Consider the following 57,671-nt stretch of genomic DNA (forward strand, 5'->3'; position numbering starts at 1 on the left):
GTGCGCAGCATCAGGTCGGGATCCCAGTCCGTTTTCTGCGCGGTGCGCGCCGCCGGTCGCTGCGGGCCATCGGCGGCCGCGATCCAGTCGACGACGGCGTCGAACACGCGCGTCGGCAAGCGCGAGAACGTCGTTTCCTGCATGAACGCCGCATAGCCTTCGAACGGCCTTTGCTCGACCTTGCCGCCCAGCGCGTCGAGCCGCTTGCGCAGCGCTTCGGTGCCGCCGGCGCTCATGTCGACGATCAGCGTTTCCGATGCCGGCGCACCCGTGCGGTCCTTCAACGCGTCGATCGCGTCGAAGGCATTGAGCCGCGTACGGAACGCCGCACTGTAGATCTGCCCGAGCACGTTGAGCGGCGCGTCTTGCGGCTGGGCCGCGCGCAGCGGCGCCGGCAACTGGTCGAGCCAGATGTTGCGCATGATCGACAGCTCGCGCACGTAGCTGCGCCCGCTCGCCACCGGCGCCAGCAGCACCAGCCGGTCGACGTCGTCCCGGTCCGCCGCGAGCAACGCGAATGCCGCGCCCAGCCGCAGGCCGCACAGCGTCACGCGGGTCACGCCGGTTTCCTCGCGCAATCGCGCGATGGCCGCGCACACGTCGTCGACGGCCGTTTCGAACTGGTCGTTCGCGCCATCGGCCCCGGCGGAATCGCCGGTGCCGCGGTAATCGAAACGCAGCACCGGTATCCCGCGCGCGGACAGGCGATCCGCCAGATTCCGCATGCCGTCGTGACTCCAGACGGATTCGTGTCCGTACGCGTTGCACAGGACGACGCCCCGCGTCCCGTTGCCCGGATGCAGCCATCCGAACCGTCCGCCAAATATGATCGGTCTCATTTTCTATTAGGTATCGGTGAAGAATGGATACGGCGCCCTTCGGCCCGACTGCTGAATCGATCGGCCGCAGGACGGCAAATCTCCCGCGCCCGGCCTTCCCCTTTCCGGTATCCATGCTGCACATGCAAGGTCCGGAAGCCAGCCGGCCGCGAGCCGTTCGGATTACGCCATCGGGGCCCTCCTCTTCGTTGCGGCGCCCGTCACGACGGGCTGCCTGCCGGCGGCGCGATCAGCTCGCGCCACCGACGATCGAATACCGGCATGCTGAAATGCTGCTCGCAATACGCGGCGAAGCGCATGGCCGCCGCCACGACGCGATCCAGATCCGCGGCCGGATCGGCGACGAACCGCTCCAGTCGCGCGTCGCTCATCGCAAGCGCATCGTCGTGAAATCCAAGCCCTTCGAACGCGGCTTCGTTGCCGACCGGCACGCAACCGTACGAAACCGCCTCCAGCACCTTCGATTTGATGCCGCCGCGCAGAAAAGCAGGACACAACGCGATCGAGCACGCGGTGTAGACCTCCGCCTGCGTCGGCGCGAAGCCGGCGAACTCGACGTTCGGCACGGGCGCGTACCGGCCGGCCATGCGCCCGTAGATCACCAGCGGCGTTGCCGGCCGGATACGCGCCCACAACGCCACGAGGAATTCGATCGCGAGCCGGTTCTGCAACTGCCGGTCCGAACCGATGAAGACGAACCGGAACGGTGCCGCCGGACGCCGCATCGGCACCAGTGCATGCATCGGCGGCGCGATCACGTGCGTCTTCACGGCCTCGTCGTTCGTGAGGGACCGCCGCAGCGACTGCGCGTCCTCCGTCGAAACGAGCGTAACGGCGTGCGACGAGCCGATCGCCGCGCGCTCCTGCCGTCTCAGCGCGAATGCTTCATAGCCGAGGAATGCATTGCGGACCAGCTTCGCGTTGGCGAGCCTGACGAACGGCCCCGGAATCGACTTCTCCAGATACCCGGCCGACAACGGTAAATCCTGCTCGCGCAGGATGTTCGCGCGGCGCGACATGAGATCGTCGAAATCCACGACGATCCGGCAGCCGGGCACGCTGCGCCGCACCAGGATCGCGTAATCGACGAGCCGGATGCCGTCGAAATAGATCACGTCCGGCCTGATCGCCTCGACGGCGCGCAGCAGCGCCGTGCGCTTGCGCGGATGCGAGAACATCGCCACCTGAAGCGCGCACGGCGCGCCGCGCAACACGCTCCATCCGACCCGCACCGCCGCGCCGATCTTCGCGCGCCAGCCGCCGTCCTCGAACACCGAGCGGATCTTGAATTCGGTCACGTCCATGTGGTCGCCGATTGCCTTCCGGATGAAGCTCAGCGTGCGCTCCCGTCCGTTCGATACGTCCTGCGGAATGTCCCGCGTCATCACCATCAGCACCCGGTTTTTCACGAGCGTCCTCCCCTGCGATCCGATACCTTCCCGATTCCCTGTCCCGCCAGCCCGCGCCGGCGCGGCGAACGACCGCCTGCACGCCAGCTCATGGCCGCTCCCGGGCAAACGCGAGATTCCCGAGCACCACGCACCAGAACACCACGAGCGATACCGCAATGCCCGTCGAAGGCGCATACATCACCAGCGTGCGCGGCATGACGAACGGCGCGGCGACGATCGCCGCGACGATCAGCACCTGCTTGATCATGATGAGCCGGTAGCGCCGCACGGCCAGGAGCCACGTGCTCAGTCCCGCATCGACGAACGTCGCGATCGCGCAGCCGGTCGCGTAGATCATCACCGGCACGCCCTGCACGAACGCGGGCCCGTAGATCATCAGGAACACCTTGCGGCCGACGACGTAGCTGCCGACCCACGCGACACAGCCGACGAGGCCGAGATAGAGACCGAGCTTCAACGCCTTGGCGCGCACGAGCGGCTCGGTCCGCGCCGAAAAGACCATGCTCGGCGCCAAGGCCAGCGCCAGCGTCGTGCCGACCGAATTCCATTGCTCGACCAGCGACGCGGCGGACGCATAGATGCCGAGATCGGCCTTGGACACCAGCACGCCGAGCAGCAGCCGATCCATGCGCAGCACCAGCACGCTGGCCGCAATGGCCGGCCAGATCCGCAGCCCGCGCACGACCAGCGCTTTCGTGACGGCCGCGCTGCCGCGAAACGATTTCGGCGTCTTCAACGCCAGCTCGCGATAGCGGCTGAACGGCGCCGCGGCCGCCACGCAAGCCTCCAGCGGCCATGCGAACGCGGCGACGATCACGCCGAGCGACGCGTGCGCCGCGACGTACAGCCACAGCACCCGCACACAGCTGGCGTACGCCCGTGCCCGCGTGATCACCCACGGCTTCGATTCGGCGTAGGCCATCAGCGAACCGAGCGCGATCGGCTCCACGATCAGCGCGAAGGCCGCGATCAACGTGAGCTCGGATACGCTCGACGGCCGCATGACGATCACCACGACGCCCATGAACAGCAGCATGACGGCCAGCGTCAGCGTGAGCCGCAGGCGAAACGCGCGGTAGACGACCATGTGCCGCAGGCGCGGGTGCTTGCCGAGGATTGGCTGGATCACCTGTGCGCCGAAAATCAGCGCGACGCTGCCGATCACGTAGGCCAGCGACAACGCGAACTGCAGCTCGCCGAATAGCCGCGCGCCGTAGATGTTCGCAAACAGGTGATTGCTCGCGATCGCCGCGAGCGCACCGATGATCTTTTCGCACACCACACCCGCGAACGACGAAAACAGAAGCCTGACGAACGCGTTCAAGATGTCCCCGTCCGCATCGCATCGGCATGCACGCGCCGCGCGTCGACGCAATGCCACCAGATCAGCGCGATCGCCAGATAGAACAGCGTGCGCGCGCCGAACAAGGTCCAGTAATCGCCCTGCTGCATCGCATAGGTCGCGTAGGCGAAGATCTTCGTGGCCAGCCACAGCATCACGACGCCGCCGCGCATCGCGACCAGGATCAGCATCGCGCTCGCCACGCCGTAGATCGCGCCCGTCAGCGCAATGAACAGCGCGCCGCCCGCATAGCCGAACCAGTAGACCGGCACCGCCATGTTGCCCATCGTGAACGTCACGTCGTCGAACACGTAGGCCTTCAGGATCTCGGGCGTGCCGTACGACAGCATCAGGTCGCGCAGCCCGCTCACCGGCGCATCGCTGAAGAACGTCGGCTCGGTGAACGAGCCCAATGAATCGACGAAGCGCCCGAACGCGGCCATGCCCCCGAACGTCGGCGCGCCGAACAGGTGGGCGTCGCCGTCCACCACGTACCACGCCTGCCCCTGTTCGAGAAACCGCGACACCACCGTCTCCGCGACGTCGAGCCCCTGCCCCCGGTACGCGTAGAACACCGACACGCTGCCGATCACGAGCGCGATGAGCGAGCCGATGCCGAGGTAGCGCATCACCGGCTTGCCGTTCATCGCATGGATCGCGATGAACGGTATCAGGACGGTCAGGCATACGTGCAGCACGGCCATGAACTGTTCGCCGTGCAACGCCTCCAGCACCAGATCGACGACGAGCAGGCACACGGACGTCCAGCGTACGACCCGCGTCGAACTCGTGCAGAAGGTGCCGAGCAGCACCGCGACGAAGGTCTGGTTGTTCAGGAACAGGTTGAACAGCGTGCTGTTCGACGCGTCGTTGCGCAGCGCGTAGCGATTCACGCCGCTCAGCACCGCGAAGCCGCCGGTCAGGCCGGCCAGCACGCCCGTCGCGAGGATCGCGCCGACCAGCCCCAGCCCGAGCGCCACGCTCACCGGCTGAAGCGTCATCCGCGCGCGGATCGGCGGATGGACGGAGCGTGCGTTCAGGATCCGCTCGAACGCGAACGATGCGCACGCGATGAAAACGACATAGAACGACAGCAGCCGGCTGAACGCGCCGTTCGCGACGCCGAAGATGTCCGTTTCCCGCAGGAATCCGCCGGACTCGATCCCCACGCCGGCAACGAACGCGGTCAGTCCGATCACCAGCGTGTACAGGATCGACACGGCGAACACCGGCCGCACGACGATCAGCGCGATCACGCCCGCGACCGCGACCAGCAACGTGCAGGTCGCGCTCGGTTCCATCGCGCCGAGCGCCGGCAGCATCGCATTGACGCTCAACGCGAGCACGAACAGCGTCGATACGGCCACGCCCGTGAGCACCGCGGTTCGGCCGTCGGCCGGAATCGTTCGCATCGCCGCCTCTTTCACGCTTGTGCCCGGCTGGCGCGCGGCCGGCCATGCACGGCGCGCGCCAGCGCATCGTGCAGTTGCGCGCTGACCGCGCCGGACGAAAAGCGCCGCGCGTTCGCCCGCCCGGCGCTCACCAGCGCAGCGCGCAGCGACGGGTCGCCGGCGACGCGTTCGATCTGCCGGCCCCATTCGGCGGCATCCATTGCATCGGCGACGGCCACGAACGACTCGCCCATCGTGTAGCGGTACACCGGCAAATCGGACGCGATGACCGGCACGCCGACGAATTGCGCCTCGATCACCGTGCGACCGAAGCCTTCGTGCAACGTCGGCGATACGTACAGATCCGCCGCCTGGAAAAAGTAGCCGAGATCCTCGTCGTCGACGTTCTCGACGAAATGGGCGGCGATGCCCGCCTGCGCGGCAATGCCGCGGCATTCGTCGCGGTTGGCCTGGTTGTGCGCGCTGCCTACCCGCAGCACCATCACGTCCTTGCGTCCGAGCGACGCCAGCGCGCGAAACAGCGTCGCATTGTTCTTGCGCGTTTCGTCCGAGCCGACGTTCAGCACCACCAGCGCGTCGCCGATGTCGATGCCGAAGCGCGCGAGCAGCGTCGCGCGCGCCCGTTCGCGCACCGCGGCGTCGATCGGCGCATAGCGGTCGTCGAACGCGTTGGGAACGACCTGGATCCGGTCGGCGCGGATGCGTAGCGCCGCCAGCGCTTCCTGCGCGGTCACGTCCGACGGCGCGAGCACCACGTCCGCGGTCGCGATCAGCGACTGCGTCACTCGCATGTACGCATTCTTCAACTGCTCGACGACGCCGCGCACCTGCCCCGGACGCTGCACGTGATGCAGCACGATGCCGACGCGGCCGCCCGCCCGCCGGATCAGCGGAATCATGAAGGCGAGGTCTTCCTGGTACAGCATCACGAAATGTCCGGCGCGCGCCGCCGCGATCGCACGCAGCGGATACAGCACGAACTGCGTCCAGTAGCGCCGGAACGAACGCGGCTCGGCCGGAATGTCGACCGGCTCCACGTCGAATCCCGCCAATGCCGGAATGAAATCGATACATTTGAGGCTGTATCGCATGACGCCGTTCCAGCTCACCGGCCGCGGGCCGAGAAACCACACGACCCGCACCGCGGGCGACTCGCGCCGCAGCCCGTCGTTGCCCGCCATCGAATCGCTCATGCGTTGCACCTCCTCGCCCGATTGCATCGACGCCTCCCGAGCGGTCACGCGCGCGCCGCGGCGAAGCCGGCGCCGATCCGGCGAACGCCGTGCAACGGCGACGGCTCGAACCCGTTGAACACCAGCCCGTCGATGCGCACACCGATCTTGCGCAGGCTGTCGAGTGCGTCCGCGATGCCGACCGAATTCGCCGAACCCTGGCGCGCGACCAGCAACGTCATGTCGGCCACGCGCGACAAGGCCGCGATGTCGGCCACCGGCAGCACGGACGGCGCATCGACGATGACCATGTCGTAGCCGCTGCGCAACGACACGAACAGCTTGTCGAGACGCGCGACGTCGAACGGGTTGCGCGTCGACGCGCGCTGGGTGCCGGCGGACAGCGCATCGAGTTTCCCGGCCACGTGCGTGATCGCCTCGTCGGCCGGCAGCGCGCCCTTGAGTACGTCGGACAAGCCCGGCGTCGCGGCGACCGGCAGATAGCGATGCAGCGCCGGCGCGCGCACGTTGGCATCGACGATCACCGTCTCGAGCCCCTGCTCGGCGAACAGATAGGCGAGGTTGGCCGCAATCATCGACTTGCCCTGCGCGGGCGCGGCGGACGACACCAGCACGACCTTCGCGTCGCCGCCATAGGCCGCCAGCCGGTGTCGCAACGTCAGCGCCAGACTGTCCATCGCATCGGCCAGCGGCTCGTCGGCCGACTCCTGCGTCGCGATGAAGGCCGGCGTGCGGTTCGCATCCGCATCGGCCAGGCGGCGCGAATTCGGCAGGATGCCGAGCATCGGGATGCCGAGCGCCGCTTCCAGGTCATGCGGATCGCGAATGCGGCCGGCCAGCAGTGCACGGCCCTGTGCCGCGAGAAACCCGAGCATCAGCCCGATCACCGCACCGGCGAGGATCGCGATCAGGCGCTTCGGCCGGATCGGCTTGTCGCTCGCGACCGCCTTGTCGACGATCGACGCGTTGCCGACCGTGCCGGCCTCCGCGATCTGCAACTGCTGGGTATTGTTCAGCAATCCGACATAGAGCTGGTTGTTGACCTCGACGTCGCGCGCGAGACGCAAGTACGTCTGCTGCTGCGACGGCAGGCGCGCGGCCTTGTCCTTCAACATCGCAGCCTGCTTGTCGAGCTCCTTCAGCTTGTTGGCCGCCGCAACGACCTGCGGCTGCCCCGGCACGTATTTCGACAGCAGATCCTGGTACTCGAGCCGGGTTTCGAGCCGCGACTTGTCGACGAGCGCCAGTTGCTCGACCAGCAGCCGGATATCGCCCTGCGCGTCGATCGACCCCTGCTGGTTGCGAAACGTGTTCAGCGCCTGCTCGGCCTGTTGCAGCCGGGCCTTGACGATCGGCATCTGCGCGTTGAGGATCTTGAGGCTGCGCTCCGCATCGTCGGCGCGGCGTCTCGCGTTGAAGTTCAGGTAGGCCGCGGCGATCGCATTGAGCATGTGCGCGGCAAAGACGGGATCCGGATCCTCGAAATTCAGTTGCATGATGCCCGACTGGCGCTTCGTCTCGATCACGCCGAGTTTCTTCAGGATCGCGTCGAGACGCACGTCGGTAGCGACGCGCCGCACGCGGAATTGCGCACCGGGGTGCGCGACGATCCGTGCGACGTCCACGCGATAGCCGTCGCTCGCGCTCGGCTCGCCGACCACGCCGCTCAGCACCACCTGGCCGCCGCGGTCCGTCAGCCGGAAGCGGTTGCCGTCGAGATAGTCGAACGTCAGCGCCTTGCCGATCTGCGCGGCCGGCACCTCGAACGTCCTGAACTCCAGACGCTCGCCGCCCCAGGCCCACGACGACATCCCGAGCGGCGCGTCGACGAGGCCGTTCGCGTCCTTCGGCAGGAACGAACCGATCAGCCCGCCGACGATCGGAAACCGGTTCTCGACCGACACCTCGGCCTGCGCGGCCGTCGCGTTCATCGCTTCCAGAACGACCGAACGCGAACGGACGATGTCGATTTCGCCGACCACCGCCGAATTCTGGATATCGAGCGCCTTGGAGATCGACGACAGCGACCCCAGTGCGCTGGGCTTGTTCTCCTCGATCTGGATCAACATGTCGGCCGAATACACGGGCGTCGCCGCGATCGCATAGACGATCGCCAGCAGCAGGCAGGCCGCGAACACGGCCGCAAACAGGCGACCGTTGTCGAGCACGTTCTCCAGCAAATCGATCGGCGACAACCGCGTCGCATGTCCGGCGGCCTGTTTCGGTTCGTTCTGATGCCCGGTCAATGCAGGTCGGTCCATCTTCATGCTGAACTCCAGAATGGAAGATCCGGCTGGCTTCGCCGCCTTACGCGCGTTGTGATTCACGTTCATGTCTTTGAAAATCCGGCTGGAAGCCCTTCGGTGCCGGCCGGAATGCACTGCGTCGGGAGCCTGGATGCCCCGCGCTTGCCCGATCGGCGCAACGGCCGGCAAGCCGTCGTCGAGTCCTCGTTCGTTTCATCTCGGCATGCAGCCGTCGAGGCTGCGACCCGCTACGCACCCGCCGCGACGACGCCCGTGGGTTGCAGCGCCGCACCGATGTCGGACAGCCGCGCGACGACGTCGGCCGCCTGATCGGCTTGCACCGGGCCGGGCCGGTCGCCCACGAACAGGAAACGGCGCCCGACGCCGGCGCGCGCACCGGCCTCGAGATCGGACGGCTTGTCGCCGACCAGGATCGACGCCGACAGGTCGAGGTCGAGCTCGCGCCGCGCGTCGTGCAGCATCCCGGGTTGCGGCTTCCGGCATGCACATGCCTGCCGGTAGCGGCCCATCCCGGCCACCGGGTGATGCGGGCAAAAATAGACGCGGTCGATCCTTGCGCCACGCTCGTCGAACCTGCGGCGCATCCAGTTCATGAATGCGGCGAACTGCAACTCCGAAAAATATCCGCGGCCGATCCCGGCCTGATTCGTCACGACGATCACCTGGTAACCGTTCGCATTGGCCAGCCGCACGAGATCGAAGATGCCGTCCACGAACACGCAGTCCTGCTGCCGGTGGACGTAGCCGTAGTCGACATTGATCACGCCGTCGCGATCCAGGAACAGGGCTCTACGCTTCACTGGTTCCGGTCTCCAGCATCGGCGGAATCGCGGTCTGCGCGCGCCGGTAGTCCGCCGGCACGCCGATGTCGATGAACGACGTGACCTCGGGGAATACGCGGATGTCGAGCGCGTCGACCCGTTCGGCCAGGAAATCCCGCTCGAACGAAAATTTCTCCGGCAGCGCCAAGCCGAGCAGCTTGCTCGCGTCGACGACATACGTGCCCGCATTGATGTAGCCCCGTGCCGGCCGCTTCTCGCGGAACGCCGACAGCCTGCGCGACGTCGCATCGAATTCGAGCGTGCCGTAGCGCGACGCATCGTCGACGCACGTGGCCGCCACGACGAGATCGGGGCGCGTCGCGTGATGGAAAGCCGACAGCGCGCGCAGATCCAGGTCCGACCACGTATCGCCGTTCATCACGATCATGTCGCGCGCGCCGTGAGCCTTCAGCGCGTGAACGATCGCGCCGCCGGTACCGAGCGGCTCGTCTTCCTCGATCACGGAAATCGCGATGCCGAAGTCGCGCGACGTCACGAACGACTTGATCGGACCGCTGCCGTAGCCGAGCGACAGCACGACCTCCGTCACGCCCTGCTGCTGGAGCCCGCGCAGCATCCAGCCCAGAAACGGCTCGCCGTCGATCGACGCGAGCGCCTTCGGCAGTGCGTCGCCCAACACCGGGCGCAGCCGCGTGCCGAGGCCGCCGGCCAGGATCAGGCAGGGCAGCATCGCGTTCATGCGAAGATCCGCTCTTCGACGATGCCGCAAATGATGTGGCCGCATACGAGATGCCCTTCCTGGATCTTCGGGGTCGACGCGGACGGAATCTCGATGCAGATGTCGGCGCGCGTGCGCATCTCGGCGGCGCCGGGGCCGTTGCCCGTGAAGCCGACGCAAACCATGCCGGCCGTCCTGGCCACTTCCAGCGCGCGGAGAATGTTCGGCGAACGCCCCGACGTCGAATACGCCCAGAAGACGTCGCCGGGGCGCCCGGTCGCCTGAATCTGACGCTCGAACAGCTTCTCGTAACCGTAGTCGTTGCCGATCGCGGTCATGACCGAGCTGTCCACGGTCAGCGCGAATGCCGCGAGCCCCGGCCGGTCGAAGTTGAAACGACTGACGAATTCGCCGGCGATATGCTGCGCGTCCGCGGCGCTGCCGCCGTTGCCCGCGAGCAGGATCTTGTTGCCTGTCCGCAGCGCTTCCGTCACGCGTTCGGCCACCTGTTCGATCCGCGCCACTTGCTCACGGTCGGATACGAGCGCCGTCAGCACCGACAGCGTCTGGCGAATTTCGCTCTCCACGCCGATCGTCATTGATTCTTTCTCCACGACTGCGCACCGATGTCGGTGAACGTACAGTTGAGCACCTGGCCGTTGATCCCGTTGTACGCGTCCAGCGCGCGCATCACGGCCGACCGTTCGACCGGATCGACGAAGAACATCATGAAGCCGCCGCCGCCCGCGCCGGACACCTTGCCGGCCTTCGCGCCGGCCCGGACCGCGACCCGGTACAGATCGTCGATCATCGAGTTCGAGATGTTCTTCGCCATCCGCTTCTTCGATTCCCACGCGTCGCGCATCGACGCGGCGAACGCTTCGAAATCGGCGCGCAGCACGGCTTCCTTCATGCGTACCGCTTCGTCCTTGACCTCGTGCAACGCGGCCAGCGAATCGACGACGCCTTCCGTCACGTTGCTGCTCTGTTCCTTGATGATGTTGGCCGACTCGCGCGATACGCCGGTGTAATACAGCACGAGCGACGCCTCCATCTCGGCCTTGATTTCCTGCTTGATCCGCAGCGGATTGACGATCACGCGATCGCCGTAAAACTCCATGAAATTCAGTCCGCCGAACGTCGCCGCGTATTGATCCTGCTTGCCGCCGGCGAGCCCGAGATCCTCTCGCTCGATGTCGTGCGCGAGGTGCGCGATGTCGTATTCGCCGAGCGGCAGCGACAGCAGTTCGCAGAACGCCCTGACCAGCGCGACGACGATCGTCGACGACGAGCCGAGCCCGGATCCCGGCGGCGCTTCGGAGCACGTCGTGATCGTGACGGCCAACGGATGACCGCCGTGGAAATCGCGCACGATCCGGTTGTAGACGCCGACATGCAGCCCGAGGCCCTTCTGCACGTCGAGCACCGGCGACACCGGGCCGATCCAGCGCGTATCCGTATCCGCCGCCACCAGTTCGACCTTCGCGTCGTCGCGCGGCGCGATCGACGCATACGCGAACTTCTCGATCGTGACATTGAGCGCCAGACCGCCGAACCGGTCCGAATAAGGCGGCACGTCGGTTCCGCCGCCGCCCAGACCCAACCGCAAAGGCGCCCTCGAACGGGCAATGAAGCGTGTCATGAAATCTCTCGCAGACAGTGAGTCGGACGCCGGCACGATGCCGTTCGCGCCTCCGCACATTCGGTCGGAAATGCACGACCATGTTCGTTGGCGCCACTATGCGATAGATGTCCGGCACGCTGCGTGCGATGGCTTACATTAAGCCGCCACCGCTCGATCCAGGGCGTTCAACCTGCGTTACGCTCTGTTCGCGATCGGCACGGCGACGTGCGAACCGGCGTCGAAATCGCCGTCACGTCCCAGCCGCGCATGACGACTACCTTGCGTCATTGGCAATGTTTGACAATCGATGCCGGGAGCCGCCTCGCCGTGAACGACGCGCGTGTCGCCGTGCGCCCGAATGCCGCCCGCGCGTGTCGTCACGATGTGCAGAACGAAGCGAAGGCGCGACGGGCACCTTCGCTTCGATCCGGATAACGTAACAATCGATTCAACGATGCTGGACACAAAAATGAAAATCGCTCAACCGCTGGACTCCGTGGCGCCGGGCCACACTCGCACAGTCATGCGCCGCATGTGCATGGCGTTCTCGTTCGCGACCCTCGCGACGCTGTCCGCCTGCACGGTGCCGGGGCAGCACATGAATTCGACCGCGTTGCCGGTCACGACCGCCGAGAACGGCGACGTCACCAGCGACATGCAGGTGCCGGTCAAGCAGATCGACCTGACGCAGATCGAGCAGATGCGCGCCGCACAGAAACGTGCACCCGGCGCGACCATTGCGCCGAACCTGTTCGCGAAGGCGGACATGTACCGGATCGGCGCCGGCGACGTGCTGCAGATCACGGTGTGGGATCACCCCGAATTCGCGACGGCCGCCGGCCAGCCGGTGCAGAACACGAAGGCCGCGGACGCCGCGCCCGGCTTCGTCGTCGACGGCAACGGCAACGTGCAGTTTCCGTATATCCCGCGGCCGATCCACGCGGTCGGGAAAACCGTCGCGCAGCTCCAGCACGAAGTCAGGACCGAACTCGCGAAGGTGTTCGTGAAGCCGCAGGTCACGGTTCGCGTCGCGTCGTTCCGCGCCACGCAGGTCTACGTCGACGGCGAGGTGCGTAACCCGGGCGCCCAGCCGATCAACGACATTCCGATGACGCTGATCGAAGCCGTCAGCCGCGCGGGCGGCTTTGCGCCGACCGCGGATCAGAGCCGCATCACGCTCACCCGCAACGGCACGATCTATCCGCTGAACGTCGCGCAGATGATGAAGACGGGGAAAAACCCGGCGGACATCATGCTGAAGCCCGGCGACATGCTGCATGTGAGCGCGCGCGACGACAATCCCGTGTACGTGATGGGCGAAGTGGTCAGGCCGCAAGCCGTCGCGCCGCTGCGCGACGGCTCGCTCACGCTGAGCGAAGCGCTCACGCAGGCCGGTCAGCTCAACCAGCAAACGTCGAATGCCAAGCAGGTGTTCGTGCTGCGCAAGGCCGCCGACAGCGAACCCGTCATCTATCACCTCGACATGCAGTCGCCGGTGTCGATGCTGCTCGCGAACCAGTTCCCGCTCGCGTCGAAAGACATCGTGTATGTCGACAACACCGGGCTCGTCCGCGCGAGCCGCGTGCTGAACCTGCTGCTGCCGGCGATCAGCGCGGGGTTGACCGGCGCACTCGTGACGAAATAGCCGGGCCGGCCGCACGCGGGGAGCGGGTTCGCATGACGCGCCTCCCCGCGTTCGATGCGCACGCAACGAGTCGACCGCCATCCCGCCGCACTACGCCGCAAAACCGCTTGCTACTCAGTACTTCTTACCCGCCTCATCCCGACGATCGGGAAGGGTGACCGCCTTTCCGACCCGCCGCGCGCCCCTACGAAATAAAGATCGCACGTATCGGTAGAAACACCGATGCTGTAGTCAAACTACATTCATACCATTTGTCGTTGCAGAGAATCGCTACATCCGATTCGACAGTGTCGGGCGGCCAGCGCGTCGCCGCCCGCATTGACCGGTCGAGCCCAACCGGCCGTAACGATTCCCCGCCTGGCCTGGCATGCCGACGCGCAACCACCCTGCATCGCCAGCCGAATGCGTCCGGTGCGAATCCACCGGGCGCGCGCAGCTCCAGACATCATCCGAACAACCGGCAATACGATCATGGAGAGCAACATGCGGGACACCCTCTGGCCGGCCGTCGTGCTGGCAGCGACCCTCTGCACCACCGCCTACGCCGGCGACGCCGATTTCAATGCGCAGGGCGACGCCACCGACGCGTTCGCATCGGCCGCCGCGCAACGGCGCGCCGACCTGCTCGTGCGCAAGATGACGCTCAACGAGAAACTTCAATTCATTCATTCGCAATACGAAATGTCCAAGGTGCCGGGCGGCGGCGCCGGCTATATTCAGGGCGTGCCGCGACTCGGCATTCCCGATCTGAACATGGTCGATTCGGCGACCGGCTCCGGCAGCACGTCGCAGGCCAGCACGACGTTCCCGGCGACGATCGCGGTCGCCGCGAGCTGGGATCGCCGGCTGTCGTACGACTTCGGCAAGCAGGTCGCGATCCAGTTGCGCGCGCAAGGATTCGGCATGGGCCTCGGCGGCGGCACCAACCTCGCGCGCGAGCCGCGCGGCGGCCGCCTGTTCGAGTATCTCGGCGAGGACCCGCTGCTGGCCGGCGACCTGCTCGCCGAACGCACGCTCGCCACGCAACGACAGAAGGTCATCGCCACGATCAAGCACTACGTGGGCAACGAACAGGAGCACGGCCGGATGGGCGGCAATACGCAGATCGACGAACGCACGCTGCGCGAGCTGTATCTGTTGCCGTTCGAGATCGCCGCGAAGCGCGGCCGGCCCGGCAGCGTGATGTGCAGCTACAACCGCCTGAACGGCACCTATGCGTGCGAGAACCCGCATCTGCTGAACGACGTGCTGAAGAACGAATGGGGCTTCCAGGGCCAGGTGCAATCCGACTGGGGCGCGACGCACAGCACCGCCGCCGCGATCAACGCCGGGCTCGACGAGGAAGAGGACGTCGGGCCGAGCGTCTACCTGACGCCTGCGGCCGTCAAACAGGCGATCGCGAACGGCTCGGTGTCGACCGCACGCCTCGACGACATGGTGCGCCGCAAGCTCGCCGTGATGATCCGCGTCGGCGTGATGGACGATCCGGCCAAAGGCGGCGGCACGATCGATTTCGCGGCCGGCAACCGGTTCGCGCAGGCAGCCTCCGAGCAATCGATCGTTCTGCTGAAGAACGACGGCAACCAGTTGCCGCTCGTCGCGTCGGCGCTGTCGCGCATCGCCGTGATCGGCGGCCATGCGGATGCGGCCGTGCTGTCCGGCGGCGGTTCGGGCAACACGCGCGATCCCATATCGGGTTCGTTCGCAGGCTGCGGCGGCCTGACGTTCGGGTCGTCGACCGGGTGCAGCTGGTGGCGCAATCCATGGCTCAAGGTCGACGTGCCGATCGTCGCCGCAATCCGTGCGTTGGCGCCGGCCGCGCAAGTCACGTATGCGGGCAACAGCGACCAGCAGTCGCCGTTCCGCGCGTACACGCAGCAGGAGATCGACCAGGCCGCGGCGCTCGCGGGCCGCTCGGACGTCGCGATCGTCGTGGTCGCGCAGCCGGCCGGCGAGGATTTCGGCGATCTGCAGAGCCTGAGCCTCGCGAACCCGTCGAACCAGGATGCGCTCGTCGAAGCCGTCGCGCGCGCGAATCCGCATACGATCGTCGTCGTCCAAAGCGGCAACCCGGTGCTGATGCCGTGGAAGGACAACGTGTCGGCCATCGTCGAGGCGTGGTATCCGGGCGAAGCCGGCGGCAAGGCGATCGCGAACGTGCTGTTCGGTGCGGTCAACCCGTCCGGCAAACTGCCCGTGACGTTCCCGGCGCGCGATCAGGATTCGCCGACGTGGGGGCAAAACGGCACGTTCGAGACCGACCCGGTGTACGCGGAAAAGCTGAACATGGGCTACCGCTGGTATGACGCGCGCAACATCAAGCCGATGTTCGAGTTCGGCTACGGCCTGTCGTATACGCACTTCGCGTATTCGGGTCTGTCGGTGTCGAAGCAATGGGACGGCTCGCTGAGCGTGGCGTTTACCGTGCGCAACGACGGACGCGTTGCCGGCGCGGAGACGCCGCAGGTCTATCTCGGCGTGCCGTACAAGGACGAGCCGCCGAAGCGGCTGGTCGGCTGGGAAAAGATCCGGCTGAATCCGGGCGAAGCGCGGCGTGTGCGTGTGACGGTATCGCCGCGGATGCAGAGCGTGTGGGATACGTCGCGCAACGGCTGGCGCGTCGTCCCGGGCGGGACCGTGTACGTCGGCGCGTCGTCGCGCGATATCCGCTTGCAGGGCCACTGACTGGGCGACGATGAAGCGACCGGGAGCGCCATGCATCGCACGCGCGGCGCTCCCGCGTCAATCGTCACCATGCTGGAGTTCGCTCACCTGAGCAACAGCGCCAGCACCGTCGCCAGCGCCGCAATCGCGGCGATCCCCACCACCACCCCCGCCAGATGCGCGGCAATCACCACGCCGGCCGGCAATCGCGACGCGATGCCGGCCATCACGCGCCGCCCGCTTCCAGCGTGTCGAGCAACGGCTTCGCCAGATGCAGGACCTGGTACACCGTGCCCGCGCCGCCGTCGTCCGGTTCGCGCTCCGTCACGAGCGCACGCGTCAGCCGCCAGCGCAGCGGATCGACACTGACGGTCGCCGCAACCACGCCCTGCCGAGCCGCCGCGTCGCGATTGCGTGCGATCTCCCGCGCCAGCGTCGCGTCGAGATCGGCGTCCGCCGGAATCTCGATCGTTTCCAGACGCGCGAAACGTCCCGTCGACGCACTGCCCTTGCGCGCGTCGAGCGCAACCTGCGTGTCGATCGGCGCGCGGCCGAAGCTGTCCGTCACGACCCGAAAGCGGCCGTCCGTCACGAACCGCGCGAACGCCTGTTCGTTGCGCCACAGGTAAAACGACGCATAGCCGTTTTCCGTCGCGCCGTGACGACCGGCCTCGCGCAGCAGGAAGCCCTTGAACAGCAGGTCAGGCGTGTCGTCCCACAGCCGGCCGCGCTCGCGCACGCGATTGCGGATGATGTCGAGGTCGTAGTCCGCCGGCAGGCGGTGCACGTAGTACGCGGTCAGCATGATCGACTCCTGGCGAAAGAAACGGACGGAATTCCGGACGACATGAAGGCAGCGTAGAAGGCCTTGAATCATTTGAAAAGACGATGGCAGAATATTTCAATGATTCGATTCGGAAATGAATGAGGGTGCGATGAAAACGCTCGACATCGAAGCCGTGCAGGCGTTCGTGCTGACCGCCGATCTCAAGAGCTTCACGCGGGCTGCGGAAGCGCTAGACACGACGCAGTCCGCGGTGAGCCTGAAGATCAAGCGGCTGGAAGACGGGCTCGGCCGCCGCCTGCTGGAGCGCACGCCGCGGCAGGTTCGCCTGTCGGCCGACGGCACCGCGTTCCTGGAACCGGCGCGTGAGCTGGTGGCCGCTCACCACGGCGCGATCAGCGCATTCGGCACGCGCCGGCGACGGCTGGTGATCGGCGTCAGCCACCACGTCGTCGGCGCCGATCTCCCGATGCTGCTGCGGCGGATGAGCGAAGCGGAGCCGGCGCTCGTGCTGGAGATCCGCGTCGCCGCGTCGCGCGACGTACTCGATGCGTTCGATCGCGGCCAGCTCGATGCGGCCGTCGCGCTGCAGCACGACAGCCGGCGGCTCGACGGCGAAACCATTCTGTCGGAGTCGTTCGGCTGGATGGCGGCGGCCGATTTCGAGCACCGTCCGCCGCAACCGCTGCGGCTCGCCACGCAGGCCGAACCATGCAGCGTGCGCCGCATGGCGGTCGACGCGCTGGACCAAGCCGGTGTCGCATGGACGGAAGTCTTCGTCGGCGGCGGCGTGGCGACGATCGGCGCGGCGGTGTCCGCAGGGCTTGCCGTCGCGGCGCTCGGGCATCGCGTGGCGCCCGCCGGCACCGTCGACGTGGGTACGCGGTACGGGCTGCCGCCGCTGCCCGCGCGCGAGGTGGTGCTCCACTCGAATTTGACCGATGCACGCGCCAGGCAGGCACTGCGCACGCTGGGCGCGGCGCTACGGTCGTCGGTTGGCGTGCGTTGATGCCGCGCGCGGGTTCGACGAACCGGCGTGAACCCTTGTCTGAAAATGGCATGCATGCGCCGGACGAACCGATAAACGAACGTGACTCCGTGCTTGCGTCCTCGATCGAGCGGGCGATGGCGGCGAGTCGTCGTTGCGAGATATTGCCGCCGTCGGACCGGAATGGCGCGACGCTTTCAGCCCTTCGACGGTCGGCCCGCTCGACGCCGGACACAATTGCCTGACGCGTTTCGTACCAACGGATATTCGCTGCAAACTACGCCGGTGGCTGCCACAAATTCCGGTCGTTCAGGCAACGTTCGATCGGAATGAGGCGCGCCCGACGCATTTTGCTGACCACGCCACCGTCGACGGACTCGAACGCCATGCACGCGCAGGTCAATTGGTCCTCTTCGCGCACGTCGGAATGCGCATAAGATGCCGCCCTGTTCGGATACATATCCGACTGACGAATGAGCGGCCACTGCCCTGCATCCCGGTTGACGAGCCAGATCCGCTCGCTGTCGTGAAATTCGATCGCGTCGCGCTTGACCGTACTCTGCGACAGGTCGAGCCAACCGCATCGATCTCCGGATGCGTCGGCATGAATCGGGCCCATCGACACGAGTGCCGAACACGATACCGCGATCCATTTCCGCATACGGAAAACCCACTTCCACCTGGTATCGTTCATTGCGATCTCGATCAGGATTTCGGCGCGAACTTCCATTTACCGTCGCCGTATTCCAGCGACACGTATTTGTCCAGCCCGTTGGATTCGTCATAGCCGCTAAAGAACATCAGATTCCCAAGCTTGCGATACGGACGATATTCATGTTCGTCACGGATGGTGTGCCCGTGCAACTTCATATCGATGGCATTTGCCCAATCGTCGAAACTCGACGCGGCCCGTATCGAATACCTGACATCCGTCCTGTACGCGCCGTCAAGATCCTTGTAGACGCTCCCGTTGATTTTCGACCGGTCCGACGAATCGCCGACGAAAAAATCCGCCTCGACCGAAGTGAAGCCATCGAATACATAGCGGCCGAAGCAAAGCGCCTTTGGCGATCCGCCGGTCGCGGACGTTCCGGCCTGTTCGCGCACGTACGGCTTCGCTCGCGGAGCAATGTCGTAAATTCGCTTCTCGTGCGGATAAAACTGAACCGGCCCGCCATGCGGGTTCTTCACGACCGTCCGGGTGACGAATCCCACACCGGTCAATGCCTCCATCAACGCCAGCGTATATTTCGTTTCCGTATACACCGGCGCATCGAAATCGTAGACGACAGGCCAGTGGCGATAATCGTCGCAAACTTCGCGGGCCGTGTAGCGCAATGCATCCTGACGCGCAAATGCTTCTGCCTCGGATCGGGACGGTGGACTCGGGAAGGCGGCCGAAGACAGATTCGACGACTTGAACCATCCATAGCCGGCCATGGCGAATACGACGACGAGAACGACCCGTATCGCAATCGTTTTGAATGGCTTCTTCGCTGTCACGATCAATCGCTCGACGCAGTTTCCGAAAGAAAACGCATGATATCAGCGTGCGAATTTCCTTCCGAGTGCGCGGTTGTATCGGCGATTCGGCTATCGAGACATCCGCAATACCGAACCATCTCCGGCGCTTTTTCAATCCGGTTTCGGGCGCGAAAGCAGCGCCTATCGCGCGCCGGCCTCCGCCGTCCAGACCGAAGTCGCCAGCCAAACCCGGTCCTCTCGACGCGCGCCACGGTAAAATTGCGTCTTCGCCCCGCGCACCGGCAGACGATGTCCATCCGCCCCCGGGGCCAACGCCAAACGCATCCACCAACCATCATCGCCTTGATTTCCCTACGCTTTCCGCGGCGCGACGCATGAGTTACTCGCTCGCCACCGCCTACACCCGCGAACTCGACATCCGCAAGAGCCGCTTCATCGCGTATGCCGTTCCCGTCGAGGATCGCGATGCCGCGATGCAGGTACTGCAACGCCTGCGCGACGAGCATCCGGCGGCCACCCACGTGTGCTGGGCGCTGCTGGCGGGCGGCCAGTCGGGCATGTCGGACGACGGCGAGCCGTCGGGCACCGCGGGTCGGCCGATCCTCGAAGTGCTGCGCCATCACGACCTCGACGGCGTGCTCGGCGCGGTCGTGCGTTACTACGGCGGCGTGAAGCTCGGTGCGGGCGGGCTGGTGCGGGCGTATACGGACGCGATCGCATCGGCGCTGCTCGATGCCGAGCGCGTCGAGCGCATTCGGCACACACGGCTCGCGATCGAGATCGGCTACCCGGAAGAAGCGCGCGTGCGTCGCTGGATCGAACAGGCCGGCTACGCGCTGGTGGACAGCGCGTACGGGATGACGGTGAAGCTCGTGATCAAGCTGCCCGAAACCGCCGAAGCCGCGGCAAGAGTCGAACTGTTCGATCTGACGCAGGGGCGCTCGGGTTTTCCGGAGATTTGAGCCGTTGCGGCGACAGCCCCGAGCGGCGCACGCCCGGCGCGCTCGGCGCTCGTCGTTTCCCCAGGGCGTCGGAATCGCCCCGTTTCGAAGGCGTCGCCGCATATCGACGCCCCCCCTACAGGCATGCCGTCGAGGCTGTCCGTCCGACATTCCGAAAGACGGTAAAACCTGTCGAACCGAATCGCCCGCCGTCAACCGGCCGCCCGAAAAAAAACGCGCCGCATCGAGCGGCGCGCTTCATCGCATCGCGATCGACCGGCGCGAACCGATCAATAAATCTCCGGCACGATCATGCTGTCGGGCACCGGCCGACGAATGTAATCCTCGTGATGCTCGCGCTGCGGCAGATCGATCGTCGGGCGCGGCACCTCGTGATACGGCACCTGGCCGAGCAGATGGTGAATGCAGTTCAGCCGCGCGCGCTTCTTGTCGACGGCCTGCACGACCCACCACGGCGCCTCCGGAATATGCGTGCGTTGCAGCATCTCTTCCTTCGCGGCCGTATAAGCCTCCCAGCGGCGGCGGCTTTCGAGGTCCATCGGGCTCAGCTTCCATTGCTTCAGCGGATCCTCGATCCGGCTCTGGAAGCGCAGTTCCTGCTCGTGGTCGGTAATCGAGAACCAGTACTTGACGATCTGGATCCCGCTACGCACGAGCATCTTCTCGAACTCGGGCACCGAGCGGAAAAACTCCTCGTACTCGTCGTCGGTACAGAAATTCATCACGCGCTCGACACCCGCGCGGTTGTACCAGCTGCGGTCGAACAGCACGATCTCGCCGCCGGCCGGCAGATGCGCGACATAGCGCTGGAAATACCATTGCGTGCGCTCGCGGTTGTTCGGCGCCGGCAGCGCAGCGACCCGGCACACGCGCGGGTTCAGGCGCTGCGTGATGCGCTTGATTGCGCCGCCCTTGCCGGCCGCATCGCGCCCTTCGAAAATGACGACGAGCCGGTGCCCGGTATGCACGACCCAGTCCTGCAGCTTCACGAGCTCGCCCTGCAGGCGGAACAGCTCGCGGAAATACTCCTTGCGCGCCTCGCGACGCTCGGGCGAGAACAGCAGGTCCTCACCATTGTCGAAACGGCGGTCGTCGAGTTCCATCTCGAGCTCTTCGTCGTATGCATCGACGAGATCCTCCTCGAAACGGCGCTGGCGCGCCTCCATCGAGCGCGTATCGGTGCGGTTGTCGGTCTCGGTGCGGGTATCGTTGTCGCCCATGGGGCCTCCTTCCATCATTGACGCGGCCAAACTCGACCATTATCCCAGCGTCGCGCGTCAAATTCATGAAAATGGCCGGCTACGCCGTCAGAAGCGGAAGTTCAGCAGTACGGTGGCCAGCACCGGGTTCGCCGAAATATCGAACGTATTCGATGCAAGCGTACGGTTCGGCTGGCTGATGTCGAGCGTTATCCTGGTGCGCAGCGGGATGTAGGTCACCATCCCGGTGACCCAGAACCGGCGCGTGATCTGGTAGCTCGCGCCAACGGTGAACACCGGCTCCCACACGCTCTTCACCTTCGCCGACACATTGGTCCGCCCCGACAGCAGCAGGTCGCCGCCGGCATCCCAGATCCGCTGGAACAACGTCGGATCGAGCAGCAGCGACTGCAGGCTGCCGATGTCCGCGCCGGCCGCGAGCAGCCCGCCGAGCGACGCGAGCTTGCGCTGGAACACGGGATTCAGGTTCGTGTTCGTGAAGCGCGTGTAGCTGACGCCGAGGCCCGCGAACGGGCGAAAACGGTCGTCGCGCTCGCCGAGGTAGTACTTGAACACGACCGAGCCGAGCCAGGCCCGCGTGGTCGCGAGCGGGTTGCTTTGGGTGTTCCCGAGATCGATCAGCGGAAAGCGCCCGTGGACGCCGGCAAAGATGCGGTCGAGCGGCAGCGCGATGCTGCCGTGCCCGCGCAGCGTCAGCACCGGCGGAATGCCCGCGCCAAGTTCGGCCGCCCAGTGCTCCGAGACAAAATGCGTGAACGTGAACGCCAGCGTGTTCGTATTGCTGAGCGACAGGCTCGAACCCGCGTTCTGGAAACTGTTCAGGCCGAGCGCGTCGGTGCGCGTCGTCACGGGCGTCGAGCGGCCGGTCGTGCCGACGAAGTGCCAGCCGAGCCCGACCATGTTGCGGTCGTCGCCCATCAGTTGCTCGAGCAAAGGCGGCGCCTGCGCGGCCGGCAGATCGGGCAGCCGCGACGGATCGACCGGATGCAGTTCGTACGGCATCCGTTCGGCGTGGACGACGCCGCGCGCCGCTGCGTCGTCCGCCGGTGCATCGTGCGTGGCGGCCGGATCGCAGCCGCCGCCGGCACGGCCCTCGTCGAAGCCGATGCCGTCCGCGCCCTCGCCGCCTGCGGCCGCGCAGGCGCGCCCTGCTTCGCCGGTTCGCTGCCCGAGCGTGATCTTGCGGGCGGTCAGCGGGATGGTGTTCGCTTGCCGTCCGTCGACCGAAGCTTCGGTACGTCCGCCGCGCGCCGGCCCCGGATCGGTCGCCCAGGCGCGCGCGTCGAAGCCATCCGCATCGCCGCCCGGCCAGAAGCCGATCCCGTCGGCGCCGGCCTGCCAGCGCGGTGCGGCGTCGCCGTCGGGCGGCGGCGCGGCCTGCGCGGCCGCCGCGCAGGCGAACAGCGTCGCGCCGAGCCAGCGCGACAGCGGACGCACGGTGCCCGGCCGCGCGCGGCGGCGACGGATGTCGCGATTCGCCATCGACTCAGGCCGGCACGCCGAACAGGCGCTGCCGGATCCGGTACAACGGCTCGAACAGCCATTCGAGCAGGCTGCGCCGCTCGAGCACGATGTCCGCCTTCAGCATCATCCCGGCCCGCAGCGACAACGGCCGGCCGTCGAACGACGGCGTGCGGTCGGCGAGTTCGACCCAGGTCTTGAAGTAGGTCTGCGGCACGGCCGCATCGCCGGGCAGGTTCAGCTCCTTCGCCGAGAACGCGACCGGTGAGATCGACAACACCTTGCCGCGATACGTGCCGAATTTCTCTACCGGATAGCTTGCGTACGCAACCTTCACCTCCTGGCCCTTCTTCACGAAGCCGGCCTTCGACGACGGAATGTAGACCTCGGCAATCAACCCGTCGGCCTTCGCTGGCAGGATCTCGACGACGCGCGTGCCAGGCGGGTCGATCACACCGCCCTGCACGACGTCGAGCCGCACGATCTGCCCGTCGGCCGGCGCGTACAGCACCTGGTTCACGTTCTCGTCGATGTTGTATTCCTTCGCGTTGAGCTCCTCCTGCTTGATCTTCAGTTCCGCGTTCGCGCCGTCGTACTTGCTTTGCATCGTGTCGAGATCGCCGCGCAGCTTCATCGCGTTCTTCGCGAGTTCGGCCCGGCGCAGCAGCAGGTCCTGGTACGCCTGCCCGGCCTGCAGGTATTGCGTGTTGACCTGGTTGTACTGTTCGAGCGTCACGACCTGTTCGTCGAGCAACTGCTTCACGCGCGCGCGCCGTTCGCCGTACTCGTCGACGATGCGCTTCTGGTCCTGGATCTGCCGGTCGATCAGCCCGCGGCTCTCGCCCTGCGCGGCGATCTGCTGATTGATCTGCTGCACCGACGACCGGTATTCGAGCCGCGCCGCATCGATCTGCTGCGCCACCTCGACGCGCTGCCGGTCGAGCGCCGCGCGCATTCCCTGCACGTTGTTCGCCTGGCTGACGAAGCTCGTGTCGCGCGTCACCGCGAGCAGCCGCTGGCCGGCTTTCACGTGCTGGTCCTTGCCGACGTAGACGTCGCGTACCGCCCACCCCGGCGGCGCACCGACGCCGATCAGCCCCGAGCGCGGCGTCAGCATCCCCGACACGCTTTCGGTATTCGCATAGCTCAGTTCGACGAGCGCGGTCACGAACATCGCGAACATCGTCAGCGACAGGTAGCAGAAGAACCGCATCGACACCGGCACGTCGACGACGCCGTGAATCACGGTGCCGAAGGTCGTGCCGCGCGCGAGCTTGCGCGACGGCTTCTGTTCTCGGAGGGCGGAATTCCAGGTCGGCATGGGGCGGGCTCGTCAGGCGCGACGCCGCGGGGCCGCATCGAGCAGCGGCGTCGGCATCAGGTAAGGCGTGAAGTGTTCCCAGAAGTGCCATTGCTCGGGCTGGCGCACGAGCGCCTGATCGAGACGGTCGACGATGCGCTGGTGCGTCGCGCGCACGGGCGACGCGTCGTCGTCGCTACCCAGCATCGGCACGAGCGGGCTGGCCGCGAGCTCGGTGAAATGCACCGCGCAGCGATCGCGGAACGGCACACCGGTCGCATACGCGACGAGCAGCGGAATGCCCTGCTCGACCGCGAGCTTCACGCCGCCGCCGGCCATCCGCACCCAGCGCCCGCCGAGCCGGCAGCGATTGGTCTTGCCGAATTTGCCGTGCAGGTCGGAAAACAGCAGGAACACCGGCGCCTCGCGCCGCAGGCTCGCGATCAACCGCCGCAGGTGCACGCGCTCCTCGATGTCGATGAATTCGACTTCGCCGGCGCCGTACTCGGCGACGAGCCGCAGCGCATCGTCGAAGAACGCGCCAGGCGCATCCCGGTGCAGGATCACCATCAGCTTGCGGTCGTCGGGAATCATGAAGCGCAGCTTCGTGACGAACAGCATCAGGTTGCCGAAATGCAGCCCCGCGAGCATCAGCGGGCCGCCGCGTGCGAGTGCCGCGCGCAACTGGTCGTCGCCTTCGCACGCCATCCCGTCGATCATCGTCTTCATCGATTCGAGGCTGTGCGTGCGCAGCTTGAGCCCCGCGAATTCGGCCTCGAACAACTCGCGCACGATCGCGGTCGACACTTCCCGCACGCGCCGCGGATCGTCGTTCAGGTGCGCGCCCAGCATGTAAGCGACCGCGCGTTCGATCGACTCGCGAATGCACGGAAAGCAGCGCAGGCACGCGCCCGAGCACCAGCGCATCAGTCGCAGCCCGCGCGCAGGCGACGTGCGCAGCGCGACGGCGCGCACCGCGCGACGCACCAGGAACGCATACGAGAACGGATTGAGCAGGAAGAGTCGCCCGAGCATCACCGCACCTCCTCGCTCGCGCGCCATGCGTCCGTCGCGTCGGTCAGGACGCCGTCGTGCATCCGGTAGACCCGGTCGACCATCGACAGGATCGACGCATCGTGCGTGACGAGCACGATCGTGCACGGCAGCGTCAGCACGTTGCGGCAGATCTCGTGCGTGGTCGCCTGGTCGAGATTCGACGAAAATTCGTCGAGGATCAGCAGGCGCGGCTCGCAATACAGCGCCCGCGCGATCAGCAACCGCTGCATCTGGCCGGCCGACAGGAATTTCTGCGTATCGCCGAGCGGCGTGTCATAGCGATGGTCGAGCCGCTCGATCTCGTCGTGGATGCACGCGAGCTTCGCCGCGTCGTACATCGCGCCGATCCGCGGCGCGGGCGCGAAGTTCGTGATGTTGTCGCGGATCGTCCCGCGAAACAGCTGGTCGGACTGCGTGACGGCGGCGAGATGCTTGCGGTATTGCCGCAGGTTCACTTCCGCGAGATCGACGCCGCCGACGAACAGCGTGCCGGGCTCGGGCCGCACGAGCCCGCAGATCAGGTTCAGCAGCGTCGTCTTGCCACTACCGGTACGGCCGACGATCGCGATCTTGCCGCCGGCCGGCACGTCGAGTGCGACATCGCTCAGGATCGGGCGACGGCCGCCCTTCGGCGTGTACGACAGCGCACGGATCGACAGCGCGCCGTCGAACCCGTCGACCGGCCGCACGACCGCATCCGGCGCGGGTTCCTCGGTTTCGGTCTGCAACACGTCCGCGACGCGATCCATGTGCACCTGCAGCACCTTGCGGCGCACGTAGAGCTGGATCGAATCGATGAACTTGTCCGCGAACAGGTTCTTGTACTGGATGAACGCGTAGATCACGCCGATCGTGCTCTGCCCGTGCATCACGAGCCACGCTCCGTACGTGACGATCACGAGCTGCTCGACGTGGACGATTCCCTTCGAGATCGCATCGAACAGCAGTTGCAGCCGCTCCTGCTGGCGCATCGCCTGCAGTTTCTGCGTGAACGCGTTGACCCACAAGCTGCTGCGCGCGGTCTCGGCCGACAGCAGCTTGATCGAATGCGCGGACCGGATGTTCTCGATCAGCAGCGCATCGGCCTCGGCGCCGCGCGTGAGGATCTGCGACATCGCGTCCTGCAGTTGCGGCTGGATCGCGAGCCGGCTCAACGCGAACAGCACCATCCCGGCGAGGCTGATACCGGCCAGCACGGGGCTGTAATACAGCATCAGCACGAGTGTCAGCGTGCAGGTGACGATGTTCAGCAGCCCGCCGATCAGCCCGTCGACGAGAAACCGCCCGACCTCCGACACCGACGACACGCGCGAGATCGAATCGCCGGTGTTGTGAAACAGGAAATAGCCGATCGGCAGCCGCGCGAGATGGCCGACCATGTTCGCCGACAACTGCTGCGACACGATGTTGCGCAGGTAGCTCTTGATGTTGCCGACGAGGTTCGCGTAGAGCGTGTCGAACAGGAACACGATCGCGAACAGGATCGTCAGCAGGTACAGGATGTCGACGTCGGTCTTCTTCAGCGCTTCGTCGATCGTCAGTTGTACGTACGACGGGCCGAGCAGCAGCAGGAGCTGCGCGGCGACGCCGCCTGCGATGCCGATCGCGAGGCTCTTGCGGATGCCGGTCAGTCCTTCGAGGTAGTCGCGCAGCCGGATCCGGTCGGCCTGCCCGGCCCGCGTGAAACCGATGTCCGGATTCAGTTCGAGCGCATAGCCGGTGATGTGCGTGAGCGCCTGCGCGAGCGGCAGCTTCATCTCGCCGAGCGCGGGGTCGACGATGTGCACGCTGCCGTAGCCGACCTTCGTCAGCACGACATAGTGGTTCATCCCCCAGTGCAGGACGCACGGCGTCTTGAGCGCGTCGAGCTCGCCCGCATCGAACTGCAGCCCGCGTGCGCGCAGGCCGAGATCGTTCGAGATCTCCATCAGGTCGAAAAACGACAGGCCGGAGTCGATCCGCACCGGATAGCGGTTGCGCAGCGTACGCAGCGTCGTGTCGCGCCCGTGCCATGACGCGATCATCGCGAGGCAGGCCAGGCCGCACTCCGTCACTTCGTCCTGCAGGACCGGACGGACTTTACGCGTATTGAAGAGCATGGTCGGGCACCCGGGGCGCGACGACGCGCCGCCCGGGCCAGCCGGTGCAGGCCCGCGACGGGTCGTGCGCGATACGCATGAGCGCAGCCGGCGCGTCCGGCTGCGACGGAAGATCGGTGTTGCCGGCCGCTCGGCGGGCCGCTCAGTGCGACGAGCCGAGCGACATCCGGAACTGTTCGACGGCGTGGGCCTGGTACTGGGCCATCAGGCCCTGCAGCGTGGTCCCGATCGACTGATTGACGAGATCGACCGTATAGGCGGCCGAATTGGAGTAAAGCGACGCGCCGCCGCGAATCTGGCGGGCCTGTTCTTCCGTGATGTCTCGCATTTGTTGTGGCCTTTATATTGTCGGAATGCCAACAGCCGTCAGCCAATCGCAAGCCAAATGGCCGTTCACTTTATTACGTGATAATCCGGCACCCCGGTCTTCCGATAATCGCCCGATTTCGAAATAATGCATTTCGAAGTCTCTTTATTTCCATTGCGGCGATCGATTCTTTTCCTTCTGTTTCGCAGCATCTGACGCGGGGGGCGCCTCCCCGCGCACGGCGGTTACTTGCCGGTGTTATTGAACGTCTTCGGGTTCTGCAGGTAATTGCCGAGGCTCGGCAGGAACTGGCCGAGCGCGGTCACCACCGGCGCGGCGTCAACGGCGAGGCTACCCAGCGAGCTGATCGCACCGCCGCCATGCACATTCCTGACCTGTTCCGTCGTCATGACCTTCATCATTCTCTCCTCGTAAAAAATAAAGACGATGCAAAGAACCTTCATTGAAATACAAACGGCTTTTAATCCCGAGCGACTCGTTAATTCAATAATCACTGCGATTACCAGCCGAAATCAGGCTATCATGCGGGCGCATCGGAATTCAATGGAGGACACACTCTTACAGCCGCGTTTTCCGATGCACGACGATCATCAGGCATTCATGCTGTTTGAATTCCAATTTCAATACGTTTAAATCCCGCCGCAATGCATTGCGGCACGGACAGGAGACGGAGACGGCCATGTTTGAAACGATGCGCACGAATCGCGGGTCGGCGACACCGGATGCGGGTATTTCCCTATCAAGATTTTCGACTAGGTGGAATCCCCGGCTTGCAACCATGACATTGTTCGCTGTAACGATAGTCGGCCTGCCGGCACACGCCCGTGCGTTCTGCCTCGATACCGCCTACCAGTACGCGTCCGTGCACGATCCGCGCTACCTGCAGGCCCGCAGCGAATACGATGCGGCCCGCCAGAAATTTCCCGAGGCTCGTGCGCAGATGCTGCCGCAGGCTGCCGCGCAGCTCGAGTGGGGGCGCTACGGCACGCACGCGAACCTGTTCGGCATCGACGTCAGCGGCTCGAGCAACGCGGCATATGGTTCCGCGCAGGTCACGCAGGCGCTGTTCAACGTGCCCTACCTGTACGACATGCGGCGCGCGACCGAGTACGAGGAAGCGGCGAAACAGAAGCTCGAGGTCGCGAAGCAGGACCTGATCCTGCGGGTCGCGAATGCGTGCTTCGATCTGCTGAGCGCGCGCGAGAAACTGCAATCGGCCGACGACGAAGTCAGCGCACTCACGCGACTCGAGAGCGATACGCGGCGCATGGCACAACTCGGGATGAAGACGATCGGCGATACCGCCGAGATCGAGGCGCGTCGCAGCCTCGCGCAATCCGACGAAGCGCTCGCGCAGAGCGACGTGGACGCGCGGCGCGCCCGCTACGAGACGTTGCTCGGTTCGACGATCGACTTCTCTCGCTGGCCGCGGCTCGCGATGCGCGGGTCGTCCCCGCGCATTCCGTCGGGCGACTATGCGCCGCAGGACAACCCCGCGTACCGGCAGGCCTATCGCGACGTCCAGGTCGCGCGGCTCGCCGCGAAGCGTGTCGGTGCCGAACACTTGCCGACCGTCGACCTTTTCGCGTCGTATTCGCGCGGACTCAATCCGAACCTGCGCGGGCTCACCGATCGCTCGGACTTCCATCAAAGCGCGGTCGGCGTACAGGTGACGATTCCGATCTTCTCCGGCGGCAGCGTGTACTACCGGCAGGTCGAGGCCGAGCACGTGACCGAGCAGTACCGCAACCGGCTGCGCGAGGTCGAGGAGCAACTGGGCACCGATCGTCGCGAGGCGTTGGCCGCGCTCGAGTCGGCCGGCAAGCGCATTCGCGCGCTGCAGCAGTCGCTGCAGGCCGCGCGGCTCGCGTACGAGTCGTCGATGAAGGCGCATCAGGTCGGCTACAGCACGACGTACGAAACGCTGAACCTGCGGCGTGACATCTCGGGCATCCGCCAGAAGCTGTTCGACAGCTATCTCGATGCGCTGAAGTTGCAGTTGAAGCTGAAAAGCGTGCTCGGCACGCTCGACGAACAGTCGCTGATCGCGGTGGATAGTTTCCTCGAAAGCAACGCGGCGAGCGATCGAAGTTGAACGCGATTTCATCCATACCGGCATCCCGGGCAACGTTGCGTGCACAACCTTCAAGGACGATGTCGATGTGCCGGCCGGTCGGATGTTCAACGACGGCACATCGCGACTCCCTCTCGTCGCTTACCTCAGCCGCGCGCAGCCGCATGCGTGGCTGAAGCGGCGATACCTGCCGATTCGAGATGCATCAGTCGGGCGGCGGCAGCACGACCGTGTCCTCCGGGCCGAGCACGCGGCCGTCCTGAGAACGCAACTCCAGCTTCCTGACCGGCAGCCCGGTCTTCCGGTCGACCAACAGCACGTGCGCCTCGTCCGGTTCGAAGAAGAAATCCTCGCCCCACTGCCGCAGCGCGACCAGCAGCGGAAACAGCCCGCGTCCTTTTTCGGTCAGCACGTATTCGTGATGCGCGCCGCCGTCGGCGGCCGGCACGACGTCCATGATCCCGTGCGCGACCAGGTTGCGCAGGCGGGCAGCCAGGATGTTCTTCGCGAGGCCGAGATTCTTCTGGAATTCGCCGAAGCGGCGCAGCCCGTCGAACGCGTCGCGGACGATCAGCAGCGACCACCAGTCGCCGATCGCGTCCAGCGGGCGGGCGACACCGCAAAGGGAATCTTCGTGCGTGGTGCGTCTGTTCATCGGTGCGTACGGCGATGCCGTGCCCGGGATACGGGCTGAACGGCGGTCGTTCTCGTTGAAATGAATAGTTGCAATATAAAACCTTGTCAAAAAAATATCAATGCCGAGGAACCGACTGTTCGGGATAGGCGAACGAAACGCTCTCGCCATTCCAGATTGGTACTCGGTTTCATCATTTTTAGCCTATAAACCGTACATTTCTGTGCTTTATCGCATCGTCCCGCGTCATCGTCCCGCATCCGGCAACCGCTTCCGCGATTTACCCGGTTGCAACTTGAAACCGCGTGATCTACGCTTCCATCAGGTTTCAATTTGAAACCACTCTGCTCGACTACCGAAGGAGCATTCGATGATCCGGTCCGATGCCACGTTCGACGGCACCTTTCCGTTCGCCCCGCATTTCGACGACGCATCCGGCTTCCGGATGCACTACGTGGACGAAGGTCCGCGCGACGGTGAAATCGTCCTGTGCCTGCATGGCGAACCCACATGGGGATATCTGTTCCGCCACCTCGTGACGGCGCTGAGCCCGACATGCCGCGTCGTCGTGCCCGATCACATGGGCTTCGGCAAAAGCGCGACGCCGCGGGGCCGCAGCTACTGGCTGCAGGATCACATCGACAATCTCGAGCGTTTCGTGCTCGCGCTCGACCTCGATCGCATCACGCTGGTGATGCACGACTTCGGCGGCCCGGTCGGCATGGGGCTCGCCGCGCGGCATCCGGACCGAATTCGGCGCATCGTCTCGGCCAACGGACCGACGCCGTTCGGGCAATCCGATCTCGTCGAGCGTCTGACGGCGAATGGCCGCGATGCGCCGTGGTTCCAATGGATCATGCACGCGGCGGCCGACGACACGCTCGAAACGGTGCTCGGGCAGCTCGGTTTCAATATCCTGAGCACGCTGAAACTGAACGGCTTCGAGAACCACGCGATCATCACCGATACGTGGATCGCCGCATACGGCGCGCCGTTCGCGCAGCCGGCCGACTGTCTCGGCGCAATCGGATGGGCTCGGGGGTTCGCGGCCGGCATGCACCGGTTCGAGGAACCCGACGCGGCGGCGCTGCGCGCGATACGCGGCAAACCCGCGCTCGCGATCTGGGGAGACGCCGACCGAACGCTCGGCGCCGAACATTTCCTGCCGCTCTTTACCGCCCTGTTTCCATCCGCGCCGATCGAGCGGCTGGCGGGTGTCGGGCACTACTGCTTCGAGGATGCGCCCGATGCCATCGCCGCGCGGATCGCGGGCTTCATCCGCACGACCGGCTGAAAAAATTCGGCAGCCGGATCGAAACACCGGCTGCCGAACGGCGCGCGCGACCGCCGTCGGCGACGCGCACGCATCGCTTCATGTCGACGTCAACGAATGATCCGCGTCACGCCGCGCCCGCGCGGATCGGCCATCGCCTCCGGCGTCTTGCCGTCGATCTTGATGACCTGGATGTCGCCGCTGAAATCCTGCCCCTTCAGCGTATAGCCGCGCGCCTCGATCTGCTTCGCGAGTTCGCCTTCGATCGGGTGGTACGGTTCCCAGAAGATCGTGTTCGGCGGCAGCAGCTGGTGATGGAAACGCATCGCACCGACTGCTTCCTTCAACGGCATCTTGAAGTCGTAGATGTTGTTGATCACCTGGAAGATCGACGTGAAGATGCGCGAGCCGCCCGGCGTGCCGATCACGAGCGACACCTTGCCGTCCTTCGTCATGATCGTCGGCGACATCGACGACAGCGGGCGCTTCTTCGGTTCGATCGCATTCGCGTCGCTGCCGACCACGCCGAACATGTTCGCGACGCCCGGCTTCGCGGAGAAGTCGTCCATCTCGTCGTTCAGCACGATCCCGGTGCCGTCGGCGATCACGCCCGAGCCGAAGTAGCCGTTGATCGTGTACGTGTTCGACACCGCGTTGCCCCACTTGTCGACCACCGAGAAGTGCGTCGTTTCGGCCTTCTCCGGCATCGTCGTGCCGAGGCCCGGCTGCACGCTCTTCGTGTCCGACGGCTCCTTCGGGTTGACCTCGGCCGCGCGCTTCGCGATGTACGCATCGTCGGTCAGCTGCGCGATCGGCACCTTGTAGAAGTCGGGATCGCCGAGATACTGCGCCCGATCGGCGAACACGCGTTTCTCGATTTCGGCGACGAGGTGGATGTACTGCGGCGAATTGAGCTTCACGCCCTCGAAGTCCTGCTTCAGGTCGGCCTTCATCTTCAGCAACTGCACGAGGCCGATGCCGCCGGAGCTCGGCGGCGGCGCGGTGATCACGTCATAGCCGTTCCACTTCGCCTGCACCGGCTGGCGCCACACCGCGCGGTACTGCGCGAGATCCTCGGTCGTGATCAGCCCGTTGCCGTCGCCGGTCTTCATCGACGCGGCGATCAGCTCGGCCGTCTTGCCCTTGTAGAAACCTTCCGCGCCGCCGTCCGCGATGCGCGTGAGCACGTCGGCGAGATCGGGCTGCTTGAAGTTCGCGCCGGCCTTCAGCCCGGAGAAGTACTTGTCGAAGTTGGTCTTGCCGCCGAACTCCTTCGAGGCGTCGACGCCGCGCTGCGCGAGCTGTTCGTCGACGACGAAGCCGTCGCGCGCATAGTGGATCGCCGGCGCGAGCACCTGCTTCCACTTCAGCTTGCCGAAACGCTTCTGCGCTTCCCACATGCCGGCCACCGTGCCCGGCACGCCGACCGCGCGCGGGCCGTACAGGCTCATGCCCTTGACGACGTTGCCGTCCTTGTCGAGGTACATGTCCTTCGTCGCGGCGAGCGGCGCACGCTCGCGGTAGTCGATGAAGTACGGCTTGCCGTCCTTGTAGATCGTCATGAAGCCGCCGCCGCCGATGTTGCCGGCCTCCGGGTACGTGACGGCGAGCGTGAACGCGATCGCGACGGCCGCGTCGATCGCGTTGCCGCCTTCCTTGAAGATCCGCTCCGCCGCATCCGCGCTGTACTTGTCGGCCACCGCCACCGCGGAGCTCGTCAGGACCGCGGGCTGCGGCCCTTTCGCATAGGCGGGCGCATTCGGCAGGAAACCGATGCCGGTGACCGTCGCCAGCACGGCGGCGGATGATTTGAAGCGATTCAGCGTAGTCATTGCATGTCCCCCATGTGGATCTCCTTCAGGCGCGACGAGCACCTGATCCGTGGATGGCCGCTGGCGCGCCGACGGCCATATGCCGGCTTCGTAGTATAGGGGGACAAAAAGGGTCGAACACACGGCGGCGGCGAAAGCGTGCCGGTTGTGTACGCGCGCTCACGTTGCTGCGCCGCGACGCACACGGGGATCGGTCGACCTCCCCTACGGTGCGCGCCATCGCGCAATGCACAAAACCGAAAGTTGCGAACCGCGCGGCAGCCGTCGTCGCCGGCACAAAAAAATCGGCGAACGACCTGCCCGCGACCCAGGCCGATCTGCGAAGATAGCGCCCCGCTTGCGCGCCGCATCATCGTTTCGTGCACGCGCCGCTTCACGTTTTCTCGTCTCGCTCCCTATGGCATCACACAATGCGCATCATGCATCCGGCGTCGCGGCCGGCGTCGCCGCCGCCGTCCTCGTCGCGCAAACCGGCGCAACCGGCCCGTGGCACTCGGGCATGCTCGCCGCGTTCGCGGCGGGCGTCGCGGGCGGCACCGCGCCCGACTGGCTCGAAGTCGCATGGTGGAGCCGCAAGCGCCGCCTGTGGATCACGCATCGCACCATCACGCACTGGGGCATCGGCTGGGTCGCGCTGCTCGCGCTCGGATGGCACGGGCTCATCCATCATCCGCATCCGCCGTGGGCCGCGCCGCTGTTCGGCTTCGCGTGCGGCGGCGTGATGCATCTGCTCGCCGACTGGCCCAACCCGCTCGGCGTACCGTGGATCTGGCGGCGCCACTCGCTCAACCTGTGGAACAGTGGGCATTGCGACCTGATCGTCGTGGCCGCCGCCTGGGCCGGCACGCTGTGGCTCGCGCAATCGCTGTGGTCGCGTGCGCCGCTGATCGAACACTGGCTCGGCTGGCTGCATCGCGTCTAGTTGCAATTCGACACAAATCGGCACGCGGTCTGCATGCCGACGTGCACGCAACTTTCCGTCCATTGAAAGCGCACGGCAGGCCCCCATCTGAGGGGGAATCGTCGACATGCATGGCCGGCACGCACCGGTGACGTCTGGCACACTGACGATTCGATTCGCGTGCGATCAATCCGCACGCTCGCACCCCATTTCAACGCTCCGATGGACGTCACAGCTACCCGCCCTGCCGCCCGCGCGCTCGACGTGTTCCACCCGGCCGTCGCCGCGTGGTTCCGGCGCACGTTCGCCGCGCCGACCGGCGCGCAGGCGCTCGCGTGGCCGCACATCAAGGCCGGCCGCTCGACGCTCGTCGCCGCGCCGACCGGTTCCGGCAAGACGCTCACCGCCTTCCTGTGCGCGCTCGACGAGCTGGTGCGCGATGCGCTCGCGCACGACGGCACGCTGCCCGATGCGACGCTGGTCGTCTACGTATCGCCGCTGAAGGCGCTGTCGAACGACATCCACGTGAACCTCGACGCGCCGCTCGCCGGCATCGCCGAATCGCTCGCGCAACTCGGCCTGCCGGTGCCGGCGATTCGCACCGCGGTGCGCACCGGCGACACGACGCAGGCCGAGCGCGCGGCGCTGCGCAAGCGCGCGCCGCACATCCTCGTCACGACGCCCGAATCGCTGTACGTGCTGCTGTCGTCCACGTCGGGACGGCAGATGCTGTCGACCGTGCGCTCGGTCATCGTCGACGAAATCCATGCGCTGGCGTCGTCCAAGCGCGGCAGCCATCTCGCGCTGTCGCTCGAACGCCTCGACGCGCTGGCCGGGCACGCGCTGCCGCGCATCGGGCTGTCGGCCACGCAAAAGCCGATCGACGCGGTCGCGCGCTTCCTCGTCGGCGGGCCGGCCGACGCACCGCGCGACTGCGCGATCGTCGACACCGGCCACACCCGCGAGCGCGATCTCGCGCTCGAACTGCCGAACGTGCCGCTCGAACCGGTGATGGCGACCGACGTGTGGGAACAGGTGTACGACCGCATCGCCGGGCTCGCGGCCGCGCATCGCACGACGCTGGTATTCGTCAACACGCGGCGCACCGCCGAGCGCATGGCGCGCCATCTCGCCGACCGGCTCGGCAAGGACGCGATCGCCGCGCATCACGGCAGTCTTGCGAAGGAACACCGCTTCGACGCCGAGCAGCGCCTGAAACGCGGCGAATTGAAGCTGCTCGTCGCGACCGCGTCGCTCGAACTCGGCATCGACATCGGCGACGTCGATCTCGTCTGCCAGGTCGGCTCGCCGCGCGGCATCGCACCGTTCCTGCAGCGCGTCGGCCGCTCGGGGCACCATGTCGGCGGCGTGCCGAAGGGGCGGCTGTTTCCGCTGTCGCGCGACGAGCTGGTCGAATGCGCGGCGCTGCTCGACTGCGTGCAACGCGGCGAACTCGATGCGCTGCGGATTCCCGAAGCGCCGCTCGACGTGCTCGCCCAGCAGATCGTCGCCGAAGTCGCGTGCACGGAATGGCACGAAGACGCGCTGTATGCGAGCTTCACGCGCGCCGCGCCGTACGCGCGGCTGACGCGCGAACGCTTCGACGAAGTGATGAAGATGCTCGCCGAGGGATTCACGAGCCGCCGCGGCGTGCGCGGCGCGTACCTGCACCGCGACGTGGTCGGCGGCACCGTGCGCGGCCGCCGCAACGCGATGATGACCGCGACCACCTCCGGCGGCACGATCCCCGACATGGCCGACTACGCGGTGCTGCTCGAACCGCAGGGCATCCAGGTCGGCACCGTCAACGAGGATTTCGCGATCGAGAGCCTCGCCGGCGACGTGTTCCAGCTCGGCAACCAGTCGTACCGGATCATTCGCGTGGAAACGGGCCGCGTGCGCGTCGAGGATGCGCAAGGTCAATCGCCGAGCATTCCGTTCTGGCTCGGCGAGGGGCTCGGACGCAGCGACGAGCTGTCGGCGGCGGTCGGGCGGCTGCGCGCACGGATCGACGGCCTGCTCGCGGAAGGCGACCGGCAGGCGAACGCCGGCGGACGCAAGCGCGCGGCCGGCAACGCGGCCGGCAAGACCGAGACGCACGGCTACGCCCAACCGGCAGCCCGGGCCGGCGTCGTCGCCGACTCGCGAACCGATGCCGCCGCCACCGCGCTCGCGCCCGCGTTGCGCTGGCTCGTCGACGATCTGCGCCTGTCGCCCGACGCCGCGCGCCAGATCGCCGACTACCTCGCGCGCACTCGCGCGGCGCTCGGCGCATTGCCGACGCAGGACACGCTCGTGATGGAGCGTTTCTTCGACGAATCGGGCGGCACGCAGCTCGTGATCCATTCGCCGTTCGGCAGCCGGATCAACCGTGCATGGGGGCTCGCGCTGCGCAAGCGCTTCTGTCGCACCTTCAACTTCGAGCTGCAGGCCGCCGCGACCGACGACGCGATCATCCTGTCGCTGTCGCTCGCGCACAGCTTCGCACTCGACGAAGTGTGGCGCTACCTGCGTTCGGCCAGCGCCGAGCACGTGCTGATCCAGGCGCTGCTCGACGCGCCGATGTTCGGCGTGCGCTGGCGCTGGAACGCGACCACCGCGCTCGCGCTGCCGCGTTTCACCGGCGGCCGGCGCACCGCGCCGCAACTGCAGCGGATGAAGAGCGACGATCTGCTCGCGACGGTGTTCCCCGATCAGGTCGCGTGCCTCGAGAACGTCGTCGGCGAACGCGAGATTCCGCATCATCCGCTCGTCGACCAGACGCTCGACGATTGCCTGCACGACGCGATGGACACCGACGGCTGGCTTGCGCTGCTGCGCCGGATCGAGAGCGGCGCGATCGAACTCGTCGCGCGCGACTTGCCCGCGCCGTCGCCGCTCGCCGCCGAGATCCTGAACGCGAAGCCCTACGCGTTCCTCGACGATGCGCCGCTGGAGGAGCGCCGCACGCAGGCCGTGCAGTCGCGCCGCTGGAGCGATCCCGAATCGGCCGACGATCTCGGCGCGCTCGACGCCGACGCGATCGCCGCCGTGCGCGACGAAGCGTGGCCGCTCGCGCGCGACGCCGACGAGATGCACGATGCGCTGCTCACGCTCGCCTGCGTCGCCGACAGCGAGGCGCACGCGCACGCAGGCTGGCCGGAGCGACTCGCGGAACTCGCGGAACGCCGCCGCGCGACGCGACTCGCGACACCGGGCGGCGCCGTGCTGTGGGTGCCGGTCGAGCGGCTCGTGTGCGTGCGCGCGCTGCATCCCGACGCCCGCACGACACCGGCGCTCAAGGTGCCGGCCGCGTGCGCGCAGCCGTGGGAAGCCGATGCGGCGCTCGTCGACGTGATCCGCGCGCGACTCACCGGCTTCGGGCCGCTCACGGTCGATGCGATCGCCGCGCCGCTCGGCCTGCCGCCCGCGTCGATCGCGACGGCGCTCGCGGCGCTGGAGCGCGAAGGCTACGTGATGCGCGGCCGCTTCACGCCGGGCGCGACGACCGACGAATGGTGCGAACGTCACCTGCTCGCGCGCATTCATCGCTATACGGTGAAGCGGCTGCGCCGCGAGATCGAGCCGGTCGAACGCGCCGACTTCATGCGCTTCCTGTTCCACTGGCAGCACCTGACGCCCGACACGCGCGGCACCGGTCGCGACGCGCTGGCAGCCGTGGTCGAACAGCTCGAAGGCTACGAGGCCGCGGCGAGCGCCTGGGAAGACGCGCTGCTGCCCGCGCGGCTCACCGACTACACCGCGGGCGGACTCGACGAGCTGTGCCGCTCGGGCAAGCTGGTGTGGACCCGCATCGGCGCGCCGGCGCGCGCAGCCGGCACGCCCGTGAAGACGACGCCGATCGTGCTGCTGCCGCGCCGCCATCTTTCCGCGTGGCAGGCGCTGCGCGATCCCGATGCGCAGCCGGCGCTGTCCGCACGCGCCACACAGGTGCGCGACGCGCTCGCCGCGCACGGCGCGATGTTCTTCGACGCATTGCTCGACGACCTGCACATGCTGCCCGTCGAACTCGAACAGGCGCTCGGCGAACTCGTGTCGGCCGGCCTCGTGAACGCGGACAGTTACGCGGGCCTGCGCGCGCTGCTGAAGCCGGCCGTCAAGCGCAGCGCGACCTATGCACCGCGTACACGACGCGGCGGCGCGCTGATCGGCGGAATGGACGACGCCGGCCGCTGGGCGCTCGTGCAGCGTCGGGCACCGCCGGACGACGACGCGCCCGCACCGAAACGCGGCCCCGTCACGACCGATCCCGACGCACTCGAACACATCGTGTGGACGCTGCTGCGCCGCTACGGCGTCGTGTTCTGGCGGTTGCTCGAACGCGAAGCCGACTGGCTGCCGAGCTGGCGCGAACTCGTGCGCGTGCTGCAGCGCCTCGAAGCACGCGGCGAGATTCGCGGCGGTCGCTTCGTCGCCGGGCTCGCGGGCGAGCAGTTCGCGCTGCCCGAGGCCATCCCGATCCTGCGCGAACTGCGCCGGCAACCGGGCGATGGGCAGTATGTATGCGTGACGGGCGTCGACCCGCTGAATCTCGCCGGCACGCTGCTGCCCGGCGACAAGGTGCCGGCGCTGGCCGGCAACCGCGTGCTGTTCCGCGACGGCGTGCCCGTCGCATCGCTGGTATCGGGTACGTTCCATTACGCGCCCGAGCTGTCGGCCGCCGCGCGCGAGGACGCGCGCCTGCGGCTCGCGCGTTCCTGCTGACATCGGCTGACACGCACGCGGCACACGACTACTGATCGCCGGGCCGCGCGGTCGCCATCGTTCGGGTAGCATCGGACGATCGACCGCGCGAGCTTGCGCGCGTCGCCTACACAAGACAAGACTTCCGGAGACTGCCGCTCATGCCTTCGCATGCCGATTCGCCCGTTGCCCATCACGCGGGTTCGCTGACCATTTTCCAGGGCGCCGCGCTCTATATCGGCGCGGTGCTCGGCACCGGCGTGATCGCGCTGCCCGCGCTCGCCGCCGAAGTCGCCGGGCCGGCCTCGCTACTCGCATGGGCCGCGCTCGTCGTACTGTCCGGGCCGCTCGCGGCCACCTTCGCCGCACTCGGCGCCCGCTATCCCGATGCGGGCGGCGTGTCGACCTACGCGCGGCGCGCATTCGGCCCGAAGGCTGCGGCGATCGTCGGCTGGTGCTTCTACTTCGCGGTGCCGGCCGGCGCGCCGGCCGCCGCGATGTTCGGCGGCGCATACGTCGCGGCCGTCACGGGCGGCGGACACACGACGGTCGTCGTCACGGCCGCCGCGCTGATCGCGACCGTGTCGGCCGCGAACGCGTTCGGCGTCACCGTGTCGGGCCGCATGCAACTGGTGTTGTCGGCGCTGCTCGTCGCGCTGCTGCTTGCCGCGGTGCTTGCGTCCGCGCCGCATGCCCGCGCCGCGAACCTCCATCCGTTCGCCCCGCACGGCTGGCTCGCGGTCGGCCAGGCCGCCGCGTTGCTCGTGTGGAGCTTCGCCGGCTGGGAAGCGATCACGCATCTCGCGGCCGAGTTCCGCCGGCCCGCGCACGACATGCCGCGCTCGGCCGGCATCGCGGTCGTGGTCGTCGGGTTCCTGTATCTGTCGGTGGCCGCCGCGAGCGTGACGGTGCTCGGGCCTTCCGCGGGCGCATCGGGCGCGCCGCTCGCCGAACTGATCGCGGGTGGCATCGGCGGCCATGCGCAGGTGCTGGCGGCGGCCGCCGCGCTGCTGCTCACGCTCGGCACGATGAACGCGTATTTCGCCGGCGCGGCCAAGCTCGGCGCGGCGCTCGGGCGCGACGGCGCACTGCCAGCATGGCTCGCGCAAGGCAGCCAGGTCGGCGGCGTGCCGCGCCGCAGCCTCGGCGTGATCGCGGTGCTCGCGGCCATCGCGCTGGCCGCCACGGCGCTGTCGGACGTCGGGCCGAAGCCGCTCGTGCTCGTGACGTCCGGATGTTTCGTGATGGTGTACGGGCTCGGCGCGGCGGCTGCGCTGAAGCTGCTGCCGCGTGGCGGCATCGCATACCGTTGCGCGTGGATTTCGCTGATTGCAGTCGCCGGGCTGTTCGTGACGACCGGATGGTATTTCCTGTGCCCGCTGCTGCTCGCGGGCGGCGCACTGCTTTATCTGCAGCTCACCGGCCCGCGCCAATGACGCGGCAGGCGCCCGCGGGCCGACGCCCGCCGACTCGCCGCACCGATCGCGCGAACGATCGCGTCGATCCGGCCGTGCGCCGTGGGTTCGCGCCCGTCAGGCCGGCACCAGCTCGAAGCTGAGCCGTTTGCCGAGCGCGGCGGCCGCGCTCGCGAGCGTCGCCAGCGTGAGGCTCGTGTCGGTTTCGTCGAGCAGACGGTTGAGTGCGGCGCGGCTCGTCTTCATCCGCGCGGCCATCGCGGTTTTCGTGATGTGCTGCGCCTTCATTTCCTGCCCGATCTGCCACGCGATCACGCGCTTGATCGCGGTGGCGGTGGCCGCTTCGAGATTGCCGTCCGCTTCGAGGAAGGCGTCGAAATCGCTGCCGATATGCGGATTGTTCGTGGTCGTCATGTCGTACTCCAGGTGCATGGCGTTGCCGGCTGCCCGACCGTCGGAGACGGTGCGTTCCGGCGCAACCGGGGAATTCAAATGGCGTGCGTCAGCGCTTTCAGGCGCGCGACGGTGACGTCGAGATCGTCCGACGGCGTGGCCCGCGACTGCTTGAAGAAGCCGTGCAGCAGCACCATCGTGTCGCCGACGACCGTGAACAGCACGCGCGCGCTTCGCCCCGGCACCGTCACGCGAATCTCCCACAGATCCTTCGCCATCTTCCGGACCAGCGGCATGCCGAGCGGCCAGCCGAGTTGAACGGTCTTGATCTCTTCGCCGATCGCCCTTCGCTCTGCTTGCCCGAGCGCATTGAGCCATTCGCGCACCGGCTCGTGGCCGCGGGCCGTCCGGAAGAATCGCACGCCGAGCGTGACCTGAATCTGCTGTCTCGCCATCGTCTTGTCGTCCATCGTATCAAAAACGGTACGATATGCCAAGCACCCCGATGGCGGCTACTGACCGGATGGCCAATGCTTCGGCAAGACGCAGATCGGACCCGGCGCATCCGCCAGGCCCGGTGGATCACCGCTTGCCGCGAGTGGGCTTGCGCGACGCGCGCGGCGCCTGGTGCGGGCGCGCCGCACCGAACCGCGATCGCGCGATGTCGCGCACCGCATCGATCAGCGTCCGCGCGACCGGCGACGGCTGCGCATCGGTACGCAGCACGAGCCCGACCGGCTCGTCGGTGCCCGCCGACGGCAGCGGCAGGCGCGCCAGCGCGCCGGCCGACAGATCGTATTCGGCTGCATAGAGCGGCACGAACCAGACCGCGTCGTTCTCGAGCGCCAGTGCGCGCGCGACCGATATCGACAGCACCTCGATGAACGAATCCAGCGGCGGCGCGCCGCATGCGCCGAGGAGTTGCTCGGCGGACTGGCGGATCAACGTGCCGAACGGCGGCAGCACGACCGGGTAGCGCGCCAGCTCGGCGGCCGGCGCCGCGCTCGCGAGCAGCGGATGCCCGGCGCGCACGACCGCGACGAGCGGCTCGTTGTACAGCTGTTCGAACGCGAGCCCGATCATCCGCTCCGGCTCCGACAGCCGGCCGATCGCGCATTCGATCGCCCCGGATTTCAGACGCTCGAGCAACTCGGCGTTCGCGGCCGTCGCGATCCGCACGACGATGCGCGGCCAGCGTGCGGTCAACGCCTTCATCAACGCCGGTGCGAGCGAAGCCGCGACGGTCGGCAGCATGCCCATTTCCAGCGTCGCGGCAGCGGCCCCGCCCTCGCGCGCCAGCAGCCCGACGCCCTGCCGCAGCGCCAGCACGCACGCATTCGCGTGCGGCATGAACAGTTGCGCTTCGCGGGTGGGCTGTGCGCCGTGCCGGCCGCGCTCGAACAGCTTCACGCCGAGGATCGCCTCCAGCTCGGCGATCGTCTTCGACACGGCCGGCTGCGTGATCGACAGGCTTTCGGCCGCCTTCTGCACGCCGCCCAGTTGGGCGACCGCGAGGAAACACTGCAGGTGCCGGAATTTGACGCGACCGTCAGCGATACGGTTATTCATAACGGGCGGTTATGCGAATGACGATGAATCGCCATTTTGCATAACTTTCCGGAAAGGCCCAAGCGTTCGACGCGACGTCATGCATGGCGCCGCAGCGCGTGGAATCCCGTCGGCTCCCAGATCCGTTTCGCGATCAGCAAGGCCGTGCCGTGCTTCTGCCCGAGCGGCGCGGACGACGACTCCGCATGCAGCGCCGCCGCCTTGCTGCTCAGCCGCCGCAGCTCTTGTTCGAGCTCCGCGGCGGCCGCGTCCGTCAGCATCCCTTGCAGGAACGTCATCGTCTCGCCCGGGCCGTCGAAGCGGCTGCCGAGAAAGTCGTCGAGCACGTGCGCATGGAAATAGCGGCGGATCGGGCCGCCCGGCAGCCAGTCGAAATCGCGCGCGACGCGTACGCGAATCCGGTCGCCGGGCAGCAGCGCGATCACGTTCATCCGGTCGAGCATCAGGAGATACTTCACGCACTCGGCCTGCGTGACGCGATAGGCCGACACGATGTCCTGCACGGTCCAGTAATTGATCGCGCACACGGCGACCAGCAGCAGCTTCTCGTCCGACACGAGCAGCGCCTCCTGCTGCTCGGTCAGCACGCGCAAGCGCGGCGCGGACGCGGACGCTTCCTGCACGAGCTCGGCAAGCGTATAGCCGAGCAGTTGCGCGATCTCCGCGACGCGCTCCAGCGTGAAGCGGCCGCTCGCGAACAACCGCTTCACGCTCGTCTCGGAGACGTCGAGCGCACGCGCGACGTCCCGGTAAGTCATTCCCTGCGCCTTCAGCTGGCGCTTCAGCGTTTCGATGAGTTGGGCGATCTCGGTCATGTCGGTATCGAAAAATGATGCTCGTGGTCGGATATTAGGCTACTCGCGCATCCACATCAGCAATTCAGGTTACTTGTCTGCATAATCCGCTCCGTCCTGTCACACAACGACGGAGCCGAAATGACCGCCCGAATCGACACAGCCGCCAGCGAACCGCGCCACGCCGCCCCGCGCGATGCACGCGACACCGATCGCACGATGCCGCTCGCCACCGTGCGCACGCTGGCCGCCGGCGCGCACGTCGGCGATCTCGTGTTCATCCGCGAGCCGGCCGGTGTGCCGGATGCCGCGACCGGCTCGGCGGGCGTCTGGGCCAATCGCTTCGGCATCGTCGTCGATACGTCGGGCGACGAACCGATGCTCGCCGAGGCCGCGGCGTTCGCGTGGACGAAGCTCACGCCGCTGTCGCGCTTCGTCGCCCGTGCCGACGGCGGACGCATCGCGCTGGCGCGCCGCGTCGCGGCAGCATCGGTCGACGCGCAGCGCCACGTCCATGCGCTGGCCGAACGGCGAATCGATGCGCTGCTCGGCAGTCGCTTCAACCTGCGCGCGCGGCGCGGCTTCTGCGCGCAGTACGTGAACGACGTGCTCGGCGCCGGCCACGCGTCGACACCGTCGGCCCTGCTGCGCAGCGGCACGCTGGCGCTCGAATTCGACGGAATCGTGTTCGATCCACGCCATCCGTGACGACGGGCACGCTCGGGGAGGCCGAATAACAACGAGAACGAAAGACAAAAAACAGCGACGGGCTGGCTGGAGGGCCGTGCACGGGGTCGTCGCCGACGACGCGAAGCCCGATCGCTTTTTCCGCCGGACAGGGTTCCTGTCCGGCGGAATTTTCATGGGCGGGACGAACATAACGAACGGTTATGCAATTCGCGAAAAAAGGTCATTTTTCATAACTTTCCGGATTGGCTAAAGTCGTGTCGTCCACTTCGCGAAATACCTATCAGGAGACGCCCCGATGGATTCCCCCACGATCCTCACGCCGCGCGACTGGCCGTCGCATCCGGCCTATGTTCACCCCGAGTACCGTTCGTCCGTGAAGCGCGGCCCGACCCGCCCGCTGATCCCGCTGAAGGAGAAACTGCGCGACCAGTACGCGCCCGTCTACGGCGCGGAAGATCTCGGCGCGCTCGACCACGACCTGACGAAGAACGCCGTGAAGAACGGCGAGCCGCTCGGCGAGCGGATCGTCGTCACCGGCCGCGTGCTCGACGAAGGCGGCAAGCCCGTGCGCAACACGCTCGTCGAAGTGTGGCAGGCCAACGCGGCCGGCCGCTACGTGCACAAGGTCGACCAGCACGACGCACCGCTCGATCCGAACTTCCTCGGCGCGGGCCGCTGCCTGACCGACGACGAAGGCCGCTACCGCTTCCTGACGATCAAGCCCGGCGCGTATCCGTGGGGCAACCACCCGAACGCGTGGCGCCCGAATCACATCCACTTCTCGCTGTTCGGCGATTACTTCGGCTCGCGTCTGGTCACGCAGATGTACTTCCCCGGCGATCCGCTGCTCGCGTACGACCCGATCTTCCAGGGCACGCCCGAAGCCGCGCGCGATCGCCTGATCTCGCGCTTCTCGATGGACATCACCGAAGAAGGCTATGCGCTCGGCTACGAATTCGACATCGTGCTGCGCGGCCGCGACGCGACCCCGATGGAGCGCTGAACCATGACGACGCTGAAGCAAACCCCTTCGCAAACGGTCGGCCCGTACTTCGCGTACGGCCTGTGCCCGCAGCAATACGACTACGACCTGAAAAGCCTGTTCACGCCGACGATCGCCGCCGCGCACGCCGAAGGCGAGCATGTGCTGCTGGTCGGGCAGGTGTTCGACGGCGACGGCAACGTCGTGGGCGACGCGGTGCTCGAATTCACGCAAGTGGACGCCGCGGGCCGCTATCCCGCGTCGCGCGACGACATCGCGAAATCCGGCTTCACGGGCTTCGCGCGGGTCGGCACGGGCACCGATCCGCAGCAGCGCTTCGTCGTCGAGACGGTGAAGCCGGGCCGCATCGCCGCCGACGAGGCGCCGCACATCAACGTGACCGTGATGATGCGCGGCATCCTCACCCACGCGTTCACGCGCGTGTACTTCGACGACGAAGCCGCCGCGAACGCGGTCGACCCCGTGCTGAACGCGGTGCCGGCCGAGCGACGTGCGACGCTCGTCGCGAAACGCGACGCGCAGCCGGGCCGCCCGGTCGTCTACCGCTTCGACATCCGCATGCAGGGACCGGAAGAAACCGTGTTCTTCGACGTTTGACGCATGCGCCGGCGCTCGCCGGCTTCGTGTGCAACCGTACCACCGTGTGGCGCGATACCGGCAGGCATCGCGCCACACGGCGTTTTGGGGCACGCGTCGTCGTCATTCGATGGTGCGCCGCGTCGTACCCGGTGACGGCTGCGGATCCTGCCGTCATCGGCTTCCCGCTCCGATATCGAACGCGCCATTGAAGCGCATGCTGCGACAGCACATCAATCGTCGGGTCGACCCGATATCGTTTGCGCGTTATGCGGCGTATTCTTCGTTATCCGCAACGAGTCGGCAGAATTGAATCTTGTGAAGCAACAATGACAGGCGTCACGTGCGACGCTGCCGGACAAGCGGTCCGCGCATTTGTCAGACAGAGTGCCTTTGAACGCGTCCGGTCGAAGTTGGCGGACGCGTATTTTTTTGGCGTCGCGGCCCGCGCACCGGCGTGACCCGCGCGGCGTCCCTGCGCCTAGCGACGAATCTCCAGATACCGGCTCGGCGTGTCGCCCAGAATGCGGCGAAACGCCGACGTGAATGCGCTCGCACTCGCGTAGCCAAGATCGAGCGCGACGCGCGTCACCGGCTGCCCGTCGGTCAGGCGCGCAATCGCCGCGAGCATGCATACCTGCTGGCGCCAGGCGGCGAAACTCACGCCCGTCTGCGCACGGAACTGCCGCGTGAAGGTACGCCGGCTCACGCCCGCGTCGGCCGCGACCCGGTCGAGATCGGCCGCGATCGACGGCGCCGCGAACAGATGCCGGCAGACTTTCGCCAGTCGTGCATCGGCCGGTAACGGCGCATGCAGCGACAGACGCGGCATCGTCGCGATTTCGGCGATCAGCAGATCCATCAGCTTGCCCGCGCGGCCGTCGACGTCGTACATGGCCGGCAAGTCGATCGCATCGTCGATCAGTTGCCGCAGCAGCGGCGACACGCCATACACGCCGCACTGGGTGGGCAGCCCGGCCGCCTGCGCGGCGTCGGCGGACACGAACGCGGTGAGCATCGTGACCGGCCCCGTCATCGTCAATTCGTGCCGCACGCCGGCCGGCACCCAGCACGCGCGCTGCGGCGGCACCAGCCAGCGGCCGTGCGGCGTGGACACGCTGATCGTGCCGCGCGACGCGAATGCGAATTGCCCGCGCACGTGCGCATGATCCGGAAACGTCGTACCCGCCGCGAATTCGTTGGCGAGCACGACCACGCTCCGGGGAATGTGTTCGTAGGGATCTAGCAGCGTATTTCTCACGGCCCGAATTCCATCATCAATGACTCGCTATCGAAGGCGGTCCGCCCCGCCGCGATCGGCCGGCCGGCCATGCGCCGGCGGCATCGCGCGGCACACGTCACCGCAACATGAACGACATCGCCGACAGGCTGTTCAGCGTGCGCACCGCGTGCTCGACCGACGGCCCGTCGAAACGCAGCGTCACCGCATCGACACGCTCGAGCGACGGCAGCACGCAGAACAGGTCGGCCTGCGCGGCCGTCTGCACGCGCAGCGTGCAAGCGGCCGGCGCGGGCCGATGGGCGCCCGCGCGCCGGCCGGACGACAGCGCGTGCGCGACCGTCTCCCGTGCGGCGGTCGCGATGCGCGCGCACGACGCGGACGGCGTGAGCGTCTCGCCGCTCGATGCGCCGCCGGCCGTCTTGACCGTCTCGAAACGCGCATCCGGGAACAGCGGCTGCGTTTCCTCGGCGAATACGTCGTCGCCCGTCGCGAGTGCGACGTGCGCGCCGTATTCATGCGCCAGCGCGCCGTACAGCCCGGCTTCGCCGAGCTCGACGCCGTTCAGCCACACCTGCGTGAACGCGAAGCTGTTGATCGTGTGCGCGAGCACGCCGCGCGTCTGCGATTTCGCGTGATAGCCGATCATGAATACGAGGTCGGGCTGCTGTTCGAGGCCCGCCATCATCCCGAGCGTACGCGGCTTGCCGAGCACGACGCGCGCCCGCGCATCGAGCCCGTCGGGCAGCAGGTTGCGAAAGCCGCCGTGCGAATCGTTGACCCAGACGGCCTGCGCACCGCCGGCGAATGCGCCTTCGATCGCCGCGTTCGCCTCGGCGGTCATCCAGCGGCGCGCCCGCTCGTATTCCGGATTGCCGGCGCGCGTCTGCTCGGTGGCGAATACGCCGGCGACACCTTCGATGTCGGTCGAGATCAGGATCTTCATGACAGGATCGAACGTCCTTCGTCGTCTTCGTTGAACAACCGGTCGAGATCGGGCACCGCGTCGCGCAGCGATGGCCGCACGTGGCCGTCGCGCCCGGCGACCGTCACTGCCTGCAGCAACGCGTCGGCGATCGCATGCTCGACGCTTTCGGCCGCGGCCATGAACAGCGGATCGAGCGCCGCATCGGCCACGAGGGCCGGCAGCGCGATCGTCGATGCGTCGTGCGCGATCGTGTAGGCGGTCGAGAAGGCGAGTGCGATATCGCCGCTGCCATGTCCGTAGACGGAGCCCGTGCGGGCCAGCCCCGCCGCCGCGCGGCGCGCGAGCCGCGACAACTGCCGCGCGTCGAGCGGCGCATCGGTGGCCAGCAACAGGATGATCGAGCCCTGCTCGGGCGCCGCCGCGTGGGCGGCTTCGGCCGCGCGCCGTTGCGCGACGATGCGCCCGAGCGGCACGCCGCCGAGCGTCAGCATCGGCAGCCGGCCGAAATTCGCGAGCACGAGCGCGCCGACCGTATAGGGCCGGCCGGCCGCGATAGCCACGCGCGACGCGGAGCCGATCCCGCCTTTCAGGTCGAAGCACGACATCCCGCGCCCGGCGCCCACCGCGCCGCGTGCGACGTCGCGAGACGCCGCGCGGCATGCGTCGTCGTAATGCGCGGCGGTGACCGCGCATGCCTGGATATCGTTCAGGTAACCGTCGTTGCACTCGAACACGAGCGGATTGACGGTCGGCCAGTCGCGACCGACCTGCGGATTCGCCGCGATCGCCGCACGGATCTGCGCGTGGGCAACCGCGCCGACGCCGAACGTATTGGTCAGCGCGATCGGCGTATCGAGCGTGCCGAGCTCGTCGACCTGCACGAGCCCGACGCTCTTGCCGAAACCGTTGATCACGGCCGCGCCGGCCGGCACCTTGCTGCGGTACACGTCGCCCGGATGCGGCTTCACGACGGTCACGCCCGTCTGCACGTTGCCGGCATCGAGCGTGCAATGGCCGACCGTCACGCCCGGCACGTCGGCGATCGTGCCGCGCGGCCCGGCCGTCAGCGTCGCCGCCCACATCGGTGCGGCGCGCATCAACGGCGCTCCAGCTTCGGATCGAGCGCGTCGCGCAGCCCGTCGCCGAGCAGGTTGAACGCGAGCACGGTCAGGAAGATCGCGAGGCTCGGGAACACGGCGATGTGCGGCGCCGTCACCATGTCCGCGCGCGCCTCGTTGAGCATCGCGCCCCACTCCGGCGTCGGCGGCTGCGCGCCGAGCCCGAGAAACGACAGGCTCGCGGCGGTGATGATCGACGTGCCGATCCGCATCGTGAAGTAGACGACGACGGACGACACGGTGCCCGGCAGGATGTGCCGCATGATGATCGTCCAGTCGGACGCGCCGATGCTGCGCGCGGCCTCGACATAGGTCATGTGCTTGAGCATCAGCGTGTTGCCGCGCACGAGCCGCGCGAACGCCGGGATGCTGAAGATCGCGACCGCGCAGATCACGTTGACCATCCCGTTGCCGAGGATCGCGACCACGCCGATCGCGAGCAGGATGCCCGGGAACGCGAACAGCACGTCGGCGATGCGCATCGTGATGCGGTCCCACCAGCCTTCGTAATAGCCGGCGAGCAACCCGAACAACGTGCCGATCGCCGCGCCGAGCGCAACCGAGAAGAAGCCGGCTGCGAGCGAAATGCGCGTGCCCGCGACGATCCGGCTGAAGATGTCGCGGCCGAGCGAATCGACGCCGAACCAGTGCACGGCCGACGGCCCCGCGTTCAGCGCGTCGTAGTCGAAATAGTTCTCCGGATCGAACGGCACGACGTGCGGGCCGACGAAGGCGAGCACCACGAGCGCCAGCACGAAGCCGCCGGCGACGAGCGCGACGGTCTGCTTGCGGAACTTGCGCCAGAATTCGCGCCACGGCGTGCGGATCGCGGTCGGTGCGGCCGGCGCCGCGGGCTGGGCAGTCGCGTTCATTCGCGCCTCACTTGAACCGGATGGTCGGGTTGATGACCGCGTACAGCACGTCGACGGTCAGGTTGATCAGGATGAATTCCAGCGAGAACAGCAGCACGATCGCCTGGATCACCGGGTAGTCGCGCATCGTCACCGCGTCGACGAGCAGGCGCCCGAGCCCCGGCCAGTTGAACACGACCTCGACGACGATCGAGCCGCCGAGCAGGAAGCCGAACTGCAGCCCCATCATCGTGACGACCGGGATCATCGCGTTGCGCAGGCAGTGCTTGAGCACGACCATCGGCTCGTGCACGCCCTTCGCGCGCGCGGTACGCACGAAGTCCTCGTTCAGCACCTCGACGAACGACGCGCGCGTGAAACGCGCCATCACGGCCGCGACCGCGGCGCCGAGCGTCAGCGACGGCAGCACGTAGCTCTTCCACGAGCCGTCCGGCACGACCGGCAGCCAGCCGAGCTTCACCGAGAAGACTTCCATCAGCAGCATGCCGAGCGCGAACGCGGGAAACGAGATGCCCGACACCGCGAGCGTCATCCCGAGACGGTCGGGCCAGCGATTGCGCCAGACCGCCGACGCAATCCCGATCGCCATCCCGAACAGCGTCGACCACACCATGCTGACGAGCGTCAGCATCAGCGTCGGCATGAAGCGTTCGCCGATCTCGGTCGAGACCGGCCGCTTGCTGCGCGTCGAGACGCCGAAATCGCCGTGCGCGATCTTCACGAAGAAGTTCGCGAACTGCGTGGGCATCGGCTTGTCGAGCCCGAGATCGGCGCGCACGAGCGCGATCGTCGCGTCGTCGGCTTCGGGGCCGGCCGCGAGTCGCGCGGGATCGCCCGGCAGCAGGTGCACGAACAGGAACACCAGCACCGCGACGATCGCGAGCGTGGGCAGCAGGCCGAACAGGCGTTTGACGAGGAAATTCAGCATGGGGCACCGATCGAATCAGCGCACCGGCGGCTCGCGCCGCCGGCACGGCATGGCGGACGAACCGCCGTCATTTCAGCGAGATCTCGTCGAAGTTGAACGAGCCGTCCGGCATCACGTACGCGCCCTGCAGCCGCTTGCTGCGCGCATACACGATCTTCTCCTGCACGAGGAAGATCCACGGCGCATCGGCCCAGATCTGCTTCTGCGCATCGGCGTAGAACTCGGCCTTCTTCGCGCGATCGGTCGTCTCGAGCGCCTTCGTCAGATCGCCGTCGACCGCGTCGTTCTTGTAGTACGCGGTATTGACGAGCTTCGGCGGCGCGGACGCGGCCGCCAGCAGCGGCGTGATCGCCCAGTTCGCTTCGCCCGTCGACGACGACCAGCCGATGTAGTACATCCGCACCGGCGCCTTCGCCGGATCCGGCGCGCTCTCGACCTTCGCGACGCGCTCGCCGGCTTCCAGCGCCTGCACCTGCACCTTCACGCCGACCTGCGCGAGCTGCTGCTGCACGAACTGGATCGCCTTCTGCGACGTCGAGTTGTTATACGCGGACCACAGCGTCGTCTCGAAGCCGTTCGGATAGCCGGCTTCCTTCAGCAGCGCACGCGCCTTCGCCGGGTCGTACGGCCACGGGCCCAGCTTCGTCGCGTAATCGACGCCCTGCGGCACCACGCCGGTCGACGGCGTCGCGAAACCGGAGAACGCGACCTTCGCGAGCGCTTCCTTGTTCACCGCGTAGTTCAGCGCCTGGCGCACCTTCGGGTTGTCGAACGGCTTCTGCAGCATGTTCAGCGACACGTAGCGCTGCACGATCGACGGCCGCTCGACGACGTCGACCTTCGGGTTGCCTTTCAGCTCGGTCGCCTGCTCGAACGGAATGCGGAACGCGAAATCGGCTTCGCCCGTCTTCATCAGCGCCGCGCGCGTGTTGTTGTCGACCACCGGCTTCCAGTCGATCGCGTCGATCTTCGGATAGCCCTTCTTCCAGTAGCCCGCGAACTTCTTCACCTTCAGGTCGTCGGTCTGTTTCCACTCGACGAACTCGAACGGCCCGGTGCCGACCGGATGCAGCGCGATGTCGCGGCCCCACTTCTTCAGCGCGGCCGGCGAGATCATCACGGCCGACGGGTGCGCGAGCGTGTTGATGAACGCCGAGAACGGCTCGCGCAGCGTGACCTTCACCGTGGTCGGATCGACGACCTCGGTCTTCTCGATCACGCGGAACATGTTGTAGCGCTTCAGGTGGTTCGCGGGATCGGTCACGCGGTCGAAGTTCGCCTTCACGGCGGCCGCGTTGAAATCGGTGCCGTCGTGGAACTTCACGCCCGAGCGCAGCTTGATCGTGTACGTCTTCGCATCGGGGCTGGCTTCATAGCCCGTCGCGAGCACGTCGACGAGCTTCATGTCCTTGTCGAAGCCGAACAGGCCCTGGTAGAACGACTTGACGACGGCCTGCGACACCGTGTCGTTCGCGTCGTACGGGTCCATCGTCGTGAAGGTCGAGTCCACCGCCATCACCGCGGTCTGCTGCGCGTACGCGGGCAGCGCGGCCGACAGCGCAAACGCGCCGGCAAGCGCGACGAAGCATGCGCGCGGACGGAACATCGAAAACGGATGCTGCTGGGTCATTTTGCTGGGCTCCTATCGGTGAATCGGTGACGCCTCACGGGCGTTTCGGTTTCGACTGCCTGCGGGTGCGTGCGCCGTCGTCGCCGCGCACGCTCCCCCACTCAATACGCGCCGCCGACACGATGCGTCGCGACGTAATGATCGGGGCCGACCGCGACGAGCGGCGCGACGAGCGGCTCGTCGCCGACCGCGCGGATCGGGCTCGGAATCTCGTCCGCCGCGAGCTGGCGCGGCGCATGCCGGCGCGCGGGGTCGGCCACCGGCACCGCGCTCATCAGCTTCTTCGTGTACGGATGCTGCGGCGCCTCGAACACCGCGCGGCGCGGGCCGATCTCGACGATCTGGCCGAGATACATCACCGCGACGCGATGGCTGACGCGCTCGACCACCGCCATGTCGTGCGAGATGAACAGGTACGCGACGCCCAGCTCGCGCTGCAGGTCGAGCATCAGGTTGACGATCTGCGCCTGCACCGACACGTCGAGCGCCGACACCGACTCGTCGGCGATCACGACCTTCGGGTTCAGCGCGAGCGCACGCGCAATCGCGATCCGCTGGCGCTGACCGCCCGAGAATTCGTGCGGATAGCGGCGCGCGGCCTCCGGCGGCAGGCCGACCTTGTCGAGCAACCAGTCGACCCGCGCCTGCGCTTCGCCGCCGCTCGCGACGCCGTGCACCAGCAACGGCTCCATGATCGAGAAGCCGACGGTCAGACGCGGGTTCAGCGACGCGAACGGGTCCTGGAAGATGAACTGGATGTTGCGGCGCAACGCCTGCAGGTCCGGGCCCTTCAGCGCGCTGATGTCGCGGCCGTCGAATTCGATCGAGCCGCTTTGCGATTCGACGAGGCGCAACAGCGAACGGCCGGTGGTCGACTTGCCGCAGCCCGATTCGCCGACGAGCGCGAGCGTCTCGCCCGCGCGCAGCTCGAAGCTCACGCGCTCGACCGCATGCACGTATTGCGACACGCGGCCGAACACGCCGCTCTTCACCGGAAAGCGCGTGACGAGATCGCGCACGCGCAGGATCGGCGGCGCGGCGTGATCGACGGGCGGCTGCGCGTCGTTCGCCGCGCACGCCGTGGTCGGCGCCGTCGCGCTCGCGCCGTCCACCTTGAGCAGCGGGAATTTCTCGGGGACGTCGGTGCCCTGCATCGAGCCGAGCCGCGGCACCGCCGCGAGCAGCGCCCGCGTGTAGCGATGCGCGGGCGTCGTGAATATCCGCTCGGACTCGCCCTCCTCGACCTTCTCGCCGCGATACATCACGAGCACGCGGTCGGCGACTTCGGCCACCACCCCCATGTCGTGCGTGATGAAGATCACGCCCATGTTCATTTCGTCCTGCAGCCCGCGGATCAGTTGCAGGATCTGCGCCTGGATCGTCACGTCGAGCGCGGTCGTCGGCTCGTCGGCGATCAGCAGCGCGGGCCGGCACGACAGCGCCATCGCGATCATCACACGCTGCCGCATCCCGCCGGACAACTGATGCGGATGACGTGCGAACACGCGGCGCGCTTCGGGGATGCGCACCAGATCGAGCAGCCGCAGCGCTTCCGCGCGTGCTTCGGCGGCGCCCTTCGACTGGTGCAGCGCGATCGCCTCGCTGATCTGGTCGCCGACCGTAAATACCGGATTCAGCGACGTCATCGGCTCCTGGAAGATCATCGCGATGTCCGCGCCGCGGATGCCGCGCATCGTCGCGGCACGCGCCTGCGCGAGATCGACCAGCGCGCCGCCGCGGCGCCGGAACGCGATCCGGCCGCTCGTGATTTCGCCGCCGCCGTGCTCGACGAGACGCATCAGCGCGAGCGACGTGACCGACTTGCCCGAGCCCGATTCGCCGACGATCGCGAGCGTCTCGCCGCGATCGACGTGAAACGACACGTTGCGCACCGCGTCGAACGTCGCGCCTTCGCGGCGGAACGTGACCGACAGGTCGTCGACGGCCACCACGCGCTGCTCGGGCAGCGTCAGGACCGACGGGTTACGGCTCGAAGTCATGCGTCTCTCCTCGTGCGATCCGCGATCACGCCGCGTCGTCGCGGTAGATGCCGACGACCGGCGCTTCACCGACGCGCGCGTAGCCGCGGTACATCCCTTCGGTGTTGAACGGCATCGCGACGTTGCCCCGTGCGTCGACCGCGATGATCCCGCCGCGGCCCGCGAGGCGCGGCAGCTTGTTCATCACGACGTCGTGCGCGGCATCGGCGAGCGACGCGCCGCGATACGCGATCTGCGCGGCGACGTCGTAGGCCGTCGCGAGCCGCATGAACATCTCGCCGGTGCCCGTCGACGATACCGCGCAGGTCGCGTCGTCCGCATAGCAGCCCGCGCCGATGATCGGCGAATCGCCGACGCGCCCCGGCTGCTTGTTCGTGATGCCGCCCGTCGACGTCGCCGCCGCGATGTGGCCGTTCAGGTCGCACGCGACCGCGCCGACCGTGCCGTGCTTGCGGTCCGGATCGAGCGGCTCGGCCGGCTGCGTCTGTTGCTGCGACTGGCCGAACACGAACGTCGCCGCATCGTGGTCGAGCATCGCGCCGGCCGCCGCGCGCGCCTTCACCCACTGCGCATGCCGCGCCTCGGTGTCGAAGTAGCCGGGCTCGGCGAGTTCGAGCCCCTGCGCGGCCGCGAACGCATCGGCGCCCGCGCCGGCGAACAGCACGTGCTCGCTCGCCTCCATCACGCGCCGCGCGGCGAGCACCGGATTGCGCACGCGGGTCGCGCAGCAGATCGCGCCGGCGCCGAGCGTCGCGCCGTCCATGACCGCCGCATCGAGTTCGTGCTTGCCTTCCGCCGTATAGACGGCGCCGCGCCCGGCGTTGAACAGCGGGCAATCCTCGAGCATCCGCACCGCGACGGTGACGGCGTCGAGCGCGCTGCCGCCGTCGGCCAGCACCCGTTGCGCGGCCTGCAGGATCGCGGTGAGTTCGGCGCGGTACCGACGTTCGGTGTCGGTGTCCATCGCTTCGCGCAGGATCGTGCCTGCGCCGCCGTGAATCGCGACGATCGCGGATGAAGTCATGATTTTTTCGGACGGGGGAAAGAAGGGTTGGCGGCCGGCAACGCCGCTTGCGGCTGCACGAGCCACGGCAGCAGGAATTCGGTCATCTCGGCGGCGGATTTCGCGGACCGGTGCGTGCGCAGCGCGACCGCGTCGATCAGCGCCTCGATCATCGTCAGCACGGCGGCTTCCGACGTGGCCGCGAAACGCCGCTCGGCCTTGACGTACAGGTTCAGCGACGCGAGCGGCGCGAGCGGCGATTGCGGGCCGTCGGAGATGCCGAGCACGCGCGCGCCGCGCGCCGCCGCACGACGGGCCAGCTCGATCGTGTCCTTCACGTAGCGCGGAAACGCGAGCGCGATCACGAGATCGCGCGAATCGGCCGTGTACAGGCGTCGCGCCGCATGCGACGGCCCGCCGAGCAGCGCGAGCGATTGCACGCTGTCATGGCAGACGGACAGTCCGTGCTCCATCAATCCGGCCAGAAACGCGCTCGACCCGGCGCCGAGAATCAGCACGCGCCGCGCGCCGACGATCGCCTCGACCGCCGCCTCGACATCGGCGGCGTCCAGTTGCGCACGCGTGTTCTCGATGTTGGCGGCAGCCTGGTCGAACACCGCGTCGATCCAGACCGCGCCGCGCACGCCGGATTCCTGCTCCTGCGCGGAACGCAGCCGTTCGACCGGCCCGAGCGTGGCCTCGAAGCCGCGTACGAGCGCCGCGCGCATCGCCGGATAGCCGTCGAAGCCGAGCGCCTTCGCGAAGCGGTTCGCGGTCGCGATCGACGCATTCACCGCCTGCGCGAGCTCGTCGATCCGCATCGTCGCCGCGCGAAACGGGTTCGCGAGCACGAATTCGCCCATGCGCCGGTGAATCGGCGTCATCAACGGCATCGCCGACGCGATCCGCTCGGCGATCGCGGGTTCGTCGTGACTGACATCGGGCGGAATGAGAGGCGTCATGCGAAGGGTTGTTGCAAGGTTCGATGAAAATCAATTTACACAATCCGTCTTCCGAAAAGAAATAAATTTTCATCAGGGTTGTCACGCCCCACCCGGCGTGCGTCGACCGTCCGGACGATCGTCCGGGCCGCCGCACGGGCCTTCGACGGGCAACCGCCTGCGCTGCCGCTCGCCCGGTCGCGACCGTTCATCGGGAAAACCCGAGTACGTTCGTTCGAATGCAGATTCACGTTGACCGGATTCGCATTCGAACATAGGATGTTCGAAAATGATCAGTCGTCAGATAACATTGCAGCTCGAAGACGACCGAATGTTCGCTCGAACACCGTGATTTCGATATAAACCGGTAAAACCGGCGCGCATCAAGATCGGACATCGTACGAACAAAACGAAACAAGCCATCCGGACGGATGGCCCTCACGGACCGGGCAGGCGCCGCGCGCCCGCCCTCCCTGACAGGAGACAGCAGTGAAGACAGTCAAGGCGTTGCGCTGGTGGATCATCGTGCTCGTGTGTCTCGGCACGATCCTCAACTACCTCGCACGGAATTCCCTCGCGGTGCTCGCGCCCGAGCTCAAGCAGGTGTTCGCGATCTCGACGCAGCAGTACTCGTACATCGTCGGCGCCTTCCAGATCGGTTACACGATCATGCAACCGGTATGCGGGTTCATCGTCGACCTGATCGGGCTGCGGCTCGGTTTCGCGCTGTTCGCGATGCTGTGGTCGGTGGTCGGCGTCGCGCACGGCTTCGCGTCCGGCTGGCTGTCGCTCGGCATCCTGCGCGGCTTTCTGGGCCTGTTCGAGGCCGCCGCGATTCCGTCCGGGATGAAGGCCGTCGCCGAATGGTTTCCCGATCGCGAGAAATCGGTCGCGGTCGGCTACTTCAACGCGGGCACGTCGCTCGGCGCCGCGATCGCGCCGCCGCTCGTCGTGTTCCTGTCGATGCGGTTCGGCTGGCAGGCCGCGTTCATGGTCACCGGCGCGCTCGGATTCGTGTGGGCCGCCCTCTGGTACACGCAGTACCGGTCCCCGGCCGATCATCCGCGCATCACGCCGCAGGAGCGCACGCTGATCCGCGACGGCCAGGCCACGATGCCGCCCGTGTCGAAGCGCCGCATCCGCGACGTCGTCACCGCGCGCCGCTTCTGGGCGATCGCGCTGCCGCGCTTCTTCGCGGAACCCGCGTGGCAGACCTTCAGCTTCTGGATTCCGCTGTACCTCGCGACCGAGCGCCACATGCCGCTCACGCAGATCGCGGTGTTCGCGTGGATGCCGTTTCTCGCGGCCGACGCAGGCGGCATCGCGGGCGGCTATCTGTCGCCGTATCTCGCCAATCGCTTCAGGCTGCCGCTCGTGTGGTCGCGCGTCGCCGGCGTCGCGCTCGGCGCGGTGCTGATGCTCGGGCCCGCGATGATCGGTCTCGTGTCGTCGCCGTACACGGCGATTGCGCTGTTCTGCGTCGGCGGCTTCGCGCACCAGATGATCTCGGCGCTCGTCAACACGCTGTCGGCCGACGTGTTCGATCCCGAGGAAGTCGGCACCGCGAGCGGCTTCGCCGGGATGGCCGCGTGG

Annotated in this window: 49 protein-coding genes (2 of these 49 only partly in view); 13 read left to right on the forward strand and 36 right to left on the reverse strand. The window is 67.1% G+C overall.

Translation table 11 applies throughout. The features are described 5' to 3' along the window. The 10 genes from WS95_RS04815 to WS95_RS04860 form a co-directional block, all read right to left on the reverse strand. Nucleotides 1-839: the 5' portion of an alpha/beta hydrolase gene (locus WS95_RS04815; RefSeq protein WP_063890143.1), read on the reverse strand. Its footprint begins 973 nt before the window's first position; 839 of the gene's 1,812 nt are visible here — the first part of the coding sequence; the start codon lies at nucleotides 837-839; its stop codon lies off the left edge, out of view. A 200-nt stretch (nucleotides 840-1,039) separates the two neighbouring features. Beyond that, a complete protein-coding gene (locus tag WS95_RS04820) occupies nucleotides 1,040-2,248 on the reverse strand; it encodes a glycosyltransferase (protein WP_179950166.1) in 1,209 nt (402 codons plus the stop codon). 88 nt (nucleotides 2,249-2,336) lie between these two features. Further along, entirely contained in the window at nucleotides 2,337-3,575 is a 1,239-nt protein-coding gene (locus tag WS95_RS04825; RefSeq protein WP_034204981.1) for a hypothetical protein, read from the reverse strand. After that, nucleotides 3,572-5,005 (reverse strand): DUF6418 domain-containing protein, encoded by a 1,434-nt coding sequence (locus tag WS95_RS04830; protein WP_059822808.1) that lies wholly within the window; start codon nucleotides 5,003-5,005, stop codon nucleotides 3,572-3,574. Before WS95_RS04830 ends, WS95_RS04825 begins: the two co-directional genes overlap by 4 nt. Nucleotides 5,006-5,016: 11 nt before the next feature. Next, nucleotides 5,017-6,198, reverse strand: coding sequence for a glycosyltransferase (locus WS95_RS04835; RefSeq protein ID WP_179950167.1), 1,182 nt, complete (start codon nucleotides 6,196-6,198; stop codon nucleotides 5,017-5,019). 44 nt (nucleotides 6,199-6,242) lie between these two features. Next, the gene (locus WS95_RS04840; RefSeq protein ID WP_257139589.1) at nucleotides 6,243-8,465 is read right to left on the reverse strand and encodes a GNVR domain-containing protein; all 2,223 of its coding nucleotides are present in this window, start codon (nucleotides 8,463-8,465) and stop codon (nucleotides 6,243-6,245) included. A gap of 227 nt (nucleotides 8,466-8,692) precedes the next feature. Then, on the reverse strand, nucleotides 8,693-9,265 hold the full coding sequence (gmhB, locus tag WS95_RS04845) for a D-glycero-beta-D-manno-heptose 1,7-bisphosphate 7-phosphatase (RefSeq protein WP_059822567.1): 573 nt from the start codon (nucleotides 9,263-9,265) through the stop codon (nucleotides 8,693-8,695). Further along, nucleotides 9,255-9,986, reverse strand: a complete 732-nt coding sequence (locus WS95_RS04850; RefSeq protein ID WP_257139590.1) for a nucleotidyltransferase family protein — start codon at nucleotides 9,984-9,986, stop codon at nucleotides 9,255-9,257. Before WS95_RS04850 ends, gmhB begins: the two co-directional genes overlap by 11 nt. Continuing rightward, nucleotides 9,983-10,564, reverse strand: a complete 582-nt coding sequence (locus WS95_RS04855; protein ID WP_059500698.1) for a D-sedoheptulose 7-phosphate isomerase — start codon at nucleotides 10,562-10,564, stop codon at nucleotides 9,983-9,985. Before WS95_RS04855 ends, WS95_RS04850 begins: the two co-directional genes overlap by 4 nt. After that, nucleotides 10,561-11,607 (reverse strand): GHMP family kinase ATP-binding protein, encoded by a 1,047-nt coding sequence (locus WS95_RS04860; RefSeq protein ID WP_034206207.1) that lies wholly within the window; start codon nucleotides 11,605-11,607, stop codon nucleotides 10,561-10,563. Before WS95_RS04860 ends, WS95_RS04855 begins: the two co-directional genes overlap by 4 nt. A 514-nt stretch (nucleotides 11,608-12,121) precedes the next feature. On the opposite strand from WS95_RS04860, the gene WS95_RS04865 reads away from it, so the two are divergent. Then, nucleotides 12,122-13,234, forward strand: coding sequence for a polysaccharide biosynthesis/export family protein (locus WS95_RS04865; RefSeq protein ID WP_373557144.1), 1,113 nt, complete (start codon nucleotides 12,122-12,124; stop codon nucleotides 13,232-13,234). A gap of 483 nt (nucleotides 13,235-13,717) precedes the next feature. After that, on the forward strand, nucleotides 13,718-15,919 hold the full coding sequence (locus tag WS95_RS04870; protein WP_059822810.1) for a glycoside hydrolase family 3 C-terminal domain-containing protein: 2,202 nt from the start codon (nucleotides 13,718-13,720) through the stop codon (nucleotides 15,917-15,919). 83 nt (nucleotides 15,920-16,002) lie between these two features. On the opposite strand, the gene WS95_RS35580 is transcribed toward WS95_RS04870, so the two are convergent. Next, entirely contained in the window at nucleotides 16,003-16,128 is a 126-nt protein-coding gene (locus tag WS95_RS35580; protein WP_256980673.1) for a hypothetical protein, read from the reverse strand. Continuing rightward, nucleotides 16,125-16,703 (reverse strand): DUF4865 family protein, encoded by a 579-nt coding sequence (locus WS95_RS04875; protein WP_034206209.1) that lies wholly within the window; start codon nucleotides 16,701-16,703, stop codon nucleotides 16,125-16,127. The genes WS95_RS35580 and WS95_RS04875 overlap by 4 nt, the downstream gene beginning before the upstream one ends. A 130-nt stretch (nucleotides 16,704-16,833) precedes the next feature. Between WS95_RS04875 and WS95_RS04880 the strand changes: the two genes are divergently transcribed. Next, nucleotides 16,834-17,691, forward strand: coding sequence for a LysR family transcriptional regulator (locus tag WS95_RS04880; RefSeq protein WP_034204987.1), 858 nt, complete (start codon nucleotides 16,834-16,836; stop codon nucleotides 17,689-17,691). Nucleotides 17,692-17,947: 256 nt separating this feature from the next. Here the strand turns inward: WS95_RS04880 and WS95_RS04885 are convergent, their stop codons facing one another. Then, nucleotides 17,948-18,400 (reverse strand): hypothetical protein, encoded by a 453-nt coding sequence (locus tag WS95_RS04885; RefSeq protein WP_156444433.1) that lies wholly within the window; start codon nucleotides 18,398-18,400, stop codon nucleotides 17,948-17,950. Continuing rightward, nucleotides 18,376-19,173 (reverse strand): hypothetical protein, encoded by a 798-nt coding sequence (locus WS95_RS04890; RefSeq protein WP_156444434.1) that lies wholly within the window; start codon nucleotides 19,171-19,173, stop codon nucleotides 18,376-18,378. The genes WS95_RS04885 and WS95_RS04890 overlap by 25 nt, the downstream gene beginning before the upstream one ends. A 356-nt stretch (nucleotides 19,174-19,529) precedes the next feature. Between WS95_RS04890 and WS95_RS04895 the strand changes: the two genes are divergently transcribed. Continuing rightward, entirely contained in the window at nucleotides 19,530-20,117 is a 588-nt protein-coding gene (locus WS95_RS04895) for an IMPACT family protein (RefSeq protein WP_034204990.1), read from the forward strand. 269 nt (nucleotides 20,118-20,386) lie between these two features. Here the strand turns inward: WS95_RS04895 and ppk2 are convergent, their stop codons facing one another. The 7 genes from ppk2 to WS95_RS34655 all read right to left on the reverse strand — a co-directional run bounded on the left by ppk2 (nucleotide 20,387) and on the right by WS95_RS34655 (nucleotide 27,982). Beyond that, entirely contained in the window at nucleotides 20,387-21,337 is a 951-nt protein-coding gene (ppk2, locus tag WS95_RS04900) for a polyphosphate kinase 2 (RefSeq protein ID WP_034204991.1), read from the reverse strand. Between the two features lie 87 nt (nucleotides 21,338-21,424). Further along, nucleotides 21,425-22,819 (reverse strand): OmpW/AlkL family protein, encoded by a 1,395-nt coding sequence (locus WS95_RS04905; protein ID WP_059822575.1) that lies wholly within the window; start codon nucleotides 22,817-22,819, stop codon nucleotides 21,425-21,427. 4 nt (nucleotides 22,820-22,823) lie between these two features. After that, nucleotides 22,824-24,119 carry an HlyD family secretion protein gene (locus WS95_RS04910; protein WP_059783727.1) on the reverse strand — a complete coding sequence of 432 codons (1,296 nt, stop codon included), beginning with the start codon at nucleotides 24,117-24,119 and terminating at the stop codon, nucleotides 22,824-22,826. Nucleotides 24,120-24,131: 12 nt separating this feature from the next. Then, nucleotides 24,132-25,136, reverse strand: a complete 1,005-nt coding sequence (locus WS95_RS04915; RefSeq protein WP_059822812.1) for a hypothetical protein — start codon at nucleotides 25,134-25,136, stop codon at nucleotides 24,132-24,134. Beyond that, entirely contained in the window at nucleotides 25,133-27,253 is a 2,121-nt protein-coding gene (locus tag WS95_RS04920; protein WP_059822577.1) for a peptidase domain-containing ABC transporter, read from the reverse strand. Before WS95_RS04920 ends, WS95_RS04915 begins: the two co-directional genes overlap by 4 nt. A gap of 142 nt (nucleotides 27,254-27,395) precedes the next feature. Beyond that, nucleotides 27,396-27,581 (reverse strand): hypothetical protein, encoded by a 186-nt coding sequence (locus tag WS95_RS04925; RefSeq protein WP_059783732.1) that lies wholly within the window; start codon nucleotides 27,579-27,581, stop codon nucleotides 27,396-27,398. 224 nt (nucleotides 27,582-27,805) lie between these two features. Then, nucleotides 27,806-27,982 carry a hypothetical protein gene (locus WS95_RS34655; RefSeq protein WP_006479216.1) on the reverse strand — a complete coding sequence of 59 codons (177 nt, stop codon included), beginning with the start codon at nucleotides 27,980-27,982 and terminating at the stop codon, nucleotides 27,806-27,808. A 278-nt stretch (nucleotides 27,983-28,260) separates the two neighbouring features. Here WS95_RS34655 and WS95_RS04930 point away from each other — a divergent pair, with 278 nt between their 5' ends. Next, the gene (locus WS95_RS04930; protein ID WP_059822578.1) at nucleotides 28,261-29,676 is read left to right on the forward strand and encodes a TolC family protein; all 1,416 of its coding nucleotides are present in this window, start codon (nucleotides 28,261-28,263) and stop codon (nucleotides 29,674-29,676) included. A gap of 184 nt (nucleotides 29,677-29,860) precedes the next feature. Here the strand turns inward: WS95_RS04930 and WS95_RS04935 are convergent, their stop codons facing one another. After that, a complete protein-coding gene (locus tag WS95_RS04935) occupies nucleotides 29,861-30,310 on the reverse strand; it encodes a winged helix-turn-helix transcriptional regulator (protein ID WP_006479218.1) in 450 nt (149 codons plus the stop codon). A gap of 349 nt (nucleotides 30,311-30,659) precedes the next feature. On the opposite strand from WS95_RS04935, the gene WS95_RS04940 reads away from it, so the two are divergent. Continuing rightward, a complete protein-coding gene (locus tag WS95_RS04940) occupies nucleotides 30,660-31,583 on the forward strand; it encodes an alpha/beta fold hydrolase (protein ID WP_059822580.1) in 924 nt (307 codons plus the stop codon). An 89-nt stretch (nucleotides 31,584-31,672) separates the two neighbouring features. Here the strand turns inward: WS95_RS04940 and ggt are convergent, their stop codons facing one another. Next, entirely contained in the window at nucleotides 31,673-33,394 is a 1,722-nt protein-coding gene (gene ggt / locus WS95_RS04945; RefSeq protein ID WP_059822582.1) for a gamma-glutamyltransferase, read from the reverse strand. A gap of 397 nt (nucleotides 33,395-33,791) precedes the next feature. Here ggt and WS95_RS04950 point away from each other — a divergent pair, with 397 nt between their 5' ends. The 3 genes from WS95_RS04950 to WS95_RS04960 all read left to right on the forward strand — a co-directional run bounded on the left by WS95_RS04950 (nucleotide 33,792) and on the right by WS95_RS04960 (nucleotide 40,414). Further along, entirely contained in the window at nucleotides 33,792-34,316 is a 525-nt protein-coding gene (locus WS95_RS04950) for a metal-dependent hydrolase (RefSeq protein WP_059822584.1), read from the forward strand. Nucleotides 34,317-34,517: 201 nt separating this feature from the next. Further along, nucleotides 34,518-38,999 (forward strand): Lhr family helicase, encoded by a 4,482-nt coding sequence (locus WS95_RS04955; RefSeq protein ID WP_059822586.1) that lies wholly within the window; start codon nucleotides 34,518-34,520, stop codon nucleotides 38,997-38,999. A gap of 140 nt (nucleotides 39,000-39,139) precedes the next feature. Further along, complete coding sequence (locus WS95_RS04960; protein ID WP_059822587.1) at nucleotides 39,140-40,414, forward strand: APC family permease; 1,275 nt, start codon at nucleotides 39,140-39,142, stop codon at nucleotides 40,412-40,414. 96 nt (nucleotides 40,415-40,510) lie between these two features. Here WS95_RS04960 and WS95_RS04965 read toward each other — a convergent pair whose 3' ends face one another. From WS95_RS04965 to WS95_RS04980, 4 genes are all read right to left on the reverse strand, one after another. Continuing rightward, a complete protein-coding gene (locus WS95_RS04965; protein ID WP_012338300.1) occupies nucleotides 40,511-40,807 on the reverse strand; it encodes an XRE family transcriptional regulator in 297 nt (98 codons plus the stop codon). 74 nt (nucleotides 40,808-40,881) lie between these two features. Then, a complete protein-coding gene (locus WS95_RS04970) occupies nucleotides 40,882-41,241 on the reverse strand; it encodes a type II toxin-antitoxin system RelE/ParE family toxin (protein ID WP_034206211.1) in 360 nt (119 codons plus the stop codon). 127 nt (nucleotides 41,242-41,368) lie between these two features. Continuing rightward, nucleotides 41,369-42,355 (reverse strand): pca operon transcription factor PcaQ, encoded by a 987-nt coding sequence (gene pcaQ, locus WS95_RS04975; protein ID WP_059822589.1) that lies wholly within the window; start codon nucleotides 42,353-42,355, stop codon nucleotides 41,369-41,371. Nucleotides 42,356-42,432: 77 nt separating this feature from the next. Beyond that, on the reverse strand, nucleotides 42,433-43,170 hold the full coding sequence (locus WS95_RS04980; protein WP_034205003.1) for a helix-turn-helix domain-containing protein: 738 nt from the start codon (nucleotides 43,168-43,170) through the stop codon (nucleotides 42,433-42,435). Nucleotides 43,171-43,290: 120 nt separating this feature from the next. Between WS95_RS04980 and WS95_RS04985 the strand changes: the two genes are divergently transcribed. From WS95_RS04985 to pcaG, 3 genes are all read left to right on the forward strand, one after another. After that, nucleotides 43,291-43,857, forward strand: a complete 567-nt coding sequence (locus WS95_RS04985; protein WP_059822591.1) for a YiiX/YebB-like N1pC/P60 family cysteine hydrolase — start codon at nucleotides 43,291-43,293, stop codon at nucleotides 43,855-43,857. 277 nt (nucleotides 43,858-44,134) lie between these two features. Then, entirely contained in the window at nucleotides 44,135-44,842 is a 708-nt protein-coding gene (gene pcaH, locus WS95_RS04990) for a protocatechuate 3,4-dioxygenase subunit beta (protein ID WP_059783752.1), read from the forward strand. Between the two features lie 3 nt (nucleotides 44,843-44,845). Further along, complete coding sequence (gene pcaG, locus WS95_RS04995) at nucleotides 44,846-45,439, forward strand: protocatechuate 3,4-dioxygenase subunit alpha (RefSeq protein WP_034205006.1); 594 nt, start codon at nucleotides 44,846-44,848, stop codon at nucleotides 45,437-45,439. Nucleotides 45,440-45,899: 460 nt separating this feature from the next. Here pcaG and WS95_RS05005 read toward each other — a convergent pair whose 3' ends face one another. The 9 genes from WS95_RS05005 to WS95_RS05045 all read right to left on the reverse strand — a co-directional run bounded on the left by WS95_RS05005 (nucleotide 45,900) and on the right by WS95_RS05045 (nucleotide 56,099). Further along, entirely contained in the window at nucleotides 45,900-46,679 is a 780-nt protein-coding gene (locus WS95_RS05005) for an AraC family transcriptional regulator (RefSeq protein WP_059822595.1), read from the reverse strand. A 97-nt stretch (nucleotides 46,680-46,776) separates the two neighbouring features. Continuing rightward, a complete protein-coding gene (locus tag WS95_RS05010; protein WP_059783761.1) occupies nucleotides 46,777-47,604 on the reverse strand; it encodes a M55 family metallopeptidase in 828 nt (275 codons plus the stop codon). Beyond that, nucleotides 47,601-48,683, reverse strand: a complete 1,083-nt coding sequence (locus tag WS95_RS05015; protein ID WP_059822597.1) for a DmpA family aminopeptidase — start codon at nucleotides 48,681-48,683, stop codon at nucleotides 47,601-47,603. The genes WS95_RS05010 and WS95_RS05015 overlap by 4 nt, the downstream gene beginning before the upstream one ends. Continuing rightward, entirely contained in the window at nucleotides 48,683-49,576 is an 894-nt protein-coding gene (gsiD, locus tag WS95_RS05020) for a glutathione ABC transporter permease GsiD (RefSeq protein ID WP_034205010.1), read from the reverse strand. Before gsiD ends, WS95_RS05015 begins: the two co-directional genes overlap by 1 nt. 7 nt (nucleotides 49,577-49,583) lie before the next feature. Continuing rightward, nucleotides 49,584-50,504, reverse strand: coding sequence for a glutathione ABC transporter permease GsiC (gsiC, locus tag WS95_RS05025; RefSeq protein ID WP_034205011.1), 921 nt, complete (start codon nucleotides 50,502-50,504; stop codon nucleotides 49,584-49,586). A gap of 67 nt (nucleotides 50,505-50,571) precedes the next feature. After that, nucleotides 50,572-52,134, reverse strand: coding sequence for a glutathione ABC transporter substrate-binding protein GsiB (gsiB, locus tag WS95_RS05030; protein ID WP_059783769.1), 1,563 nt, complete (start codon nucleotides 52,132-52,134; stop codon nucleotides 50,572-50,574). 101 nt (nucleotides 52,135-52,235) lie between these two features. Further along, nucleotides 52,236-54,134 carry a dipeptide ABC transporter ATP-binding protein gene (locus tag WS95_RS05035; protein ID WP_034205013.1) on the reverse strand — a complete coding sequence of 633 codons (1,899 nt, stop codon included), beginning with the start codon at nucleotides 54,132-54,134 and terminating at the stop codon, nucleotides 52,236-52,238. A 25-nt stretch (nucleotides 54,135-54,159) separates the two neighbouring features. Beyond that, a complete protein-coding gene (locus WS95_RS05040) occupies nucleotides 54,160-55,158 on the reverse strand; it encodes an isoaspartyl peptidase/L-asparaginase family protein (RefSeq protein ID WP_059783772.1) in 999 nt (332 codons plus the stop codon). Further along, nucleotides 55,155-56,099: a MurR/RpiR family transcriptional regulator gene (locus tag WS95_RS05045; protein ID WP_034205015.1), complete on the reverse strand. Its 945-nt coding sequence runs from the start codon at nucleotides 56,097-56,099 to the stop codon at nucleotides 55,155-55,157. The genes WS95_RS05040 and WS95_RS05045 overlap by 4 nt, the downstream gene beginning before the upstream one ends. Nucleotides 56,100-56,567: 468 nt before the next feature. Between WS95_RS05045 and WS95_RS05050 the strand changes: the two genes are divergently transcribed. Next, nucleotides 56,568-57,671, forward strand: the 5' portion of a protein-coding gene (locus WS95_RS05050; RefSeq protein ID WP_059783776.1) for an MFS transporter. It continues 168 nt past the right edge of the window; only the first 1,104 of its 1,272 coding nucleotides appear in the window; the start codon lies at nucleotides 56,568-56,570; its stop codon lies off the right edge, out of view.

The sequence above is a fragment of the Burkholderia sp. MSMB1826 genome, assembly GCF_001526325.1.
Lineage (GTDB): Bacteria > Pseudomonadota > Gammaproteobacteria > Burkholderiales > Burkholderiaceae > Burkholderia.

Bases quoted from the DNA above. Each gene is read 5' to 3' on its own strand.
- WS95_RS04830 (WP_059822808.1), bottom strand. From the start codon at position 5,005: ATGCGAACGATTCCGGCCGACGGCCGAACCGCGGTGCTCACGGGCGTG.
- WS95_RS04835 (WP_179950167.1), bottom strand. From the start codon at position 6,198: ATGAGCGATTCGATGGCGGGCAACGACGGGCTGCGGCGCGAGTCGCCC.
- WS95_RS04840 (WP_257139589.1), bottom strand. From the start codon at position 8,465: ATGAAGATGGACCGACCTGCATTGACCGGGCATCAGAACGAACCGAAA.
- WS95_RS04850 (WP_257139590.1), bottom strand. From the start codon at position 9,986: ATGAACGCGATGCTGCCCTGCCTGATCCTGGCCGGCGGCCTCGGCACG.
- WS95_RS04855 (WP_059500698.1), bottom strand. From the start codon at position 10,564: ATGACGATCGGCGTGGAGAGCGAAATTCGCCAGACGCTGTCGGTGCTG.
- WS95_RS04860 (WP_034206207.1), bottom strand. From the start codon at position 11,607: ATGACACGCTTCATTGCCCGTTCGAGGGCGCCTTTGCGGTTGGGTCTG.
- WS95_RS04865 (WP_373557144.1), top strand. From the start codon at position 12,122: ATGTGCATGGCGTTCTCGTTCGCGACCCTCGCGACGCTGTCCGCCTGC.
- WS95_RS04870 (WP_059822810.1), top strand. From the start codon at position 13,718: ATGCGGGACACCCTCTGGCCGGCCGTCGTGCTGGCAGCGACCCTCTGC.
- WS95_RS04875 (WP_034206209.1), bottom strand. From the start codon at position 16,703: ATGCTGACCGCGTACTACGTGCACCGCCTGCCGGCGGACTACGACCTC.
- WS95_RS04880 (WP_034204987.1), top strand. From the start codon at position 16,834: ATGAAAACGCTCGACATCGAAGCCGTGCAGGCGTTCGTGCTGACCGCC.
- WS95_RS04885 (WP_156444433.1), bottom strand. From the start codon at position 18,400: ATGGAAGTTCGCGCCGAAATCCTGATCGAGATCGCAATGAACGATACC.
- WS95_RS04895 (WP_034204990.1), top strand. From the start codon at position 19,530: ATGAGTTACTCGCTCGCCACCGCCTACACCCGCGAACTCGACATCCGC.
- ppk2 (WP_034204991.1), bottom strand. From the start codon at position 21,337: ATGGGCGACAACGATACCCGCACCGAGACCGACAACCGCACCGATACG.
- WS95_RS04905 (WP_059822575.1), bottom strand. From the start codon at position 22,819: ATGGCGAATCGCGACATCCGTCGCCGCCGCGCGCGGCCGGGCACCGTG.
- WS95_RS04910 (WP_059783727.1), bottom strand. From the start codon at position 24,119: ATGCCGACCTGGAATTCCGCCCTCCGAGAACAGAAGCCGTCGCGCAAG.
- WS95_RS04920 (WP_059822577.1), bottom strand. From the start codon at position 27,253: ATGCTCTTCAATACGCGTAAAGTCCGTCCGGTCCTGCAGGACGAAGTG.
- WS95_RS04925 (WP_059783732.1), bottom strand. From the start codon at position 27,581: ATGCGAGACATCACGGAAGAACAGGCCCGCCAGATTCGCGGCGGCGCG.
- WS95_RS34655 (WP_006479216.1), bottom strand. From the start codon at position 27,982: ATGATGAAGGTCATGACGACGGAACAGGTCAGGAATGTGCATGGCGGC.
- WS95_RS04930 (WP_059822578.1), top strand. From the start codon at position 28,261: ATGTTTGAAACGATGCGCACGAATCGCGGGTCGGCGACACCGGATGCG.
- WS95_RS04935 (WP_006479218.1), bottom strand. From the start codon at position 30,310: ATGAACAGACGCACCACGCACGAAGATTCCCTTTGCGGTGTCGCCCGC.
- WS95_RS04940 (WP_059822580.1), top strand. From the start codon at position 30,660: ATGATCCGGTCCGATGCCACGTTCGACGGCACCTTTCCGTTCGCCCCG.
- ggt (WP_059822582.1), bottom strand. From the start codon at position 33,394: ATGACTACGCTGAATCGCTTCAAATCATCCGCCGCCGTGCTGGCGACG.
- WS95_RS04950 (WP_059822584.1), top strand. From the start codon at position 33,792: ATGGCATCACACAATGCGCATCATGCATCCGGCGTCGCGGCCGGCGTC.
- WS95_RS04955 (WP_059822586.1), top strand. From the start codon at position 34,518: ATGGACGTCACAGCTACCCGCCCTGCCGCCCGCGCGCTCGACGTGTTC.
- WS95_RS04960 (WP_059822587.1), top strand. From the start codon at position 39,140: ATGCCTTCGCATGCCGATTCGCCCGTTGCCCATCACGCGGGTTCGCTG.
- WS95_RS04965 (WP_012338300.1), bottom strand. From the start codon at position 40,807: ATGACGACCACGAACAATCCGCATATCGGCAGCGATTTCGACGCCTTC.
- WS95_RS04970 (WP_034206211.1), bottom strand. From the start codon at position 41,241: ATGGCGAGACAGCAGATTCAGGTCACGCTCGGCGTGCGATTCTTCCGG.
- pcaQ (WP_059822589.1), bottom strand. From the start codon at position 42,355: ATGAATAACCGTATCGCTGACGGTCGCGTCAAATTCCGGCACCTGCAG.
- WS95_RS04980 (WP_034205003.1), bottom strand. From the start codon at position 43,170: ATGACCGAGATCGCCCAACTCATCGAAACGCTGAAGCGCCAGCTGAAG.
- WS95_RS04985 (WP_059822591.1), top strand. From the start codon at position 43,291: ATGACCGCCCGAATCGACACAGCCGCCAGCGAACCGCGCCACGCCGCC.
- pcaH (WP_059783752.1), top strand. From the start codon at position 44,135: ATGGATTCCCCCACGATCCTCACGCCGCGCGACTGGCCGTCGCATCCG.
- pcaG (WP_034205006.1), top strand. From the start codon at position 44,846: ATGACGACGCTGAAGCAAACCCCTTCGCAAACGGTCGGCCCGTACTTC.
- WS95_RS05010 (WP_059783761.1), bottom strand. From the start codon at position 47,604: ATGAAGATCCTGATCTCGACCGACATCGAAGGTGTCGCCGGCGTATTC.
- WS95_RS05015 (WP_059822597.1), bottom strand. From the start codon at position 48,683: ATGCGCGCCGCACCGATGTGGGCGGCGACGCTGACGGCCGGGCCGCGC.
- gsiD (WP_034205010.1), bottom strand. From the start codon at position 49,576: ATGAACGCGACTGCCCAGCCCGCGGCGCCGGCCGCACCGACCGCGATC.
- gsiC (WP_034205011.1), bottom strand. From the start codon at position 50,504: ATGCTGAATTTCCTCGTCAAACGCCTGTTCGGCCTGCTGCCCACGCTC.
- gsiB (WP_059783769.1), bottom strand. From the start codon at position 52,134: ATGACCCAGCAGCATCCGTTTTCGATGTTCCGTCCGCGCGCATGCTTC.
- WS95_RS05035 (WP_034205013.1), bottom strand. From the start codon at position 54,134: ATGACTTCGAGCCGTAACCCGTCGGTCCTGACGCTGCCCGAGCAGCGC.
- WS95_RS05040 (WP_059783772.1), bottom strand. From the start codon at position 55,158: ATGACTTCATCCGCGATCGTCGCGATTCACGGCGGCGCAGGCACGATC.
- WS95_RS05045 (WP_034205015.1), bottom strand. From the start codon at position 56,099: ATGACGCCTCTCATTCCGCCCGATGTCAGTCACGACGAACCCGCGATC.